The sequence below is a fragment of the Actinomycetota bacterium genome, assembly GCA_019347575.1.
Classification (GTDB): Bacteria; Actinomycetota; Nitriliruptoria; order Nitriliruptorales; family Nitriliruptoraceae; genus JAHWKY01.
The window spans coordinates 115,344-169,563 of record JAHWKY010000007.1 but is presented as its reverse complement, the minus strand read 5'-3'; the positions used below and the strand labels follow the sequence as shown (position 1 = coordinate 169,563).

61 protein-coding genes (1 of these 61 running past the window's edge) are annotated in these 54,220 nt (G+C 69.6%); 31 read left to right on the top strand and 30 right to left on the bottom strand.

The annotated features are described in order from the left end of the window. The 7 genes from KY469_06755 to KY469_06725 all read left to right on the top strand — a co-directional run. The coding region (locus KY469_06755) for a hypothetical protein (GenBank protein MBW3662782.1) at nucleotides 1-435 on the top strand (435 nt) is incomplete at its 5' end. A 117-nt stretch (nucleotides 436-552) separates the two neighbouring features. Then, entirely contained in the window at nucleotides 553-1,029 is a 477-nt protein-coding gene (locus KY469_06750) for a hypothetical protein (GenBank protein ID MBW3662781.1), read from the top strand. Between the two features lie 158 nt (nucleotides 1,030-1,187). Then, complete coding sequence (locus tag KY469_06745) at nucleotides 1,188-2,189, top strand: zinc-dependent alcohol dehydrogenase family protein (GenBank protein ID MBW3662780.1); 1,002 nt, start codon at nucleotides 1,188-1,190, stop codon at nucleotides 2,187-2,189. Between the two features lie 121 nt (nucleotides 2,190-2,310). Further along, nucleotides 2,311-2,604, top strand: coding sequence for a thioredoxin family protein (locus KY469_06740; protein ID MBW3662779.1), 294 nt, complete (start codon nucleotides 2,311-2,313; stop codon nucleotides 2,602-2,604). Between the two features lie 53 nt (nucleotides 2,605-2,657). After that, nucleotides 2,658-3,296 carry a hypothetical protein gene (locus KY469_06735; protein MBW3662778.1) on the top strand — a complete coding sequence of 213 codons (639 nt, stop codon included), beginning with the start codon at nucleotides 2,658-2,660 and terminating at the stop codon, nucleotides 3,294-3,296. A 59-nt stretch (nucleotides 3,297-3,355) separates the two neighbouring features. Continuing rightward, nucleotides 3,356-3,934 (top strand): hypothetical protein, encoded by a 579-nt coding sequence (locus KY469_06730; GenBank protein ID MBW3662777.1) that lies wholly within the window; start codon nucleotides 3,356-3,358, stop codon nucleotides 3,932-3,934. 66 nt (nucleotides 3,935-4,000) lie between these two features. Continuing rightward, the gene (locus KY469_06725) at nucleotides 4,001-4,213 is read left to right on the top strand and encodes a hypothetical protein (GenBank protein ID MBW3662776.1); all 213 of its coding nucleotides are present in this window, start codon (nucleotides 4,001-4,003) and stop codon (nucleotides 4,211-4,213) included. 3 nt (nucleotides 4,214-4,216) lie between these two features. On the opposite strand, the gene KY469_06720 is transcribed toward KY469_06725, so the two are convergent. Further along, the gene (locus tag KY469_06720; GenBank protein ID MBW3662775.1) at nucleotides 4,217-4,882 is read right to left on the bottom strand and encodes a haloacid dehalogenase type II; all 666 of its coding nucleotides are present in this window, start codon (nucleotides 4,880-4,882) and stop codon (nucleotides 4,217-4,219) included. A 308-nt stretch (nucleotides 4,883-5,190) separates the two neighbouring features. On the opposite strand from KY469_06720, the gene KY469_06715 reads away from it, so the two are divergent. Beyond that, nucleotides 5,191-5,385: a hypothetical protein gene (locus KY469_06715; GenBank protein MBW3662774.1), complete on the top strand. Its 195-nt coding sequence runs from the start codon at nucleotides 5,191-5,193 to the stop codon at nucleotides 5,383-5,385. 3 nt (nucleotides 5,386-5,388) lie between these two features. Then, nucleotides 5,389-5,994: a hypothetical protein gene (locus KY469_06710; GenBank protein MBW3662773.1), complete on the top strand. Its 606-nt coding sequence runs from the start codon at nucleotides 5,389-5,391 to the stop codon at nucleotides 5,992-5,994. A gap of 19 nt (nucleotides 5,995-6,013) precedes the next feature. On the opposite strand, the gene KY469_06705 is transcribed toward KY469_06710, so the two are convergent. Beyond that, a complete protein-coding gene (locus KY469_06705; protein MBW3662772.1) occupies nucleotides 6,014-7,213 on the bottom strand; it encodes an MFS transporter in 1,200 nt (399 codons plus the stop codon). Between the two features lie 203 nt (nucleotides 7,214-7,416). Continuing rightward, entirely contained in the window at nucleotides 7,417-8,067 is a 651-nt protein-coding gene (locus tag KY469_06700) for a TVP38/TMEM64 family protein (protein ID MBW3662771.1), read from the bottom strand. 299 nt (nucleotides 8,068-8,366) lie between these two features. Between KY469_06700 and KY469_06695 the strand changes: the two genes are divergently transcribed. The 3 genes from KY469_06695 to KY469_06685 are packed head-to-tail and all read left to right on the top strand — an operon-like array spanning nucleotide 8,367 to nucleotide 12,003. After that, complete coding sequence (locus KY469_06695) at nucleotides 8,367-9,524, top strand: ABC transporter substrate-binding protein (GenBank protein ID MBW3662770.1); 1,158 nt, start codon at nucleotides 8,367-8,369, stop codon at nucleotides 9,522-9,524. Continuing rightward, nucleotides 9,521-10,573 (top strand): ABC transporter ATP-binding protein, encoded by a 1,053-nt coding sequence (locus KY469_06690; protein ID MBW3662769.1) that lies wholly within the window; start codon nucleotides 9,521-9,523, stop codon nucleotides 10,571-10,573. Before KY469_06695 ends, KY469_06690 begins: the two co-directional genes overlap by 4 nt. Continuing rightward, the gene (locus KY469_06685; protein MBW3662768.1) at nucleotides 10,570-12,003 is read left to right on the top strand and encodes an FAD-dependent oxidoreductase; all 1,434 of its coding nucleotides are present in this window, start codon (nucleotides 10,570-10,572) and stop codon (nucleotides 12,001-12,003) included. The genes KY469_06690 and KY469_06685 overlap by 4 nt, the downstream gene beginning before the upstream one ends. 5 nt (nucleotides 12,004-12,008) lie before the next feature. On the opposite strand, the gene KY469_06680 is transcribed toward KY469_06685, so the two are convergent. Beyond that, nucleotides 12,009-12,617 carry a CDP-alcohol phosphatidyltransferase family protein gene (locus tag KY469_06680; GenBank protein ID MBW3662767.1) on the bottom strand — a complete coding sequence of 203 codons (609 nt, stop codon included), beginning with the start codon at nucleotides 12,615-12,617 and terminating at the stop codon, nucleotides 12,009-12,011. A 50-nt stretch (nucleotides 12,618-12,667) separates the two neighbouring features. Between KY469_06680 and KY469_06675 the strand changes: the two genes are divergently transcribed. Both KY469_06675 and KY469_06670 read left to right on the top strand, forming a co-directional pair. Next, entirely contained in the window at nucleotides 12,668-13,468 is an 801-nt protein-coding gene (locus KY469_06675; GenBank protein ID MBW3662766.1) for a hypothetical protein, read from the top strand. Continuing rightward, the gene (locus KY469_06670; GenBank protein MBW3662765.1) at nucleotides 13,461-14,270 is read left to right on the top strand and encodes an ABC transporter permease subunit; all 810 of its coding nucleotides are present in this window, start codon (nucleotides 13,461-13,463) and stop codon (nucleotides 14,268-14,270) included. Before KY469_06675 ends, KY469_06670 begins: the two co-directional genes overlap by 8 nt. On the opposite strand, the gene KY469_06665 is transcribed toward KY469_06670, so the two are convergent. From KY469_06665 to KY469_06640, 6 genes are all read right to left on the bottom strand, one after another. Further along, nucleotides 14,260-15,420 (bottom strand): hypothetical protein, encoded by a 1,161-nt coding sequence (locus KY469_06665; protein MBW3662764.1) that lies wholly within the window; start codon nucleotides 15,418-15,420, stop codon nucleotides 14,260-14,262. The two genes, KY469_06670 and KY469_06665, sit on opposite strands and share 11 nt — an antisense overlap. A 55-nt stretch (nucleotides 15,421-15,475) precedes the next feature. Beyond that, on the bottom strand, nucleotides 15,476-15,844 hold the full coding sequence (locus KY469_06660; protein MBW3662763.1) for a cupredoxin domain-containing protein: 369 nt from the start codon (nucleotides 15,842-15,844) through the stop codon (nucleotides 15,476-15,478). A gap of 75 nt (nucleotides 15,845-15,919) precedes the next feature. Continuing rightward, on the bottom strand, nucleotides 15,920-16,189 hold the full coding sequence (locus KY469_06655; GenBank protein MBW3662762.1) for a zf-HC2 domain-containing protein: 270 nt from the start codon (nucleotides 16,187-16,189) through the stop codon (nucleotides 15,920-15,922). A gap of 120 nt (nucleotides 16,190-16,309) precedes the next feature. After that, the gene (locus KY469_06650) at nucleotides 16,310-17,713 is read right to left on the bottom strand and encodes an NAD(P)/FAD-dependent oxidoreductase (GenBank protein ID MBW3662761.1); all 1,404 of its coding nucleotides are present in this window, start codon (nucleotides 17,711-17,713) and stop codon (nucleotides 16,310-16,312) included. Beyond that, nucleotides 17,713-18,039, bottom strand: a complete 327-nt coding sequence (locus KY469_06645; GenBank protein MBW3662760.1) for a DUF427 domain-containing protein — start codon at nucleotides 18,037-18,039, stop codon at nucleotides 17,713-17,715. Before KY469_06645 ends, KY469_06650 begins: the two co-directional genes overlap by 1 nt. A gap of 162 nt (nucleotides 18,040-18,201) precedes the next feature. Further along, a complete protein-coding gene (locus KY469_06640) occupies nucleotides 18,202-18,957 on the bottom strand; it encodes an alpha/beta fold hydrolase (protein ID MBW3662759.1) in 756 nt (251 codons plus the stop codon). 132 nt (nucleotides 18,958-19,089) lie between these two features. Between KY469_06640 and KY469_06635 the strand changes: the two genes are divergently transcribed. The 4 genes from KY469_06635 to KY469_06620 all read left to right on the top strand — a co-directional run bounded on the left by KY469_06635 (nucleotide 19,090) and on the right by KY469_06620 (nucleotide 22,418). Next, nucleotides 19,090-19,635, top strand: a complete 546-nt coding sequence (locus KY469_06635) for a carboxymuconolactone decarboxylase family protein (GenBank protein MBW3662758.1) — start codon at nucleotides 19,090-19,092, stop codon at nucleotides 19,633-19,635. A gap of 131 nt (nucleotides 19,636-19,766) precedes the next feature. Beyond that, a complete protein-coding gene (locus KY469_06630; protein MBW3662757.1) occupies nucleotides 19,767-21,029 on the top strand; it encodes a DUF3179 domain-containing protein in 1,263 nt (420 codons plus the stop codon). After that, on the top strand, nucleotides 21,022-21,576 hold the full coding sequence (locus tag KY469_06625) for a TlpA family protein disulfide reductase (protein ID MBW3662756.1): 555 nt from the start codon (nucleotides 21,022-21,024) through the stop codon (nucleotides 21,574-21,576). Before KY469_06630 ends, KY469_06625 begins: the two co-directional genes overlap by 8 nt. After that, nucleotides 21,573-22,418: a cytochrome c biogenesis CcdA family protein gene (locus KY469_06620; GenBank protein ID MBW3662755.1), complete on the top strand. Its 846-nt coding sequence runs from the start codon at nucleotides 21,573-21,575 to the stop codon at nucleotides 22,416-22,418. Before KY469_06625 ends, KY469_06620 begins: the two co-directional genes overlap by 4 nt. 12 nt (nucleotides 22,419-22,430) lie before the next feature. Here KY469_06620 and KY469_06615 read toward each other — a convergent pair whose 3' ends face one another. The 3 genes from KY469_06615 to KY469_06605 all read right to left on the bottom strand — a co-directional run bounded on the left by KY469_06615 (nucleotide 22,431) and on the right by KY469_06605 (nucleotide 23,659). Continuing rightward, nucleotides 22,431-22,838 carry an AhpC/TSA family protein gene (locus tag KY469_06615; protein MBW3662754.1) on the bottom strand — a complete coding sequence of 136 codons (408 nt, stop codon included), beginning with the start codon at nucleotides 22,836-22,838 and terminating at the stop codon, nucleotides 22,431-22,433. A gap of 207 nt (nucleotides 22,839-23,045) precedes the next feature. Then, entirely contained in the window at nucleotides 23,046-23,222 is a 177-nt protein-coding gene (locus tag KY469_06610) for a hypothetical protein (protein ID MBW3662753.1), read from the bottom strand. A gap of 71 nt (nucleotides 23,223-23,293) precedes the next feature. Continuing rightward, nucleotides 23,294-23,659: a hypothetical protein gene (locus KY469_06605; protein ID MBW3662752.1), complete on the bottom strand. Its 366-nt coding sequence runs from the start codon at nucleotides 23,657-23,659 to the stop codon at nucleotides 23,294-23,296. Between the two features lie 213 nt (nucleotides 23,660-23,872). Between KY469_06605 and KY469_06600 the strand changes: the two genes are divergently transcribed. The 5 genes from KY469_06600 (at nucleotide 23,873) to KY469_06580 (ending at nucleotide 27,380) form a co-directional block, all read left to right on the top strand. Next, nucleotides 23,873-24,439, top strand: coding sequence for a sigma-70 family RNA polymerase sigma factor (locus tag KY469_06600; protein ID MBW3662751.1), 567 nt, complete (start codon nucleotides 23,873-23,875; stop codon nucleotides 24,437-24,439). Continuing rightward, nucleotides 24,436-24,705, top strand: a complete 270-nt coding sequence (locus KY469_06595; GenBank protein MBW3662750.1) for a zf-HC2 domain-containing protein — start codon at nucleotides 24,436-24,438, stop codon at nucleotides 24,703-24,705. The genes KY469_06600 and KY469_06595 overlap by 4 nt, the downstream gene beginning before the upstream one ends. Then, nucleotides 24,702-25,442, top strand: coding sequence for a DsbA family protein (locus KY469_06590; GenBank protein MBW3662749.1), 741 nt, complete (start codon nucleotides 24,702-24,704; stop codon nucleotides 25,440-25,442). The genes KY469_06595 and KY469_06590 overlap by 4 nt, the downstream gene beginning before the upstream one ends. Nucleotides 25,443-25,602: 160 nt before the next feature. Beyond that, nucleotides 25,603-25,929, top strand: coding sequence for an NrdH-redoxin (locus KY469_06585; GenBank protein MBW3662748.1), 327 nt, complete (start codon nucleotides 25,603-25,605; stop codon nucleotides 25,927-25,929). Between the two features lie 32 nt (nucleotides 25,930-25,961). Beyond that, nucleotides 25,962-27,380 (top strand): radical SAM domain-containing protein, encoded by a 1,419-nt coding sequence (locus KY469_06580; protein MBW3662747.1) that lies wholly within the window; start codon nucleotides 25,962-25,964, stop codon nucleotides 27,378-27,380. Nucleotides 27,381-27,401: 21 nt separating this feature from the next. Here KY469_06580 and KY469_06575 read toward each other — a convergent pair whose 3' ends face one another. After that, nucleotides 27,402-27,680, bottom strand: a complete 279-nt coding sequence (locus tag KY469_06575) for a formate/nitrite transporter family protein (GenBank protein ID MBW3662746.1) — start codon at nucleotides 27,678-27,680, stop codon at nucleotides 27,402-27,404. 153 nt (nucleotides 27,681-27,833) lie between these two features. Here KY469_06575 and KY469_06570 point away from each other — a divergent pair, with 153 nt between their 5' ends. Beyond that, entirely contained in the window at nucleotides 27,834-28,187 is a 354-nt protein-coding gene (locus KY469_06570) for a DsrE family protein (GenBank protein MBW3662745.1), read from the top strand. A gap of 125 nt (nucleotides 28,188-28,312) precedes the next feature. On the opposite strand, the gene KY469_06565 is transcribed toward KY469_06570, so the two are convergent. The 4 genes from KY469_06565 to KY469_06550 are packed head-to-tail and all read right to left on the bottom strand — an operon-like array spanning nucleotide 28,313 to nucleotide 31,768. Beyond that, nucleotides 28,313-30,175, bottom strand: a complete 1,863-nt coding sequence (locus KY469_06565) for a glycoside hydrolase family 15 protein (protein ID MBW3662744.1) — start codon at nucleotides 30,173-30,175, stop codon at nucleotides 28,313-28,315. 9 nt (nucleotides 30,176-30,184) lie between these two features. Further along, nucleotides 30,185-30,799 (bottom strand): DUF3179 domain-containing protein, encoded by a 615-nt coding sequence (locus KY469_06560; GenBank protein MBW3662743.1) that lies wholly within the window; start codon nucleotides 30,797-30,799, stop codon nucleotides 30,185-30,187. Nucleotides 30,800-30,817: 18 nt separating this feature from the next. Then, complete coding sequence (locus tag KY469_06555) at nucleotides 30,818-31,207, bottom strand: DUF3179 domain-containing protein (GenBank protein MBW3662742.1); 390 nt, start codon at nucleotides 31,205-31,207, stop codon at nucleotides 30,818-30,820. Between the two features lie 51 nt (nucleotides 31,208-31,258). Next, complete coding sequence (locus KY469_06550; protein ID MBW3662741.1) at nucleotides 31,259-31,768, bottom strand: hypothetical protein; 510 nt, start codon at nucleotides 31,766-31,768, stop codon at nucleotides 31,259-31,261. A 143-nt stretch (nucleotides 31,769-31,911) separates the two neighbouring features. Between KY469_06550 and KY469_06545 the strand changes: the two genes are divergently transcribed. Both KY469_06545 and KY469_06540 read left to right on the top strand, forming a co-directional pair. Further along, nucleotides 31,912-32,805: an alpha/beta hydrolase gene (locus KY469_06545; GenBank protein MBW3662740.1), complete on the top strand. Its 894-nt coding sequence runs from the start codon at nucleotides 31,912-31,914 to the stop codon at nucleotides 32,803-32,805. A 19-nt stretch (nucleotides 32,806-32,824) separates the two neighbouring features. Beyond that, on the top strand, nucleotides 32,825-33,709 hold the full coding sequence (locus tag KY469_06540; protein MBW3662739.1) for an alpha/beta fold hydrolase: 885 nt from the start codon (nucleotides 32,825-32,827) through the stop codon (nucleotides 33,707-33,709). A 103-nt stretch (nucleotides 33,710-33,812) separates the two neighbouring features. On the opposite strand, the gene KY469_06535 is transcribed toward KY469_06540, so the two are convergent. After that, complete coding sequence (locus KY469_06535) at nucleotides 33,813-34,289, bottom strand: hypothetical protein (GenBank protein ID MBW3662738.1); 477 nt, start codon at nucleotides 34,287-34,289, stop codon at nucleotides 33,813-33,815. A 57-nt stretch (nucleotides 34,290-34,346) separates the two neighbouring features. Further along, the gene (locus KY469_06530; GenBank protein MBW3662737.1) at nucleotides 34,347-34,766 is read right to left on the bottom strand and encodes a heavy metal-responsive transcriptional regulator; all 420 of its coding nucleotides are present in this window, start codon (nucleotides 34,764-34,766) and stop codon (nucleotides 34,347-34,349) included. Between the two features lie 124 nt (nucleotides 34,767-34,890). Between KY469_06530 and KY469_06525 the strand changes: the two genes are divergently transcribed. Together KY469_06525 and KY469_06520 are read left to right on the top strand one after the other, a co-directional pair. Beyond that, nucleotides 34,891-35,097 (top strand): rhodanese-like domain-containing protein, encoded by a 207-nt coding sequence (locus KY469_06525; protein ID MBW3662736.1) that lies wholly within the window; start codon nucleotides 34,891-34,893, stop codon nucleotides 35,095-35,097. A gap of 3 nt (nucleotides 35,098-35,100) precedes the next feature. Continuing rightward, on the top strand, nucleotides 35,101-35,595 hold the full coding sequence (locus KY469_06520; GenBank protein ID MBW3662735.1) for a CBS domain-containing protein: 495 nt from the start codon (nucleotides 35,101-35,103) through the stop codon (nucleotides 35,593-35,595). Nucleotides 35,596-36,492: 897 nt separating this feature from the next. On the opposite strand, the gene KY469_06515 is transcribed toward KY469_06520, so the two are convergent. The 5 genes from KY469_06515 to KY469_06495 all read right to left on the bottom strand — a co-directional run bounded on the left by KY469_06515 (nucleotide 36,493) and on the right by KY469_06495 (nucleotide 47,563). Beyond that, nucleotides 36,493-36,843 carry a hypothetical protein gene (locus tag KY469_06515; GenBank protein ID MBW3662734.1) on the bottom strand — a complete coding sequence of 117 codons (351 nt, stop codon included), beginning with the start codon at nucleotides 36,841-36,843 and terminating at the stop codon, nucleotides 36,493-36,495. A gap of 27 nt (nucleotides 36,844-36,870) precedes the next feature. Beyond that, entirely contained in the window at nucleotides 36,871-37,077 is a 207-nt protein-coding gene (locus tag KY469_06510; GenBank protein MBW3662733.1) for a hypothetical protein, read from the bottom strand. A gap of 80 nt (nucleotides 37,078-37,157) precedes the next feature. Then, nucleotides 37,158-37,385 carry a hypothetical protein gene (locus tag KY469_06505; protein ID MBW3662732.1) on the bottom strand — a complete coding sequence of 76 codons (228 nt, stop codon included), beginning with the start codon at nucleotides 37,383-37,385 and terminating at the stop codon, nucleotides 37,158-37,160. Beyond that, complete coding sequence (locus tag KY469_06500) at nucleotides 37,382-46,432, bottom strand: DNRLRE domain-containing protein (GenBank protein ID MBW3662731.1); 9,051 nt, start codon at nucleotides 46,430-46,432, stop codon at nucleotides 37,382-37,384. The genes KY469_06505 and KY469_06500 overlap by 4 nt, the downstream gene beginning before the upstream one ends. A gap of 477 nt (nucleotides 46,433-46,909) precedes the next feature. Continuing rightward, on the bottom strand, nucleotides 46,910-47,563 hold the full coding sequence (locus KY469_06495) for a response regulator transcription factor (GenBank protein MBW3662730.1): 654 nt from the start codon (nucleotides 47,561-47,563) through the stop codon (nucleotides 46,910-46,912). 295 nt (nucleotides 47,564-47,858) lie between these two features. Here KY469_06495 and KY469_06490 point away from each other — a divergent pair, with 295 nt between their 5' ends. Beyond that, nucleotides 47,859-48,122, top strand: a complete 264-nt coding sequence (locus tag KY469_06490) for a DUF3892 domain-containing protein (protein ID MBW3662729.1) — start codon at nucleotides 47,859-47,861, stop codon at nucleotides 48,120-48,122. A gap of 47 nt (nucleotides 48,123-48,169) precedes the next feature. Here the strand turns inward: KY469_06490 and KY469_06485 are convergent, their stop codons facing one another. After that, nucleotides 48,170-48,919 carry a hypothetical protein gene (locus tag KY469_06485; GenBank protein ID MBW3662728.1) on the bottom strand — a complete coding sequence of 250 codons (750 nt, stop codon included), beginning with the start codon at nucleotides 48,917-48,919 and terminating at the stop codon, nucleotides 48,170-48,172. A 141-nt stretch (nucleotides 48,920-49,060) separates the two neighbouring features. Between KY469_06485 and KY469_06480 the strand changes: the two genes are divergently transcribed. After that, complete coding sequence (locus tag KY469_06480; GenBank protein ID MBW3662727.1) at nucleotides 49,061-49,525, top strand: hypothetical protein; 465 nt, start codon at nucleotides 49,061-49,063, stop codon at nucleotides 49,523-49,525. Between the two features lie 286 nt (nucleotides 49,526-49,811). Here KY469_06480 and KY469_06475 read toward each other — a convergent pair whose 3' ends face one another. Both KY469_06475 and KY469_06470 read right to left on the bottom strand, forming a co-directional pair. Continuing rightward, nucleotides 49,812-50,366, bottom strand: coding sequence for a LuxR C-terminal-related transcriptional regulator (locus KY469_06475; protein ID MBW3662726.1), 555 nt, complete (start codon nucleotides 50,364-50,366; stop codon nucleotides 49,812-49,814). Between the two features lies 1 nt (nucleotide 50,367). After that, nucleotides 50,368-50,733, bottom strand: coding sequence for a hypothetical protein (locus KY469_06470; protein ID MBW3662725.1), 366 nt, complete (start codon nucleotides 50,731-50,733; stop codon nucleotides 50,368-50,370). Nucleotides 50,734-50,846: 113 nt separating this feature from the next. Between KY469_06470 and KY469_06465 the strand changes: the two genes are divergently transcribed. After that, nucleotides 50,847-51,203, top strand: a complete 357-nt coding sequence (locus KY469_06465; GenBank protein ID MBW3662724.1) for a helix-turn-helix domain-containing protein — start codon at nucleotides 50,847-50,849, stop codon at nucleotides 51,201-51,203. 44 nt (nucleotides 51,204-51,247) lie between these two features. Here KY469_06465 and KY469_06460 read toward each other — a convergent pair whose 3' ends face one another. Both KY469_06460 and KY469_06455 read right to left on the bottom strand, forming a co-directional pair. After that, nucleotides 51,248-54,214, bottom strand: a complete 2,967-nt coding sequence (locus tag KY469_06460) for a LysM peptidoglycan-binding domain-containing protein (protein MBW3662723.1) — start codon at nucleotides 54,212-54,214, stop codon at nucleotides 51,248-51,250. A 1-nt stretch (nucleotide 54,215) separates the two neighbouring features. Then, nucleotides 54,216-54,220 carry the final stretch of a hypothetical protein gene (locus tag KY469_06455; protein ID MBW3662722.1) on the bottom strand. The gene runs 418 nt beyond the window's last position, so only the last 5 of its 423 coding nucleotides appear in the window; the start codon falls outside the window, past its right edge — the gene reads right to left on this strand; its stop codon occupies nucleotides 54,216-54,218.

Sequence of the window (54,220 nt, the reverse complement as noted above, 5' to 3'; positions counted from 1 at the left end):
TTGACGACCGATGTCCGCATCGCGGGCCGCGCGGTGCTTGAGGGCACCTTCAACTTCCTCCCCGACGTCACCGGCCAGTCGCTCACGCCGATCCTGGTCGACATCGATCCGGAAGGGACCTACAAGACCATCCAGCGCGGCTTCCTCAACGTCGACTACCGCGACGGACGTCAGCAGGCGGCCGGTCCGGCGAACGGTTGGGTCAACGCCAACGTGACGTTCCTGCCCGAGGACTACATCGTCCACGAGGGACACCGCATCGGCCTGCTGCTGCAGTCGTCCAACGCGGTCTGGGCCGTACCGGGCAACCCCGCCGGGTTCGTCAGCGTCGGGCTGGGACCACGGGAAGGGCCGACCGAGCACGGGACCCGCCTGCACCTGCCGCTGGTCGACGCGCCGGAGCGCATCTTCGAGGACTACCCCGATCCCAGCTGAACGCGTCGGCGAGACCCGGCCCCCTGTCCGATGGATGGCACGGCCGGGGCGTGGTGGTGCCCCGAGAACTGCCACGATCGCGGATGAACCGTCCGTCCGTCGAGCGGGAGGCAGAGCGTGCACCGCGGCCCACGCCGCTTGGCGGTCACCGTGGTCGCCGCGTTCGCCGTCCTCGGTGTTGCCTGCGACACCGCCCCGACGGACCCCGAGGCTGGTGGCGATCTCGGCGTCGAGTTCGGTGAGCAGCCGGCCGAGTTGGCCAGCGAGTTCGAGCAGCTGCCCGTCGCTCCGGGCAGTCAAGCGGTGGGACCCGACATGGAGACCGAGGCGGCGGAAGGTGCGGTGACGCGGTCGTACGAGGTCGCGGGGCGGACACCCCAGCAGGTTCTGGAGTTCTACGAGCGCGAGCTCGATTCGCGGGGCTGGGTACCCCGTGTCGCGCCCACCCAGGCGGGAGCCCGGGCGTGGCAGGGGGAGTGGACCCACCCCGAGATCGGCGCCTGGCTGATCGTGTCGGCGAGCCCGTTCGAGCCTGGGTCCGAGGACGAGATCGTCTCGCAGTACTCGCTCGTGCTCCGGCAGCAGCGAGAGTGACGATCGCCCTCGTCCGGCGGCACGGAGGAGTGTCCACCCGTCCGCCCGTTAACTGGTGTGATGCTGGCTATCGTCGGGGCGACACGCGTGTCCGTGCGGTGGTTGGTGGCCCGTACCTGACGCCGGTGCTCGTGTCGGATCGTGTCGGAAGGCGGGACGTGCGGTGCTGGCGGGTACGTCGACCTGGACCCATCGACGACGGTCCCCTCGAACTCGTCGAGCACGAGCCCCCACCCCCGGGGGCCGGAGAGGTACGTATCCGCGTCCGCACCTGCGGTGTCTGCCGCACTGATCTCCACGTCGTGGAAGGCGATCTCGAACCGCGTCAGCCACGCGTCGTCCCGGGCCACGAGATCGTCGGGGAGGTTGTCGAGCTCGGGCCGGGGGCCGGACGCTTCGATGTCGGCACCAGGGTAGGTGTCCCGTGGTTGCGTTCGACCTGCCAAGTGTGCCGCTTCTGTCGACGGGGACAGGAGAACCTCTGCCTCGATCCGACCTTCACCGGCTGGACCCACGATGGCGGCTACGCGGAGACCGTCACCGTCCCCGAGGGCTACTGCTACGGGCTCCCGGAGGCCATCGACGACCTCCACGCCGCGCCTCTGCTGTGCGCCGGAATCATCGGCTACCGGGCACTGAAACGCGCCGAGCTACCGCCCGGGGGCCGACTGGGAATCTACGGGTTCGGAGGGTCGGCCCACCTCACCGCACAGCTCGCCATCGCTGCCGGGGCGGAGGTCCACGTCGTCACGAGATCCCAGGACGGTCAGGAGCTGGCGCGGCGGCTAGGTGCCTCCTGGGCCGGTGGGGCGGGGGAGACACCTCCCGTCGCCCTGGATGGGGCGATCCTGTTCGCGCCTGCCGGTGCGATCGTGCCCGACGCACTCCGTGCACTCGATCGCGGCGGGACGCTGGCGATCGCCGGCATCCACCTGACCGATGTGCCGCCGCTGAACTACCAGCAGCACCTCTTCCAGGAGCGTCAGGTGCGCAGCGTGACCGCCAACACCCGTGCCGACGGCGAGGAGTTCCTGCGGCTCGCGGGGCGGCTCGACCTCGAGGTCACCGCACACGCCTACGCGTTCGAGGACGCCCCGCAGGCGCTGTCCGATCTCGCCCACGACCGGTTCGCGGGTAGCGCCGTCCTCGACCTGCGCTGACGACCGACCGGGCGCTGTCGCTCCTGGACGGTCGGGACTTGACCTTCCATCCCGGTGGAACCCGTACGGTGCGTGGCGTGTTCGCCTCCCGGAGCCAGCACCCACGTCGAGGAGCTCAGCCATGCCGCAGGTTAAGCTGCTGTACTTCGACGGCTGTCCGTCGTGGATGACCGCCGACGAACGGCTCCGCGTCCTCGCTGACGAACTCGGGTTCGAGATCACCTACGTCGAGGTGGACAGCCCGGAGGACGCGGAGCGGTTGGCGTTCCGGGGATCACCGACGGTCCTGGTCGACGGGACCGACGCGTTCGCCCAGGGTGACGAGCCCTTCGGACTGTCCTGTCGGATCTACCAGACCCCCGACGGCCCTTCCGGCGCCCCGACGCTCGAGCAGCTCCGAGAAGTGCTGGCATGACCTGCTTCGGGGCGCCGCCCCAGAGGGGGTCGCCCGCCGAACTCGAGAGGACCGTGCCTACCCCGACGATCGAGGAGCTGTTGGAGACCTGGAGCCGCCGCGCCACTCTCGCGTCACTCGATGACGGTGGCGGGTTCGGAGCGGCGGTCCTCGACCGGCTCGCCGACGGACTCCCCGCGGATGTCGCCTACCTCGCCGACGCGACCGCCCAACCGTCGACGCAGGTACAGCAGCGCATCGCGGCGGCCGCTGCCGCCGGCTACGAGGTGGAGGATGGGGCCGTCGTCGGTGCCGCACTGACGCTCAACCCCACGCCGCACCGCTTCCGCGTGCGTGACAACGACCTCTACACCTGGTGCGGGTTCGACGCGCTGTTCCTGCCCATCCTGCTCGACGAGCCGGCACAGGTGCGGTCCACCTGCCCCGTCACCAGCCGCGCCATCAGCCTCGTCGTCGACGCCGACGGCACCCCACACGACGTCGTACCGACCACGACCGTGCTCGCCATCGTCGGAGCCGAGGTCACGTCGTGCTGCCCGACCACCGGACCCCTCAGCGCCGTCTGTACCCAGATGCCGTTCCTCGCCTCTCGAGGCGCCGCCGAGGAGTGGCGACGCGGGCGTATAGGCGTCGCGATCGTGGATCTGGGTGCGGCGGTGCAGGTCGCGCGCCGATACGCCGAACGGAGGTGACGGTTGACCCTCCCCCGTAGGGGGACCCGTACGGTCGGATCCGCCGAACGCTAGGAGCCGTGCTGTCCCCGCGCCGAGACGCCACCCGGTACGCCATGCTGACCGCTGCGGTGCTGATCGCCGCGGGCGGTGGGTACGCCGGCTACGTGCTCTTCCCTCGCTTCGACCTGCCCGCCGTCACCGGTGCCGGAACCCTACTGCTGGCCGCGGCAGCCGGATCCGCGGCGTTCTTCTCACCGTGCTCGTTCCCGCTGCTCGCGACCCTGCTCGCGCGCCACACCGGCGCGGAGAAGCCCCTTCCGCAGCGGCTCCGACGGTCCGTGGGTTTCGCGGCCGCCCTCGCGGTCGGCGCATCGGTGTTCGTACTGGCGGTCGGTCTACTGTTCGCGCTGGGAGGACGCGGCCTGGCCGGGGCGGTGACGTTCACGTCCACCAGTGGCCGGGTCATCCGCATCGTCATCGGGCTGCTCCTGCTCGTCCTCGGTGCCATCCAGGCCGACAAGCTGGCGATCAGTTTCCGCCGGTTCGAACCCGCTATCCACGGACTGCTCAAGCGCCAAGCGTCTCTCCGTCGCCGACACCCCGTGGCCGGGACCGCGGTGTTCGGGTTCGGCTACCTGGCTGCGGGCTTCGGGTGAACGGGACCGATCCTGGCCGGTCTGGCCGGGCAAGCCCTCACCACCGGCGGGTTCACGGTCGCCGTGGTGGCCTTCACCGTCACCGCCCTCGTGCTCGTCCTCCACCTTTTCGCGGCGGCGCTCGGTGTAGCCGTCAGCCAGGAACGGCTCGTCGAACGGCTCCGCGCGAGCGCCCCGGCGGTCAAACACTGGGGCGGCTACGTGCTGATGCTGGTCGGTGTCTGGTTCGTGATCCTCGGGACCTTCGCGGGTACGTTCGCGCGCATCTTCCCCGTCTAGGTATCACTCGATGGCCAGCAACCTGTCGACGACCGTCTCGAACGAGTCGGCTTCGACGGCGGGGCGTGCGAGGGGGTCGGGGTAGCGGGCGGAGGAGCGGTTCACCCACCCGGTGAGGAGCCCCGCGGTAGCAGCTCCGTGTATGTCCCAGGGGTGCACCGCGATGAGCGCGGCGTTACCGGGCTCGACCTCGTGCTGACCGAGGACGTACCGGTAGGGCTCGGGAGCCGGCTTCCATCGTCCGGCCATCTCGACGTCGTACGTGTCCTCGACGAACCTCTCGAGGTTCTCGCGGTGGAGGAAGTCACGGGTGATCTCGACCGTGCCGTTGGTCATGGTGGTGATCGTCACGCCGGCGTCGGTGAGTCGACGTAGTCCGGGCTCGACGTCAGGGTGCGGGGCGACCTCGTCGAACCCACCGATGACGTGGTCGATCCGCTCGTCGGTGGGCTCCGACCCGCTCTCGTCCAGCAGCACCGTGAGGTGGTGACGTGCGAGATCCGGGAAGGCGACGAACGTCCCGGCGGCGGCCGTCGCGAAGCCGTCCCGGAGGATGCGTGCGAACCAGACGTCGAGCTGCCCCGGGAGGCCGACATCAGCGAGGCCGTCGGCCACCGCATCGAGCGAGAACAGCGTCCCGTTCACGTCCAGGATCACGAGCTGGATCATGAGCCTTCTCCTCGTCGCGATCAGAGCGTGTCGGCCAGCGTGGCGGCCGCGGTACGCGGTCCCGTTCGTGGGTCACGTCGATGCGTACACCCGCGGAGGCGGGTGCCTCCCGGCTGCGGCTCGGTCGAACGGCAGGAGAGAAGGGTGTAACAGGCGGTCGTGCAGAACCGTGAGGAAGCGGGTAGGCGCCGGGGACCGGCCGGACAGGCCAGGACGCCTCGGGACCGGTACGACGCTGGTTGCATCGAGGGTGACCCACGATCGTGCGGAGGATCGAGGGTGACCCACGATCGTGTGGAGGGAAGAAGATGGCGTCGATCCCGTACCGCTTCGATGGCTTCCAACGCGAGCTGCTCTACCACGACCTGCGCTTCGAGGGCGGGCCCGCGCCGGGCGAGCCGTTCCCGACCTTCGACCTTCCAGCCATCGACGGCGGGCGCCTCACCCGCGATGAGGCCGTGGCCGACAGGCCCATGTTCATGGTCTTGGCGTCCTACACCTGACCGATGACCCTCAGCGCCGGTCCGGCGCTGCGAGAACTGCACGACCGTTTCGGTGATCGGGTCAGGTTCGTGACCCTCTACGTGCGCGAAGCCCACCCCGGCGACCGCTACCCCCAGGCGGAGACGTTCGAGCGGAAGCTGCAGCACGCACGCGACTACGCCCAACGCGACGACGTCGAATGGACGGTGCTCGTCGACGATGTTGACGGCACGCTGCACCGTGCGCTCGACCCCAAGCCGCACGCTGCGTACCTCGTGGGGAGCGACGGCACCGTGCTGTGGCGGACCCTGTGGGCCAACGACCGTGGCGTCGTGCAGACAGCTCTCGCGGCGGTCGCCGCCGGCGGTCTCCCCGACGACCGTGAGGTCAGCACCCACGTGGTCCCGATGCTCTCCGGTACCGGGAGCATGTGGGAGACCTGGGAAGCTGCCGGAGGGCATGCGAAGACCGACGTACTTCGCGAGGCTCCACCGATGTACGTGTCGGGACGACTGGCGCACGTGTTCAGACCGCTGCCACCCATCGCCCGCGGCGTCCTCGGCTTGGGGTTGTCGATGGCGCCGGTCGTCTTGGCGGCGGTCGTGCTCGCGCGTCGCGGCGGCGACTGACCCTCCTCGCCAGCGAGCCTCACGCGGGCCCGTCTGCGGGGTCGGCTACCGCTGATCCGGGCACGAGTGCGTCGTCGAGAGTCGCGAGGCGGCGCGGCAACAGCACGTAGGTGGCGGCTCCCGAGGCGGCGGTCACCACCGCGGCGGTGACCAGTGCAACGGTCATGCTGGCGGTCTCGGCGAGGGCGCCGCCACCGAGAGCTCCTACGACGAAGCCAGCATCGCGCCACAGGCGGTAGGCGCCGAACGCCGAAGCCTCCCACCGGCCCCGGGCGATGTCACGGACGGCAGCGAGCAGCGTTGGGTAGACAAAGGCCGTCCCTAAGCCCATGGTTGCCGAGGCTCCGACCGCCAGAACGAGGTCGGACGTGGTAGCCAACGTGGCGAGGCCTGCCGCCTGGATGAGCATGCCGCCGCCGATCAGCGGTCGCCGGTTCACGACGTCGCTCATCGCTCCCGTCAGCCCCTGTCCCAAGCCCCATACCAGTGGGTAGACCCCGGCCACCAGTGCGACGTGACCGACCGGAAGGCCACGTGCCGCCAGCGCCAGGGGCACCAGCCCCCACACCCCGGCATCGTTGATCTTCGTGACCAGACCGGCCTGGTAGCACGCGGCCAGTTGCGGGTCGCGTCGCGGCACCAGGATCCGAGCCGGCAGTGTGCGCCATCTCACGTCGAGTCGTTCCACCTCGCCCGGGCCGGCCGATCGGGCGTGGTCGAGGGTCTCGTGGGCGTGACGCGACAGGAGCAGTCCGCCCAGTGCGACGACCAGTCCGCCGGCCGCGAGGGTGGAGCGTGCACCGTAGGCCTCTGCGAGGGGTACCGACGCCAGCGCGGCGACCGCGATCGCGACGTATCCGGTGGACTCGTTCACCCCGATCGCCATCCCGCGCCTCGGCCGGCCGGCGATATCGCTCATCATGACGAGCGTCATCGTCCAGCACAGCCCCTGGTTCGCGCCCAGCAGCAGGTTGGCGACCACGACCCAGCCCCACGCGGGCGCCAGCCCGAGCAGCACGGGAACCGGCAGCGCCACGAGCCAGCCAACGATCAGCAACCTCCGACGGCCTCGTCGGTCGGCGAGCCAGCCCGCCAGGAAGTTCGCGAGAGCCTTCGTCGCGCCGAACGCGGCGATGAACGACATCGTGACGACCGCGGACTGCACGCCGAACTCGGGTCCGGCCATCAGCGGAACCACGGTCCGCTCGAGACCTACCATCAGGCCGACGAACGCGGTGACGAGGGTCAGCAGTAGGAACTGCGAGGCGTTGACGCGAACCCCGGAGCGGACAGCGACGATGCGATCACCTCGTGTGGGCGTCGGAACGGCGGGGCGACGGGCTCGAAGACGTACCACAGTGCTACGGCCACGAGGGCGGTGCCGCGGACGATGTTGCCAGCGATCGACGACGCACGGACCGGTCAGTCCCGAGTACGGCGACGGAGGACCACCGCCCCGAGCACGCTCAGCGCGCCCAGTCCTACGATTGCCGCGATGAACTGGGGATCTCCGGGACGGGTGATGTTCGCCCCGATCGCGACGTAGGCGACCGTGCCCGGGACGATCCCCAGGGCGGTCCCGATGAGGTAGTCGCGGCGCGAGATTCCGGTGAGGCCAGCTGCGTAGTTCGCCGCGCTGAAGGGCACGAGGGGGACGAGGCGTAGCGTCAACACCGCGATCAGGCCACGCTCCGAGAGCCACGCATCGACCGCCCGGCCTCGGCCGGTCAGCAGCCGGTCGACCGCGGTACGGGTGCTGTGTCGTGCGATGACGAAGGCGACCGTGGCCCCGACGATCGCGCCGAGGAGCGCCACCACGATCCCCGTGGCAGTACCGAACAGCACCCCGACGCCGGCCGTCAGGAACGCACCGGGAGCCATCAGGACCGTCAGCACGGCGTACAACGCCGCGCCGGCTACCGGCGCCAGCCACCCCAGACGCTGGAGGGTGTCCCGCGCGCTGGTGATGTCGGGACCGGACGTGGCCACGAGCAGCGCCGAGACGGCCAGGATCAGCACCAGGGCCGCGACCCGTAGCCACGCCGCGCGGTGGCGGTTCGTGTCCTCAGGCATCTCGGCGCTGGGGGATCGGTCGTTCCGATCCCGGTCACGTACCGCTGGTGGTCGCACTTGCTCGGGAACCCGGGCGCGCCTCGCGGGTATTCCGCCCGAAACTCGGCTCAGGCTGGATGGCGGTCTGTTCATCGCTGACGGTCGTGTGCGGTCGGGGCGGCTGTGGCAGGAGGACGTGGAACGAAGCTCCGCCACGCAGACAACCCGTTACGGTGGAGGATCTTCCTCTGGGGGAACACCGGGGGTGAGTGGCCGGTTGCCTCAGGCGAACCCGTGGCGACCAGGAGTCCTCTCGACCGATGACGCCCTCCACCACGGTCGCCGCACTCCTCGTGGCGCTCACCGCAGCCGCAGCCTGCGCGTCCGGCGTCCCATCCACGTCCGAGCCAGCCGACCCGGAGGACTGGGCCGCCGTGACCGCGGCGGCCGAGGGACAGACCGTCCGGTGGTGGCTGTTCGGAGGCGATGACCGCGTCAACCGCTACATCGACGACCACGTGACCCCGGCTGCGGAGGACCTCGGCCTCACGGTGGAGCGCGTGCCCGTCAGCGACACCGCCGACGCGGTACAGCAGGTCTTGGCGGAGCACGAGGCAGGTGTGATCGACGGAACGGTCGACCTGATCTGGATCAACGGCGAGAACTTCGCCCTCGGGAAGCGCACGGGCCTGTGGCTGCAGGACTGGTCGCCGGCCCTCCCGAACGCGGAGTTGGTCGACCTGTCCACGGTGGAGCGCGACTTCGGCGTTCCCGTCGAGGGGCAGGAGTCGCCCTGGAGCCGTGCACTGTTCACCTTCGCGTACGACACCGCCCGGATCGCTGATCCGCCCGCCACGTTCGCTGAGCTCCTGGCGTACGCGCGGGCGAACCCGGGTCGGGTGACCTACCCGGCACCCCCCGATTTCACCGGGTCGGCGTTCGTCCGCCAGGTGGTGCAGGTGATGGGCGAGGACGCGGCCTTCACGTGGCTCCGGGAGCTGCGGGAGGTGGCGTGGCGCGAGGGTCGGTCCTACCCCGGGACCGAGGCGGAGCTCAATCAGCTCTTCGGCGATGGACAGGTCGACGTCGCCATGAGCTACGACCCCGGCTTCGTTGAGACGGCGGTGCGGCAGGGCGTGTTCGCGGAGACGGCACGGCCCTTCGTGCTCGAACACGGCACCCTGCACAACGTCAGCTACGTCACGATCCCGGCCAACGCGACCAACGTCGAGGGGGCACTGGTGCTCGCGGACCTGTTGCTGGAGCCGGACCTCCAGGCGATCAAGGCGGACCCCGAGGTCCTGGGTGTGCCGACCGTGCTCGACCTCGACCGGCTGGCCCCGCCCGATCGCGCCCGGTTCGAAGCGACACGTGACAGCCCGTACGTGCTGGACGTGCCCGATCGACTGCTCGACGAACTCGCGGTCGAGCGCGTCGAGCAGCTCGAACGACGGTGGCTGGTGGAGGTGCTGCGGTGAGGCGACCGGCCGAGCTCGTCCTGAAGAAGCTGGCGGTGCGGCTCTCGGGTGCAACCGTACTCCGCGATGTCGATCTGCGCGTGCCGCCGGGCAGCATGACCTCGATCGTCGGGCCGTCCGGCGCGGGCAAGACCACGCTCCTGCGTGCCATCGCCGGCCTGGTGCCGCTCGCCGAGGGACACCTGGAGCTGGGTGGACGGTCCCTGGACGGCGTTCCCGTCCACCGTCGACGTGTCGCCGTCGTGTTCCAGGAGCCACGGCTATTCCCCAACCTCGACGTGGCGGAGAACGTCGCGTTCCCGCTCCGGGTGGCGGGTCGGAAGCGCCGGCCGCGCCGCGAGGAAGCCGCGCGGTTGCTGGACGAGGTCGGGCTCGCCGGGTTCGCTGACCGACGTGTCGGCGGACTGTCCGGCGGGGAGCGGCAACGGGTGGCGCTCGCCCGAGCTCTCGCCGCCCGCCCCGATCTGCTGCTGCTCGACGAGCCGCTGTCGTCGGTCGACGCGCACCGCCGGGAGGATCTGCGCCGGCTCATCAGTGCCGTTCAGCGCGAGCACGCGACCACCGCCCTGTACGTGACCCACGACCGCACCGAGGCGGCGGAGATGGGTGACCACATCGCCCTGGTCATCGAGGGGCGCGTCGTCGTGCACGCCCCGCCCCGCGAGGTGTTCGAGCGGCCCCGTTCAGCCACCGTCGCGCGGTTCTTCGGGGCCGCCAACCTCGTGACGGGTCACGTCCGTGACGGTCGTCTCCAGCTTCCGGGAGGTTGGCTACCGGCAGACGGTTCCGATGGGCCCGCTACGGTCGCGATCCGTCCCGAACGGATCGCCGTAGTGCCCGGTGGCGAGGCGACGGTTCGGGGCCGGGTCAGCGACGTCACCTACCAGGGCAGCCACCTCCGCGTCCTCGTTGACGTGGGCGTACCGCTCGAGGTGCACGCCCCGACCTCGCCCCAGCTCGCACCCGGCGACGCGGTCGGGCTGGCGGTCCGCGGGTCAGCCGTGTGGCGGCTACCAGATGCCGACCACGACGTGACGGTGGTGCCGTGAGGCGCTACGACCTGGTGGTCATCGGAGGTGGAACGGCCGGGCTGACGGCGGCCATCGGTGCCGCCGGGGTCGGGGCGCGGGTCGTGCTCGCGGAGCGCGATCGCACCGGAGGCGAGTGCCTGTGGACCGGGTGCGTGCCGAGCAAGGCGCTGATCGCGACCGCCCGACGGGCCCACGACATGCGTACCGCCCACGAGGTCGGACTGCGACCTGCCGAGCCGGTCGTCGACCTCCCGTCGGTCATGCGCCACGTCCACCGAGCGATCCAGACCATCCAGCCACACGACAGCCCCGAACGGCTCCGCGCCGAGGGGGTCGAGGTACGCCAGGGCCATGCCCGCTTCGTCGCGCCCGGCCGCGTCAGTATCGGCGACGACGAGGTCGCCTACCGCACCGCGCTCGTCGCGACCGGGTCTGCGCCGACCCTGCCGGGGATCCCGGGCCTCATCGACGCCGAGCCACTCACGACGGACACTCTGTGGCAGCTCGACGCCGTGCCGGAGCGCCTCGCGATCGTGGGTGGGGGTGCGGTCGGGTGCGAGCTCGGGCAGGCGTTCGCTCGGCTGGGCAGCACGGTGAGCATCATCGAGATCGCGGACCAGCTGCTGCCGACCGAGGACCCTCGGGTGGGTGCCGTGGTGGCCGAGGCGCTCGAGCGTGACGGCGTGAGCGTGCACACCTCCGCCCGGGTCGGCGAGGTCGCATCCGGCCATCTGCAGTTCGAGGGGGATGCCGGATCCGCCACTGTGGAGTTCGACCGGATCCTGGTGGCGACCGGCCGTCGTGCCCGGACGCACGAACTCGATCTCGAACGGGTCGGTGTCGAGGTCGCTCCCGATGGGTCGGTCCGGGTCGACCGCTCGTTGCGGACCACATCACCTCACGTGTTCGCCGCTGGCGACGTCACCGGGCTGCTGCCCTTCACCCACGCCGCGGGACTCCAGGGTGGATTGGTCGTGACCAACGCCCTGTTCCGGCTGCGGCGCCGCTTCGACCCCGACATCGTCCCGCGGGTCGTGTTCACCGACCCCGAGGTGGCGGCCGTCGGCCTGAGCGCCGCGCGAGCCCGGCGCCGTTGGGGCGACCGCATCCGCGTCGCGCGCTTCGGCTACGACCAGCTCGATCGTGCGATCACGGCGGCACGACCCTTCGGGTTCGCCGAGATCGTCACCGATGCGCGTGGCCGCGTCGTCGGGGCCACGGTGGTGGGTGAGTCCGCAGGCGAGAGCATCGCCGAGCTCACCGCGTGGATCCGGACGGGCAGCCGGCTGCGCCATGTCGCCGCCAGCACCCACGCTTACCCGACGTTCGGTGAGGGACCATGGCGCGCCGCGCTGGAGGACCTCCGCGAGCGGTTCCTGTCACCCCGGGTCCGGGCCGTGACGCGTCCCCTGCTGTGGCTGTTGCGTCGCGTGGACCGGCCACGGTGAGCGCATCACCGCTCCAGCAGTCGAACAGCGACGACGATCCGCTGCACGATCGTCACCACGACGACCGCGGCGAACACCCACGCGATCGTCGCCATCAGGGACGGCACCGCCACCATGAGCGCGTGCACGACGATCGTCTCGGTCCCCTCCGCGAGCCCACCGAGGAACGTCAGCGCGCGGTCGTCCGCCAGCGCATCGCGGTCGCGGCCGGGCCGCACCAGGGACGAGAACGCCAGGAACGCGGTGCCGTTGACGTAGTAGGTGCACAGCAGGACCAGGCATGCCAGGCGCGCGTCGGGCTGACCGATGGCGCAGCCGACCACGAACGCGCCGTAGGCGGTGAAGTCGGCCACGATGTCGAGGAACCCGCCACGCGCGCCCGCACGACCGCGGACGCGAGCGAGCGGACCGTCCAGAGCGTCGAACACCCGACTCACCAGCCACAGCGCCAGTGCCCACGTCCACGCCGCGCGCCCGGCGGCGGTCGCGGCGAGCAGCGCTGTCACGAGGCCGACGAGCGTCAACCCGGTCGGCGCCACGCCGAGACGAGCCAGCGTCGCGGCGGTGCTGTCGAGCGCCGGGCTCAGGAGGCGGCGCAACGGACGATCCAACATGCGTGGTCCGATCCAGGCGGGGCGCACCGTACTGAGACCCCGGCTCCGACGTGAGCAGATCCGGGTGGGTCCCGGTCGTCCCCGCGCTCGGGGCGACCGTCGTGTTGTTCGGTGGGGCGGTCGTCGGGGCGGTGGTCACGAGCCTGCATCCGGCCCCGGACGGAGGGGCGACGCTCGACGCGTGGCGGTTCGTGCTCGCCGACGCGCGCTTCCACCGCTCGCTGTGGTTCACCGTCACGCTCGCCGTGGTCACGACCCTGTCGGCCGCGGCGCTCGCCCTGCTCGCCGCGCGTGTCATCCGCGGTCACCGCTGGGCGCAGGTCCTGTTCGGCCTGCCCGTCCTGCTCCCGCACCTGCTCGTGGCGGCGCTCGCGGTGCTGTGGCTCGGTCCCGGCGGGCTCGCCGACCGCGCCCTCGCCCCCCTCCCCGTCGAGCTGGTCCGGGCATCGTCGGGTGCCGGGATCGTCCTGGTCTACCTGTTCAAGGAGGTCCCGTTCCTGACCCTGTTGCTGCTGGCGGGATGGGACGACGAGGTCGCCACGCTCGAGGAGTCGGCGGCCGTGGCCGGTGCCGGTCCGCTCCGACGCTTGGCGCTCGTGGTCGCGCCGGCCCTCCGTGGCCCGCTGGTGCTCGGTGCGGTGGTCGTGGCCGCCTTCGTGACGGGCGCGTTCGAGGTGCCACTCCTCGTCGGTCCGAACAGCCCCCCCATGCTGGCCACCTACGCCCTCGAGGAGACCCGCGTCGGCGGTCTTGCGGGGCGTTCGCACGCCGCTGTCGCGCTGCTGGTGACCACCGCCGTCGCGGTCGTGCTCACGACGGTCGCGGCGCGGAGAGCGACCCGCGATGCGTGACTCGCGATCGGGGTGGGCGTGGCTGCTGGGTGCGGTGGTCGTCGCGCCGCTGCTGATCCTGCCCCTGCGAGCTCTCGCCGACGTTTGGCGCGCCCCCGCTCTGATCCCGCAGCAGTTCGGGGGGCGTGCCTTCGACGTGATCGCCGCTCCCGGTACCGGGATCGCGGCGGCGGTCCGGATATCGCTCGTCGTCGCAGCCGCATCCACCGTCGTCGCCCTCGGTCTCGCGTGGCCGGCGGCGCGATGGATCGCGGCCCGTTCGCCACGTCAGCGCGCGGCCGTGCTGACGATCGTCATCCTGCCGCTGCTCGTCCCCTCGTACGCCGCCGGTGTCGGTCTCACCCGGTGGCTGCTACGCCTCGGCCTCACCGGGACGACCCCGGGCCTGGTCACCGCGCACCTGGTCTACGTGCTGCCCTACGTGGTGCTCCTGCTGGTCCCCGCGTTCGGGTCCGCGACGAGACGCCTCGAGGAGGCAGCGGGGACGCTCGGGGCGAGGTGGTGGCGGCGGACCTGGCACGTCACCCTGCCCACCGTCACCCCGTACGTCGTGGTCGCGAGCCTGATCGGGTTCGTCGTGAGCTGGAGCCAGTACGGCACCAGTCTCGCCGTCGGAGGTGGACGCCTGACGCTGCCGGTGATCCTGCTGCCGTACGTCGGACGCGATCCGCAGGTCGCCGCCGCCATGGCGCTGGTGTTCGCGGCGCCACCGGTGATCGCGCTCGCGGCGGCCGTCCGGAAGGTGGGCGAGGTGACCGCGCGGAACGAGACGCGGCCACCTCGCCCCGAGCTCAGCCGGTGAAGGTGTTCGGGGCCACGACCGGCACCGGGCAGTTGACGACGAAGCCCTGCCCGCCCGTGTCGGGCGTGCCCACGAACTCGTCGAGCTCGCCGGCGTCCCGTGCGGCGTGCACCGCGGCCTCGTCCGCGAGGACGCGCGGGGTCGCATCGTCCTTCCACACATACGTCAGGTGGTCCCAGTACGGGCTCCACACCGGGTCGCCGGCACGCGAGTCGAAGACCGAGGGCTGGCCTCCCATGGGTCCGGGTCCCTCCACGCCTCCCATGAACACGTTGACCCTGCCGGTGGCGCCAGCATCGGTGGCCTGGGCCAGGGGCGGGGCGGCGGCGATGGCCATGCCCTCTGCCATCGGCGGAGCCGAGGTGTCGACGACGATGTAGCGCGAACCGGGGAAGCACTCGTGCAGCTTGAACCGGACGGTGAGCTCGTCCAGATCGGGCTCCTCGAGCAGCTGGCCGGGACCGAGGTAGCCGGTGCGCTCGTCGTCGACCGGGAGCGCTCCGTCGGACCACGTGACCAGTGGACCGTTGAAGACGATCCCGGTCGCCTCGACGGTGAGCTCGCCGCCGGACTCGGCCTCCTGAACCTCGGCCACTGAGCGCAGCTCGCGCGCCGTCCCCTGCCACGTGACGCGGTGCACGTGCCACGCCGGGGTGTAGTCGTCGCGGCCGGGCTCGGTGGACAGCACCACGGGATGCTCGGGATCCTCGAACACGTAGGCCGTGCCGGCCAGTCCGTCGGCGAGGACGGTCATGCGCGGCACGAAGACGAGCTGCTCGGTCTCGGCGAACGCTTCGTCCGATGCGTCCGTACGGATGAACGTGACGTCGGCACCATCGACGACGCCGCGGCGCAGCCGCATCTGAACCCATCCGAAATCACCTGACCACTCGTCGGAGGTCAGGGCGTAGTCGATGACGTCACCCACGACCGCGCCCCCTTCCGGGCCCGATGTCGCGGTCGGTGACGGCGGGGCGGTCGCTACCGGCGAGCCGCCATCTCCGGGATCGGTCAGCGTGGGGTCGTCGTCGGTGCCGCAGGCAGCGAGCAGCGAAGCGGCGGTGCCTCCCAGTGCTAATCCCATGGTGCTCTTGGAGACGCCGGAAAGGAACCGTCGACGGGTCAACGGCGGTGGGTGTCGTTCGGGCATGGGTACTCTCCCCTCCTGGGTGCGTTGCGTCGAGATCGGACGGTTCGTCCGATCCTCAGCCGGTGACCTCCAACGTCCCTTCCATGCCTGCCTCGCGATGTCCGGGGACGTCGCAGTAGAAGGCGTAGGTCCCGGGTTCGAGCTCGACCATGCTGGTCGCCGTCTCTCCCGCCGCGGCGGCGACGACCTCACGGTCGCCGAGGTCCTCGATCACGAAGGTGTGCTCGGACTCGTCGCCGGCGCTCAGCTCCACGGTCACCTGTCCGGCTGACGTCGTCAGGCTGGAGGGTTCGAACGCGAGCGCGTCCGTCCCCTGGACCGCGACCTGTCCTCCTGACGGGTCGGCGTCGTCGTCACCCCCGCACGCAGAGGCGCCGAGGACGAGTACGAGGCCGATGCCGACGGTCGCGAGATGGTGACGCACGTATCCCTCCTCGTCAGGTGCAGCCAGCATCCGTCTCCCGCGGATGGGAACCCGCCCGAAGCCGATCCATTCCGCTCAGGTGCCGGCGCGACTCCCCGGGAGTCCGGCCACGAGTTCACGCAGCCGTCGCAGCGCCAGCGGATCGCTGGCGCAACGGAGCCGGGACAGCGCCTGCTTGAGCAGGCGGAACTGCTCGGCGTCGCCGAAGCACTCCTCGCATCCCGAGAGGTGACGGGAGATATCCCACGTCGTCGTCTCGTCGAGCTCCCCGTCGAGGTACGCCTGCAGGTCGCGGAGCGTGCGCCTGCACTCGTCGTGCCGTCCGAGCAAGGTCTGGAGTCCCACCGCCGCCTCCCGATCGAGGTCGCTATGGGAACCTGGCCGGTTCGTGTTCTGTTCCAACCTGCTGGAGTCGATCGGGAAGTGCCCCGCGGGGTGTCCGGGGCGGCCCCGAGGCTGAGCGGTCTAGCTGATACCGCGGTCGGCCTCGAGCAACCGCAGCCACACCTCGCTCACGGTGGGGAACGCCGGGACCGCGTGCCAGAGGCGGTCGATCGTGATGCCCGACACGATCGCGATCGTGGCGGCGTGGAGCATCTCGCCGGCTCCCGGGCACACGAAGGTCGCACCCACGATGGTGTCGCGCGCGTCGTCGATCACCAGCTGGGCCCGTCCGGTCACGTCCTCTCCAAGGAGGGCAGCTCCCGCCACGCCGCCCAGCTCGACCTCCGCGGTGCGGAAGACGATGTTCTGGTCCCGTGCCTGGGCGCAGGTCAGCCCGACCGCGGCCACCTGCGGGTCGGTGAAGACGACGCGGGGGATGGCGTGGGTGTCAGCCCAGTCGCGCCGGTCGCGCCCCGCGATGAGGTCACCCACGAGGCGAGCCTGGTACTTGCCCTGGTGGGTCAGCAGGGCCCGACCGTTGACGTCCCCGGCGGCGTACAGCCAGTCACCGACGACGCCGTCGACCCGGAGTTGGTCGTCGGTCTCGAGGTCGCCGCCCGCCTCGAGTCCGACGGTGTCCAACCCGATGTCTTCGGTGTTGGCTCGCCGGCCGGTGGCGACCAGCAGCTCGTCGCCGACCAGCTCCGATCCGTCGGCCAGGGTGAGCGTCACCGGTCCGCTGTCGCCGTCTCGCCGGGCGCGGACGGTGCGGACGTCGGTCAGGACGGTGATGCCTTCGGCCTCGAGGGCGGAGCGAACGAGTTCGCTGGCGAACGGCTCCTCCCGGGCGAGGATGCGGTCGAACAGTTCGATGACCGTCACCTCGTGCGCCCCGAGGCGCTTCCACGCCTGGGCCATCTCGACCCCGACCACGCCGCCGCCCATGACGAGCAGGCGCTGGGGCACCTGCTTCGCGCTGGTGACGTCGCGGTTGTCCCAGGTGCGGATGTCGTGCAGGCCCTCGACAGGTGGGGTGGCGGCACGCGATCCGGTCGCGACGACCACCGCACGGCGGGCCGTCAGGGTGGTCCGCTCACCGTCGTCGCCGGTGACCTCGACGTGCCGTTCACCCGCCAGACGCCCCTGGCCGCGGTAGAGGGCGGCACCGATCGAATCCATCCAGCGGACCTGGTACTTGTCGTCCCAGCGGGCCGCGAACGCGTCCCGGCTGTGGAGCGTCCGGTCGACGTCGACCTCACCCGTGATCGCCGTGGCCGCGCCGGGTACTCGGCGCGCCGCCGCCAGCGCCTCGCCGGGGCGCAGCAGCGCCTTCGACGGCATGCACGCCCAGTAGGTGCACTCTCCACCGACCAGCTCAGACTCGACGACCGCGGCGGTCAGCCCGTTGTCGATGGCGTACCACGCGACGTTCTCGCCGGTCGATCCTCCGCCGAGGACCACGACGTCGTACTCGTGCTGCGCCATCAGCCGGTCCTGCGGAACAGCGATCGCTTCTGCGCAGGACGGTCGTCCTCGACCCGCACGCCGTGCCAGAACGCCACGCGCCCCTCGATCTCGCGCGCGGCTCGGGACGGGTCGGGGTAGTACCAGGCGGCATCGCGGTTGACCTCGCCGTCCACCACGACGGTCAGGTAGTGCGCCTGGCCCTTCCAGGGGCATCGGCTGGTGTGGTCCGAGGGCTCGAAGTAGCGCTCGTCCAGTGACTCACGCGGGAAGTAGTGGTTGCCCTCGACGACGACCGTGTCGTCGCTCTCGGCGAGGACAGCGCCGTTCCAGACCGCTCGGGGCATGGGGGTCCTCCGTGGTTCGACTATCCGGGGGGTCAAGGTGGGAACCGATAGGTGCGCGGATCGCTTCCGTCGGTTCAGTCCGCGAGCACGTCCACCGTAGCCAGGTGGTGGGCGACGGGTGCGCCGTTCACGATCCGGTACTGCATCCGACGGAGGATGTCGTCAGAGCGTGGCGTCGAACCATCCACGCACGAGACCCAGCGCCTGCTCCGCCGACACCGGTGAGGTCAGCAGATGGTCGGCGTCGAAGAGCGGGTGGAACGCCTTGGGTTGACGCGCGGCAGCGAAGTTGCGCTCACCCTCGTCGATCTCGACGACGGTATCGCCGACAGCATGCACGACCAGCAGTGGCCGGCCGAGATCGGCGACGGCGGAGGTCTGATCGTGTCGCTGGAGGTCGTCGAGGAACTCCGCCGAGATGGGGAAGGGGCGCCCGCCGATGCTCACCGTCGCCTGCCCGTCGCGGCGGATGTCGGCCTCGCGATCGACGAGCAGCCCGCGGACGTGCTCGGGAGTGGCGGGCGCTCCGATGACCACGACGGAGCGCACGGTCTTCAGGCGTGACGCGGCGAGGAGAGTCGCCGCCCCGCCGAGGCTGTGGCCGAGGAGTCCGCACGGGCCGAAGCCGCGCTCGATCAGCGCGGTCGCCGCCTGGACGAGGTCGCGCACGTTGCGCGAGACCGTCTTCGAGGAGAAGTCCCCTCCGCTGTCACCGATCCCGGTGAAGTCGAACCGCAGCACCGCGTAGCCGGCCTCCGCTAACCCGTCGGCGAGACGCGTCATCGTGTGCAGGTCCTTGGAGCAGGTGAAGCAGTGAGCCATCAGCACGCTGCCCCGGGGTTCATCCGGCTCGTGGAGCACGCCTGCGAGGCGCGCCCCGCTGCTTCCCGGGAACGTCAGCTCGGTCGTTCGCGGCACGTTGGATCCGTGATCTTCGGGTCTGATCAGAGGCAACGTCGGTGCGCTGATCGCTGTTCCGGATCGACGGGAACGGAAGCTTCCGGTCGCGAGCGTGGTTCTGGGGTCGAGACGTGGCGACCAGGAGGAACCATGCCGCGCGTTCCCGTTCACACCGTCGACGACGCCCCAGATGAGAGCCGTGAGACCCTGGAGGCGCTCGGCAAGCGCCTCGGCAAGGTCATCAACATCCACGCCGAGATGGCCCACGCCCCGGTGCTGCTGGAGGCCTACGCGACGCTGGAGGGGATCCTCCGGGAGAAGTCGTCGCTCGGTGAGCCGGTCCGCCAGGCCATCCACCTGACGGTCGCCAACGTCAACGCCTGCGACTACTGCCAGGCGGCGTACACCGGCGCGGCCAAGGCGGCAGGGCACTCCCAAGAGGACACGCTGGCCATCCGGAGGGGCGAGGTACCGGGTGATGACAGGTTGACCGCCATGCTGAAGGTGTGCCGGGAGGTGGCCGCGAACAAGGGCTACGTCGACGACATCGCGTGGAAGAACGCGCTTGGGTCGGGCTGGACCGAGTCCGAGCTGCTCGAGGGCTACGCCGAGGTCGTCCGCACCATCTTCACCAACTACTTCAACCACATGGTCGGCACCGAACTCGATCTCCCGGCGGCATCGCCGCTCGAATGACACCCGAGACCCGACACCCCAAGCGCCGGCCGACGAGGACGGCTCGAGATCGCCTGACGGTCGTTCGGGGTCAGCGCGGAACAGTGCCGAGACCTCGCGGGTTGCCTCTGTCCCGACACCTTGGAGCGCTCGTGGCGAGGATCCTCCGCCTCGGGGCGGCCACCGCCCTGCTCGCCCTCGTTGCCGCCGCATGCGGCGGCGGTGGTGGGACGGAGGTCGCTCCCGCTGACGGTGGGCACGGCACGGACCAGGCCGCGGCGGATGCGAGGACGTGCATCGCGCTCTCGGAGTTCGAGAACGGCGACGTTCCCAACGCGCCGGTGGACGAGGACGCCCAGTTCCCGTGGCTGCTGCCCGATCCCGCCGTCCTCGACGGGTTCGATTTCGACCAGGTGATCAGCGGGGGCCCGCCCCCCGACGGTATCCAGCCGATCGACGATCCGTGCTTCGACACCGTGGCTGCTGCGGACGAGTGGCTCGAGCCGCAGAGCCCCGTCATGGTCGTCGAGGTCGACGGCGACCAGCGTGCGTACCCGCTGGCGATCATGACCCAGCACGAGATCGTCAACGACGTCGTCGGAGGCGTGCCCCTCGTCGTCACCTACTGCCCGCTGTGCAACTCCGGACTCGCGTTCGAGCGCACGGTCGAGGGCCAGGTCCTCGACTTCGGCACGTCGGGCCAACTGTTCCAGGCGAACCTGGTGATGTACGACCGCCAGACCAAGACGTTGTGGACCCAGTTCACCGGCCGGGGGGTGGTCGGTGAGGGCTTCCTCGGGACCGAGCTCGTGCGCGTGCCGACCTCCCTGCTCGGCTGGGAGGATTTCGTCCGGGCAGCGCCCGAAGGTCACGTCCTCTCGCGCGAGAGCATGCCGGGTCGCGACTACGGCAGGAACCCCTACCCCGGCTACGAGGCTGCGGGTGACCAGTTCCTGTTCGACGGACCGCGAGACGATCGGCTCCCGCCCAACAGCCGCGTCATCGGACTGGGGACCGACCGTGATCCGGTCGCCGTGACGCTCGACCACATGCGTGAGCAGAGAGTCGTCGAGGTCGACGTCGACGGCGAGCCGGTCACCGTCTGGTGGGCGGCTGGTCAGGCGAGCGCCCTCGACGAGCCGTCGGTGGACGCGGGGCAAGACGTTGGCTCCACTGGAGCGTTCGTCCCGCGACTCGAGGACGGGACCGTCCTGGAGTTCAGTGTCGACCCCGATGATCCGTCGTCGTTCGTGGACGCGCAGACGGGCTCGACCTGGGACCTTCTGGGCGAGGCGACGTCCGGGGAGCTGGCCGGAACGAAGCTCGAGCCCGTGGCGCGCGACGACACGTTCTGGTTCGTGTGGTTCGCGTTCCAACCCGGTACCGAGATCGTCGGGACGGCGTCCGATGCGTGACCTCCGTCGGGTCGTCGCGGTCCTCGCGGGGGCGACTTTGGCCCTGGCCGCCTGTGGCGGAGGCGCCGATGATGCAGGCGACGCGCGCCACACCGCGACCGATGCCGCGTCACCGTCTACCGAGGCCCTGCCCTCCGGCCCCATCGAGGCGTTCGACGGAGGGACCGTGAGGTTCGCCGACTACGTCGGGACACCGCTCGTGGTGAACTTCTGGGCGTCGTGGTGCCCGCCCTGCATCGCCGAGATGCCCGACCTCGAGGAGGTGCACCAGCTCGCGGGCGACCGCCTGACCTTCATCGGCATCAACACGCAGGACACGCCTGACGCGGCCGAGGACCTCGTCGAGCAGACAGGCGTCACCTACGACCTGGTCCGCGATCCCGACGGCGAGCTGTTCCGCGAACTCGGCGTGTTCGGCATGCCGACCACGTTCTTCGTCGACGCGTCGGGCGACGTGGTCGGACGCCACACCGGCCTGCTCACCCGCGACGCGCTCGTGGAGGAGATCCACGACCAGCTCGGGATCGATATCGACGCGACGACGTGATCGAGGCGCCGTTCGCGCTGGCCTTCACCGCCGGGCTTGTGGCCACGGTCAATCCGTGCGGCTTCGCGATGCTGCCCGCCTACCTCAGCTACTTCATGGGTCTGACCGACGACGACGCCGACACGAGCCGCCGAGCCGCCCTCGGTCGCGGGCTCACCATCGGTGCGGTCGTCTCGGGCGGGTTCCTGCTGGTGTTCGGCGTCGTCGGCGTCCTCGTGACGGCCGGGCTCCGCTCCATCATCGATCTCATCCCGTGGGCGGCCATCGTCATCGGAGGCGCGGTCGCTGTCCTCGGCATCGCGATGCTCGCCGGGTACGAGCCGGTCGTCAGCCTCCCCAAGCTCGCTCGTGCCAGCGAGGGGCGACGCTACTCGGCGGTGTTCACCTTCGGCGTCAGCTACGCCGTGGCCTCGCTGTCGTGCACGCTTCCTATCTTCCTCGCCGTGGTCGCCGGAGCCATCCCCAGCACGAACCTGATCAGCGGGATCCTGCTCTTCGTGGTCTATGGGATCGGGATGGCGCTGGTCCTCATGGTCGTCACACTGGCGCTGTCGTTGGGCAAGCGCGGGCTGGTGCAACGGTTGCGCCGCTCCGCGCGCTACGTCAACCGTGTGTCCGGCGCCATCCTGTTGCTGGCCGGCGCGTACATCGTCTGGTTCTGGATCGCCAACCTCTCCGATCCGCTCGCTGCCTCGGGACCGATCACGCTGGTGGAGACCTGGTCGTCGCGGGTGACCGAGCTCATCGGAGATCGGCCCCTGTTGTGGGGCGGGGCGCTCGGGGCGCTGGCGGCGTTGGCCCTGCTCTACACCCTGCGCGGGGGCCGCGACTCGACGCAGTGACACCGCGACCGGTCACGCCGTACGTAGGCGCTGGATGATCGCGACGAGTTCCCCGACAGGTGGGCGGTCGTCGCGACGCTGCGGACGGCTGTACGCGACGGTCCCATCCGGGGCGACGACGAAGTCCCCGCCAAGCTGGAGCGTGTCCACACCGGAACGCCGGAGACGTTGCCCCGAGGCGAGCAGCGCGGCGTAGCGGCGCCAGACGCCGGGGTCGAGCCAGACCCGCCACCAGGGCGCCCGGCGGAGCCCCCACGCGCGGTACGCGGCGCGCTCGGGATCGACGAGCACGGGGAAGCGCTGCGGCCGCTCGACGCCCCGTAGCAGTCCCGCCCGGACGAGCTCCGGGGTGTCGTGGACGACGAAGATCGCGGTGGCGTCCAGGCGTTCGAGGCGTCCCGCCCGCTCGTGCACCTTCACGAGGTGCGCGTGGCAGATCAGTCAACCGGCGTGGCGCAGGAACGAGACGAGCACCGGCCTACCGCGGAGGTCGCGCAGATCGGTGACGGTGCCGTCGAGATCGGCCAGCCGCAGAGCGGGGGCGGGCTCACCGGCGGCGGGCGGGTTCGCTGACACGATCCGATCCTCCCGACTCAGGTGGCGGCGTCGATCGCCCCAGTGGAACGATCAGTGTGCTGCGCGCAACCCCATAAGGGCGAACCCGAGCAGGCCGGAGCCGACCACCAGCAGGCGCAGGTCGGGGTTCGCCCACGTCCGCCAGAGAGCGGTCGCCACGATCGCGGCGAGCACGACCACCTGCACCAGCACGCCGGCATCGGTGCGCGGGAACAGCAGCTCGTTCACGTGGGTGTCCGGGATCGACGCGGGGCGTGGCTCACACCTCGGAACCCCCCGCTCTCGTCATCGCTTCCTGCCTAGTGCCAGGTTGCCCACTCCGCGCCGAGCGCGATCCCGACGGCGAAGATCAGGAAGGGGGCGGCGACGACGACGGTCCGCACGTAGCCGCGGCGCCCCGCCGCGTGGGCGAGGCCGTGGCTGGTGGCGGCCGCACCAGCAGTCGCCACCAGCCACCACGCGACCCTCACCGCGGTAGGCCATGCGATCGGGACCAGCCAGCCGGGATAGCCGGTGGAGGGTGAGTCGCCCAGGACGCTGCCCAGGAGTTCCAGCGTCACCGCCAGCAACGTCACCGCTCCGCCGGCCAGAGCCCAGCCAGGGAGGGGCTGGTCGTGCTCCTCGTTCACGCTCGCCGACAGCGCCGCGTCCCGGCCGGTTCGCACGATGCTGCCTCCTGGTCGCGCTCGACCATCTCGTTCCGCCCCCGAGTCAACACGCAGCGGCACGTCTGGCATCCATCCGCCTCGACGGTCTGTCGCGCGACTCGGGGAACCCCTGCGTGACCTTGCCGTCACACTACGCTCGCGATCGTGTCGACGACGCCGGGACATCCCGAGCGACGGAATGCGACGGGGCCCGATCCGGTTTCAGCGATCGTGAGCCCCACCGAGACCCGCCAACCCGACGCCCGCGACGAGGCGTTCCAGACCTACGTCGTCCCGGAGCTCGAGCTGCTCTACGCCGTCGCCATGCGCCTGACCCGCGACCCCCACGACGCCGAGGACGTGGTCCAGGAGACGCTGCTGCGGGCCTACCGCGCCATCGAGCGTTTCGACGGCCGTCACCCCCGCGCCTGGCTGCTGACGATCCTGCGCAACAGCAACATCAACCGCGCCCGCAAGCGCACCCCGGACCTGCTCTGGGACGAGCAACGCACCCTGGGTTCCATGCCCGCCACTGGGTCCGCCGGTCGCACCGACGGCGCCGCGGAGGCCGCCCTCGACCGCATCCCCGACGACACCCTCGTCGTCGCGCTGAAGCGCCTCTCCGACGACCACCGCGCCGTGATCGCCCTGGTCGACATCGACGGGCTGTCGTACCGCGAGGCCGCCGAGGTCCTCGACATCCCGATCGGGACCGTCATGAGCCGCCTCCACCGCGCCCGCAACAAGCTCCGAACCCGGCTCGAGAAGGCCGGGTACCTCGATGGGGGAACACGATGATCCGCAAACTGCGCCGACTGGTGCTACCACCCGACTGCCGCGAGGTCGCACAGGTCCTGCAATCGTTCCTCGACGGCGAACTACCCGAGTCCAAGACCCACCTCGTCGCCGTGCACCTCGAGCACTGCGAGCGCTGCGGCATCGAGGCGTCCGTCTACCGCGAGGTCAAGCGCTCGCTCGCGGAACTGTCCACAGCACCCGACCCGGACGCCGTCGAACGGCTGCGGACGTTCGCGGAGGGACTCACCGCCGACGAGGCCACGTGATCCCTGTGACCGAACGCACGCAGCGACGCGAGCAGCTCGATCTCGGTCTCGGCCGAGCGGCCCGGCCTGACCTCGAGCTGATCTACGTCGGCGACCCCATGTGCAGCTGGTGTTGGGGCTTCGCCCCCGTCCTCGAGCGGCTCGACACTCGCCTCGACATCCCTCTGCGCACCATCATGGGCGGCCTCAGGACCGGGGGTAGAGCCGAACCGATGGGTGCCCCCGAGCGGGTCGCGATGGGGCGCTACTGGCGGCAGGTCGCCGAGACGACCGGCCAGCGGTTCACCACGGCGGCCCTGGAGCACGAGGGGTGGGCCTACGACACCGAACCGGCCTGCCGTGCGGTGGTCGCCCTGCGCCAGCTCGCTCCGCAAAACACGCTGCGGTGGCTCGCTCGCGTTCACCGGGCGTTCTACGTCGAGGGCGTCGATGTCACCGACCTATCGGTCTTCCCCGATCTGCTGGAGGGCTTCTACGCCGACCGCGACGAGTACCGCCAGGTACTGCACGACCCGGCCACGCTCGAGCAGACGCGGAGGGACATCGAGCAGGCACGGGACCTCGGCGTCGCAGGGTTCCCGACCGTGCTTCTGCGCGACGGTGACGACCTCGCGGTCGTGACGCGCGGGTACGTCCCCGGCGACCAACTCGAGCCAGCACTCGCGCGCTGGCTCGAGGAGCGGTACGGCGACGTCGGTTCGGGCCTTACCTGCGATCCGGCCAGCGGGATCTGCTGATCCCACGGTCGCCACATCCCGGTGAGCACGCGAGGTGGAACAAGCCGTCGACCACCTCGGTTCCCTGCCCGACCGGACAGGAACACCGGTGGGCCCGGGCTCCTTCCGCGGCCAGCATCGGGAGGTCGCACAGTGCCGAACCCATCGTCGAGGTAGCCCCGTGACGGCGAACAGCATCACCGTCTACTGGCGTCCCGGGTGCGGCTTCTGCGCATCGCTGCTACTCGGGCTCGAGCGCAGCGGTCTCGCCTTCGACCGGGTCGACATCTGGCAGGACGAGGCTGCGGCGCGCTTCGTCCGGAGCGTCGCTGGGGGGAACGAGACCGTCCCGACCGTACGGATCGGCGCGGTGGCCCTGGTCAACCCCTCGATCCCCGACGTGCTGCGGACGGTCGCGGCCGAGCTGCCGGAGCGTCTCCCGGAGGGCTACGAACCGCCCCGTCCCGGATTGCTCGCGCGGGCGGTCACGAGGGTCCTGGGCGGGTGAGCAGCCACCGTCGAGCATTCGCGGTCCGCGCCGTGTGGGAACGGTCGCGCCGACGTCTGCGTGACATCGAACTCACGACGCGGCCGGTGGATGACGAGGTCGCCGCGGCGCACGCCGAACGCTGGGCAGAGCTGCCCGAACGTGTCCGGACGCCGGCGCAGATGGTGGGTCGCAAGTTCACCGGCTGCGAGGCGACCCACGGGGTCTTCCCCTCCTGCGACTTCGGCTGCGAGCCTTGCTACCACGGAGCGGAGGCGAACCGGGTTCCTATCGACGGTTCCCACACCATCGCCGAGGTCGATCGCCAGATGGCCTACCTGCGACAGCGCCGTGGACCGGGCCAGTACGCCCAGCTGATCGGTGGAGAGGTCTCGTTGCTGCCGCCCGATGCGCACGCCGAGGCCCTCGCCGTGATGCGTCGTCACGGTCGCATCCCGATGAGCTTCACGCACGGCGACTTCGACGACGACTACCTCGAAGCGGTCGTGCTCGATGCCGACGGGCAGCCGCGGTTCGACTCGGTGTCGTTCGCGGTTCACATCGACTCCACGATGCGCGGCCGTCGCGCGGTCAGGAGGCCGGCCAACGAGGCCGAGCTCCACGACGAGCGGGCACGGATCGCGGTGATGTTCCGGCGCCTGCGCGAGCGTCACGGGGTCCGCAGCTACCTGGCGCACAACATGACGGTCACGCCCGACAACGTCGACGAGATCGCCGAGGTCGTACGGGTCTGCCGCCGCCTGGGGTACCGGATGGCCTCGTTCCAGCCGGCCGCCTACGTCGGCGACGAGCGCCGTTGGGGCGAGGGCTACCGTGAGCTGACCGACGAGCGGGTCTGGCGGGAGATCGAGCGCGGCGTGGGACGTCGTCTGCCGTTCCGGGTGCTCCAGGCCGGCGACGAGCGCTGCAACCGCTCCACCTGGGGCGTGTGGGTTGGTCGGCGTTACGTCCCGGTGTTCGACGACCTCGACCCCCGTGACCTGCGGGCCCGCGACGCCTACCTGCAGGCGATCCCGGCCAACCTGCGTCTGGATACGTGGCCGGTCAAGCTCGCCCGCGCGGCACGCTCGCTCGTCCGACATCCGACCGATGCGATCGTCTTGACGCGATGGGTCGCGCGATTCCTGGCGCGTGCCGCCCCTGGCGTGCTGGATGAACCGGAGCGGCGGAGCAGACCACCGATCCTGGCGACGACCTACGTCATGCACCGCTTCATGGACGCAGCCGCCGTCCGCCGCGCGTGGGAGCTGATGGAGCGCGGCGTCGACGCCGAGGACGCCGACACGCGCGCCACGCAGGAGCGCCTGCGCGCGTGCGCGTACGGGATGGCACACCCGGCATCGGACCGTGTCGTCCCGGCGTGCGTCCAGCACAGCGTGCTCGACCCGGCCGAGAACCAGCAGCTGATCCCGCTGCTCCCCTCACGCGCACGTCCGCGATCCGTCAACTGACCCACGCAGGGCGCCGAGAGGTCAGGATCCCGCGCGCTCGTCGCCCGTGCCCGCCGAAGGGCGGAACACGTACCAGAACGGCAGCGCGACCAGGACGGCAGCACCGAGCATGTTGCCGATCCCGGCCGGGACGATGTTCCAGCCCAGCGCCGTCGCCCAGCCGGGACCCTGCGCGGTCTCGGCCATCCACAGCGCGAAGTAGCCCATGTTGGCCGGGCTGTGCTGGAGGTTCGCCGCCACGAACGTCGTGACGGCCAGCATGATGCTGGCGATCTCCCGGACAGCGGGTTCGGGCGCCATCCTCGATGCGTACCTCATCACCCCGCTTCGTGTGCTCACTCTCGTCGCCAGCAGCCGCCCCATGACGGCTGACCATGCGGTCGGTGACAGCGACTGATGGGTCCACGGAGGGCAGCACACTAGGAACGACACCTACGAACACCGGGAGATGCCATGAAGGTCGCTACCGTCGTACTCGCAGACACCGAGACCCACGAGAACCTCGCTCGTGTCGTCAACGCCATGACCGCCGTGAAGGAGTTCCACGACGCCGGCGACGACGTCAAGCTCATCTTCGACGGCGCGGGAACACGCTGGCCCGGCGAGCTGTCCGACACCGACCACCAAGCTCATCGGCTCTACGAGTCCGTGGAGGACGTCATCGCGGGCGCGTGCAGCTACTGCGCCGAAGCGTTCGACGCCACCGAAGACGTCGAGAACGCCGGCATCAGATTGCTGGACGAGTACAAGCGCCACCCCAGCTTCCGCACCCTGCTCCAGGACGGCTACGAGGTCCTGACCTTCTGACGCTGCACCCACCGCAACGAAGTCGCTCGCGAACGTCGTGGCAGGCGGGGTAGCGGACCGAAGAGGTCACCAGTCCGAGCCGGCGCCGTCCTGGTGGTCGTCAGACGGGATCGGGAGAGGGTCCGTCATGCCGCATCTCCGGCGTCGCCACGGTGCTCTGTCGGGTGCTCTCGTGCCTGGCCGGCACGCTCGGCCTCCGTGATCGCCCAGGCAGCGTTGACGAGACCCACGTGGCTGAAGGCCTGGGGGAAGTTGCCCAAGAGCTGTCCCTCGCCGTACTCCTCGGCGAGCAGGTCGACGTCGTTGCGCACGGCGATGGCGGCCTCGAACAGTTCCCGGGCACGCTCGACCTCGCCCGCCATCGCGTGCGCTTGCGCCAGCCAGAAGGTGCACAGCAGGAACGTGCCCTCCTCGCCGGCCAGTCCGTCGTGGTGGCGGTAGCGGTACACGAACCCGGCATCGTCGGTCAGCCGCTCCTCGATGGCCGCCACGGTCGAGCGCACCCGAGCGTCGTCGCCGGGCAGGAACCCCACCAGCGGGATTCGCAGCGCACTGGCATCGAGTACGTCGGAACCGAACGCCTGGGTGAACGCTCCGATGCCGTCGTGGTAGCCGCGCTCGAGGATCGCGGAGCGGATCGCCCGCCGGGCTTCGGTCCAGCGCTGCACGTCTTCGTGCGAGGTGTGGAGGTCGTCAGTTAGCTGCAGCGCACGGTCGAGCGCGACCCAGCACATCAGCTTGGAGTGCAGGAAGTGTCGGGGACCGCCGCGGACCTCCCAGATCCCCTGGTCGGGCTCCTGCCAGTCACGGACCGCCGCGTCGGCGAGGTCGACCAGGAACCGGCGCGTCACCCCGTCGAGGGGCAGGAGCTGCTCGCGCAGCCGGAAGACGGCGTCGAGCACCTCGCCGTAGACGTCGAGCTGGCGTTGGTCGAAGGCGGCGTTGCCGATGCGGACCGGACCGGAGCCGCGCCAGCCGGTCAGATGATCGAGGGTCCGTTCCGCGAGGTCGTGTTCACCCGCGATGCCGTACATGATCTGTATCGCCGCGTCGCTGTGCATGTCGGTGGCGGCCGCCCCGACGAGCCACGATACGAAGGCGCTCGCCTCGTCGGGGCAGGCCGCGACCCACAACGCGTCGAGGGTCATCGACGCATCGCGCAGCCAGCCGTAGCGGTAGTCCCAGTTGCGCCCCCCGCCGATGGTCTCGGGCAGCGACGTCGTCGGCGCGGCCACGATGGCTCCGGTGGGCTGGAAGGTCAGTCCCTGCAGCACCGCTCCGCTGAAGCGGACCAGATCGCGCCAGGGGCCGTCGTAGCCCTGATGTTGCTCCGCCCACGACGACCATGCTTCGAGCGTGTCGTCGATCCGGTCGCGTACGTCGTCGGCATGCCACGCGGCAGGCTCGCCTTCCCACGCTCGTGACCACTGCAGGACGAAGCTCGCCTCGTCGCCGGCCGTGAGTTCCAGCTCCGCGCCGGCGGTCCCACCGTCGACCGCGAGTTGGACGTCGGTCGTCAGGGCGAGCGCGTCGGGGCTCCCGCGGGTCACGACTCCCCCTTCGCTGTGGCACAGCAGTGGCCGCGTCAGCCCGTACTCGGGGCGGGGGGCGAACTCCACCTGCAGACGTACCTGGCCCTCGGTGCAGGTGGCGTGGCGGAGCAGCGCATGCGGCGCGTCCCGGCCGAGTTCGTGCCCACGCTCGCCGACCCCCAGCGCCAACGCGTCGGTCAGGCGCAACACCCCATCTGGGGTGCGGAAGGTCGTCTCGAGCACAAGGCTGCCGTCGATGTAGCGTCGGGTCACTTCCGTCTCGCCGGCGACGCCCACGCGGAAGTGGCCCGCCTCGTCGTCGAGCAGTCGGGCGCAGACACTGGGCGAATCGAAGCGCGGGAAGGCCAGCCATTCCACGGACCCGTCCAACCTGACCAGGGCGGTGGAGTGGGAGTCGGACAGGAAGGCGTGTTCCTCGATCGCGCGGTCGCTCATGACGCCGGCTCAGCCACGCACGATGCGGCTGCCGGGGAAGTGGGCAGCGAAGTCCCGGGGGAAGCTCGTGAACGACGGCAGGGGCTGAAGCGGCGGTGCCTGACCACCGAGCGGACGTCCGAGCGCTGTCCAGCGCAGACCGTCGCCTGCGTGCAGTCCACCCTCTCGGGCCTGGAGTTCGACGATACGTCCGTCGGGCAGCTGGCGAGACAGCGCCGCCCACGAGCCCGTCGTTGGGTCGAGCACGACCGCGACCGGCGTGTCGGCCACCTCGACGTTGACCACCGTGACCTCCTGGAGGTCGAGGTAAGGCACACCCACGGGTTCGCCACGTTCCAGATCGACCACGATCAGCATGTCGTCGAGCGCGAAGCTAGTAGGTCCGCCGCCAGCGTCGAGAGCGAGCGTCTCGGGGTGCTCCGCCGTCCAGGCGCCCCACGTGGTCAGCGTCGACGGCAGCAGCTCCAGGCGCTGACCCTTCCTCGGTCCGAGGATGGCCTCGCCCGAGGGCTGGCTCCACACGCTGCCGGTGTCGTGATCCCACCAGGTCATGGCGCGCTTGTAGAGATCACCCTGGTTCCCCAGCACCACCTCCGCCCCGTCGATCTCTCGGCGATGGACCATCGCCGTGGCGCACAGCGGTCACCAGGTGGACAGGATCGGCGTGCCGCCGAGCCGGTCGAGGACCATCTCCCGGTGGTTGAGCACGTTGATCGGGTACGCGTGCGCTTCCCCGTGCAGGGCGACCCCGAGTACCAGGGTGCCCTCGTCCCACTCCGTCTCGGTGGCGGTGAGGAACTGCGGGGCGTAGATGGGGCGTATGCAGTCACGCGAGACGACCCGCTGGTAGCCGGGCGGCAGCGGCTCGGTCTCGGTCGGGTCTGCCACCTCGTCGGGATCGTTCACAGCCAGATCAGGCGTGTCGGCCTCCTCGACGCCGGGCTGTCGCAGGACGGGCATCGCGACCAGCAGCAGCGCCAAGCCGACCGTCACGATCGCGACGACGATGCCCAGGCCACCTTTTCCGTCCACGTCCCGGGAACCGTTCGTCGACGGTCGCCATTCCGTGGCCGACCGATCACGTCAGTCGTCGTCCGAGGAGGTGAGCGTCGCGAAGGCCGCGCTCGTCGCCAGCCCGTACACGATGTGAGCCGACAGATCCTTCATCAGCGTCTGGGCGTCGTACTCCCACATGGGCTTGTACACGCCCATCGCCCCCAGCGTGACGTAGCTGTTGGTGAAGGCACCGACCCCAGTCAGCACGCCACCCGTGATCGTGCCACGGCCGCGCTGTAGCAGTCCGTGTCCGATGCCGTACCCGATGCCGGTGAGCCAGTGCATGACGTTGGTCGTGGTACCGGCCGCTTCGTCGGGCAGGTCGACGCCGACCGTATCGGCCAGGCGCTTGCCGACCTCGCCAGGCGCCGAGGCGTCGTCGAACGACTCCGTCGAGTTGACGAACTCCCACTCGGTGAAGGAATCCTCGCCACCTCCCGACCGGTAGCGCTGGTACCACAGAAGGTCCATCGCCAAGGTCCCGACGGTGCCAGCGACAGCACCGATCAACGCATCCCGCACCAGCCGTGAACCCATCGTTGCTCCATTCGTCGGCAGTCCGCCGGGGGGAACCCGCTCCGGCGGCGTACGCATCCGTCCGAACGGCCGGGCACGTGGGGCGGTCGACCGGCGCTCGCCGGGAGATAGCGTGAACGGGAAGAGAGCTGGGGGGAACCTGAGTGGCCAACGACCCCGTCGCGGCGTGGCGGGCGCTGGGACAGCACGAGGTCATCCGCGGCCACGAGCTGTTCACCCTCGACCTGCCCGTCACCGGAGAGGAGTCGGGTCCGCCTGTCGTGTTCGTCCACGGCTTCCCCACGTCCTCGTACGACTGGCGGCTGATGGTGCCGGCGCTGCGGCGTGACCGCCGCGTTCTTGCGCTCGACCTGCTCGGGTTCGGACTATCTTCGAAGCCCGATCAGCCGTACCGCCTCAGCGAGCAGGCCGACCTCGTCCAGAGCCTGATCGTGTCCCGCGGTCTCGCGGAGATCGACCTCGTCACCCACGACATGGGCGACTCGGTCGGCGGCGAACTGCTGGCCCGGGACCTCGACGGCGAGCTGCCGTTCCGCGTCAGGCGCCGGGTCCTGACCAACGGTTCCATCTACATCGGCTCGGCGCACCTTCGCATCGGGCAGCGCCTGCTGCTGGCGCTGCCCGACCGGAGGCTCCCGGTGGGCCTGCCGCGAAGACTGCTCGATCAGGGTCTGACCGACGTCTTCGGTCCGAACTCGCCGCCGCCACGGGGGGAGCTCGATGCGCAGTGGCGGCTGATGCGGCACGGTGACGGTGACCGGCTGATGCCGCGCATCATCCGGTACATCCGCGAGCGCCAGGCTCGCGAGGCACGGTTCACCGGCGCGATCGAGCGGCACCCTGCACCTTGCTTGATCCTGTGGGGCCGTGACGACCCGGTGGCCCTGCCGGTGATGGCCGAACGGTTCGAGGCGCGGGCTCGGGCCCCGACCCATCTGGCCATGCTCGACGGTATCGGCCACTTCCCCATGGTCTCAGCCCCTGATCAGGTCGCGGCCGAGGTCGCCGCCTGGTGTGACGGCGGATCTTCTACCTGAGGTGCGGCTAGCGTCGGGGGTGTTCACGTTCAGGAGATCACGCGTGGCCCGCCCCGCCTGGTTCGACGAGAGCCTGTTCCCGTTCGAGAGCCGCTGGCTGGACGTCGACGGGGCGCGCATCCACTACGTCGACGAGGGCACGGGCCCGGTGCTGCTGATGTTGCACGGCAACCCGACGTGGTCGTTCCTGTTCCGCCACCTGATCTCGGGTCTCGGCGACCGGTTCCGGTGCGTGGCGCTCGACTACCCCGGCTTCGGCCTCTCCACCGCTCCACCTGGCTACGGTTACCGCATCCACGAGCACGTGCGGATGGTCGAGCGGTTCGTCGAGGAACTGGACCTGCAGGACATCACCCCGGTCGTGCAGGACTGGGGCGGGCCCATCGGCATGGCCGTGAGCGTGCGGCACCCGGAGCGGATCCGTGCCTTCGTCATCGGCAACACCTGGGCGTGGCCGATCGAAGCGACCTTCCCCAAGATCTTCGGTCGCGTGCTCGGTGGCCCGCTGGGACACGTGCTGGTCCGTCGGTTCGACGTGTTCGCGCGCGTCTTCGTCCCCGGTGGCATCCGTCGGCGCAAGCTGACTCCCGCCGAGCACCGGATGTACACCGCGCCCCACCCGACCCCGGCCTCGCGGGAGCCGGTCCACGTTATGCCGCGCGAGATCAACGCCGCCCGGCCGCTGCTCGAGGAGGTGGCCGCAGGCCTCGACCGCGTCGCCGACCGTCCCGCGCTGATCGTGTGGGCGACCGCCGACCAGGCCTTCAAGGAGCGTGAGCGACGACGCTTCGAGCGCACGTTCCCCGACCACCGGACGGTCGAGCTCGAGGGTGCCGGGCACTACCTCTGGGAGGACGCGCCGGACGAGATCATCGAGGCGATCCGGTCCTGGTTCCCCGACTGAGGGACGCGTGCCTCCCCGACCGCGCACCCGCGACGACGAGCGTCAGCCGGCGGTTCCTCGCAGCGCAACCCTCTCGAGGGTGAGGCTGTTCCGCCCGGTGCGGTCATGCCGGTGGGTCCTGGGCGAGCACGCGGTAGTCGCCCCGCCCCGTGCTCTCGTCGAACTCGCCCTCGAACACCAGCAGCTGCTCGGTCAGCCAGCGGTAGCTCTCGTGCTGGGTGAACGCGCGCAGCGCACCGTTGACCGACCACATCGGTGCGCGCGACTGCAGGCGCAGCCCGAAGCCGCGGAAGTCGAGCTGGAGCAGCGCTCCGTCGTCGGTCTCGAGCAGCGCGCCGGGGTTGACCGTGCAGATGTGATCGCCGCTGGCTCGGGGCTCTCCCTGAGCCAGCTCGAGGTAGCCGGGATCGAGCGGGCAGTCGCCGGTGTACATGGAGAACCGCATCGTGCCCGTCAGCTCGCCTCTGGCCCGACCGGCCCCGTCGCTGAGGTGGGCGCCGTCCCGACCCTGGGGCGGGATGACCGTGTCAGCGGAGGGATCGGCCTGCCAGGTGAACTCGAACAGCGGTGTCAGGCTCACGCGAGGGTCCTCTGTCGGGGGCGCGGCCCACGGTAGGGGTACCACCACGGTGGAAGGTCAAGCACGATCGTGAGCAACGTCTGTCAGCGGTCGCTGGATCAGTCCGCAGAACCCGTCGCAGCCAGCCGGGTCGAAGTCACGGGCACGCTCGGCGACGGCGCGCAGCTGGCTGCGGACCTGCCGCAGCTCGCGCAGCCGCTGCTCGACCTCGTCGAGGCGCCTCTGCACCAGCGAGGTGACGTGACCGCAGGGTGGCTCGCCGTCGTCGCTGATGGCGAGGATCTCGCCGATCTGGGCGAGCGTGAACCCGGCCGCCTGCGCGTCCTTGATGAACGCCACCCGATCCACCGCACCAGTGTCGTAATCGCGGTACCCACCCGGGGTCCGCGGGGGTCGCGGCAGCAGGCCCTGGCGCTCGTAGAACCGCAGCGTCTTCGTCGTCACGCCTGTACGCGACGCCACCTCACCGATCAGCATCCGACATCCTCCTGGCTTGACCCTCCAGCGCGGTGGAACGCGTACCGTAGGTAGCGTGTTCCCTCGGATGCAGCGACCCTCCGCGCACTCCACGATGGTGGGCGCACGGACCAGAGGAGACGGCATGCCCGAAGCTGTGGACCGGGATCGTCTGATCGAGCTGCTCGCGCGTGGCGCTCAGCTCGTCGAGGTGTTGTCGGCACGCGAATACGAGCACCTGCACCTGCCCGGCGCCATCAACCTGCCGATCAAGGAGCTGTCCCGTGACCGAGCGATGGCCGACCTCGCCATCGACGCGCCGGTGGTCACGTACTGCAACGGCTTCTTGTGAGACATGAGCCCGCGGGCCGCGTGGCGGCTCGAGCAGTACGGCTTCGAAGAGGTGTACGAGTACACCGGAGGCAAGGAGGACTGGTTGGCCGCGGGCCGGGAGGTCGAGGGTGATCAGCAAGGCCGACCCCTGCTGGCTGAGCTGGCGCGCACCGATGTGGCCGAGTGTCAGCTCGACGACCGCGCCGGTGACGTGCTCGATCGCATCGGAGATCTGGGCTTCGCCCTCGTCCTGGGCGATGAGCGAGTGGTTCTCGGCAAGCTGCTACGACGTCACGCCGAGTCGGATCCGGACGCGGCTGTGAAGGACGTCCTCGTCGAAGGGCCTACGACGGTGCGGGCGAGTGAGGACCCGGTGGGGCTGCTGGAGCGGATGCGTCGCGCCGAGACCGGATCGGTGATCGTGACGACGAAGGAGGGGCGGCTGATCGGAGTCGCGGTCACGGCCGACCTGGCTGACGCCGTCGACGGACACGGTCACGACCACGACCACGTCTGAAGCCACCGCTGCGATAGCTCGGCAACTTCGTCACCCGTTCCGACCTGATATCCGACCGGATCGGGGGATGAAGTCGATACGGCCCCGGGACTCAGGCCGGACCGCGAGGGAGGCCGTCGGGTACGGCGCGCCCGGAGGGATTCGAACCCCCGACCAACGGATTAGAAGTTCAGCACCGTTCCTCGAACCCGGCGAGATACGCACAACTGAGGCCGTTGAGGCAGCCCCGCTACGGCCAGGGTTGGCATGACTTGGCATGACTTGGCACGCTCGGCTGCGCATCTCCAGCTTGTTCACCGAGCTCGCCAGGGGTAGCGACGTTCCGGGCCTGTCCCGGCCAGCCTCATCTCTGCGCTTGCAATTCGGGTCTGCCCAGACTTTGGTTGACTGCAGTTGTGCGGGTCATGCTGCTTCGGTGATGCGGTTGTAGCCGATGACGGCTTCGAACTCGACGGGTGTGAGCTTGCCGAGGGCGCGTCGCCGTCGGCGCCGGTGGTAGGTCCGCTCGATCTAGGTGATGATCGCGGGCCGGAACTCGTCTCGGGTGGTCCAGGCCTGGCGGTTCAGCACGTTCTTCTGCAGCGGCGCGAAGATCGATTCCATCGCGGCGTTGTCCCCGGCGGCGGACACCCGCCCCATCGAACCGGTCAGGCCGTGGGCGCGCAGGGCTCGCTGGTAACGACGAGAGCCGGAGCGGAACTGACCTCTGCGGTCGGAGTGAACGACAGGGTCCCGGTCGGCTGTCGCCTGGCGATCTCGCGGTCGGCTTTGCAGCATCCGCCAGCTGCGAGGTCATGCGCGCGTCGATGGCGTAGTCCCGTGGGCCCAGGACAGCTCCACTTTACCCCAGGCACCCCAGAGCCTCCACCGAACCCAGGGTGGTTCAGGTGTGGCGAGTCACGTAATCGGTGAAGCTGACCTTGTCCGTCGACGCGTCCCAGCCGCGGGGCGAGACGACCGTCTGGAGGTTGCCGACGGGGTCGTAGATGTGGCGGGTGACCGCGTCGCGCAGCGATGCGCCGGACGCGTCGACCTGGAACGGCTCGTGACCGTGACCGGCAGGCCACGCTGGTCGTAGCCGATGGTGGTCACACCCTCGGCGTCGGTGCGGGAGGTCAGCTCGTCGTTGGCGTTGTAGCCGAAGCTGGTCGTGTGGTCCTCGGCGTCGGTGACCGAGATGAGCCGGTGCGCGTCGTCGTAGCCGCGGACCGTGGTGTGGCTGGGCGGGGACGTGGCGGTGCAGTCCACGCTGACGAGGCCGGCGCGGGGTGCGACCTACCATACCAGGTCCCCGGCGAGGTCGTAGCAGAAGTGGGTGACGGCCGGGAGGCTGACGGTGCCGGTTTCCGGGTCGACGTCGAGGCGTCGCTCACGCACGACCCGGTCGAGGTCGTCGTAGCTGTACTCGGTGCGGAAGTCATCGGTCCTGGAGGTGGCTGTGCCTCGTGGGCTGGTGACCGCTTCGACGCGCCCCGCCTCCATCTTCGTTACGTCTCGTTGTTGGTGTCGGCCGTGTCATCTCATTGTCGTCGGACTCGGTCATCAGTACCGGTGCGCGATGATCATTCGCCTAACAGTTCAACCGCAGCAGATAGTGCTGCCTGGAGGTCGGATTCTGCGACAGTCCATGGGCGCCCGTCGGCGCGCGGATAGATTTCGACGACCAAGCCACCGGAGTCGAGGCGTACCTCTGCGAGCTGTGCATGATCAACAAGCAAGTCAGCGACTAGCTGATCGCGGTCCGGAGGGCTGGAGAGTCCAACTTCGATGTCGCCGAAGTGCGCCATCACGGGAACTCCGCGAAGAAGAGGAAGTTACCAGACCCGCTATAGACAAGCCCGCGACCATCGGGCGAAATCACTTCGATCGTGGCACCAAACCGGCCACGGTGTCCGCGCACGGCCCTCGACCCCGGATGGGTGAGTATGTCGTCCACCTGGAACTGTGCGAGCCTATTGATCTCGCCTGGCCCTCCTCGTAGCGGGGGGAAGAGCTTGCTGGCAGAACGCTGACGGGCGGCGTGTTTGGAGAGGCTATGCCCTGCAAGCGTCAACTCACCGGGGCCAGCCCGGGAAGCGGCGGCCGAAAGATCGTCGAGAGAGTGGCCAAGGAATCCTGCTGCTCTACGAACCGAGCCGGTCTCGTCAACCATGCGGCGGATTCCGCCGGCGACTGCTCCCACTATCTCATCCAGCGGGCCGCCAGGCGCATCCGCGAGACAGAATCCGAGGCTGGTCGCGTCGCGGTCGCCTGCGAAGCGAACGCAGTCTCCCCCCGGAAGGACGGACAGGACCGTGTCACCAGCGGCTCGCACCCCTTCGGCGACCGCTGCGGCCGTAAGGAAGAAGTCGGCTGCCTCACCGATGGCCTCGGCAGCCTGCAGACACGCGATGCCTTCGTTCGTTGTGGCGCCGAACTCTGACGCGCAGTAGCTGCCTGCGGTGAACTCCGGCACGAAGCCTCGCTTGGATTGCGTGGCAACGGTCGACGGCGGCGTTCGCCGGAACATCCGTGTGGGCTCATAGGTGATGGATCCGCCGTCGCCGTTCTCGGTGACGCGGCGTCCGTCGAGTTCGACGAAGGAGAGGGGGTTGCCGCCGGCGAGGGCGTAGCGGTTGCCGGTGAGGGGGTCGAGGCTGGTGTTCAGGTCGGTGAGGGCGTTGTTGAAGATGTCGTCTTGGAGGAACCGGGTGGTGTTGGGGGAGAACTGGCGGGCGCCCATGTCGAGGTGGTTCGCGCCAGTGTCGAACCGTTTGCCGGTGTAGGTGAAGGGGTTGACGAGGTCTTCGATGGCGTCGGTGTCGGGGTCGATGTCGAGGTGGTTTCCGGCGGTCAGGGCCGGGTCGGGTGCGCCGTAGGCGCGGTAGCCGTAGCTGGCGGCGGGAGCGCCGAGGTCGTCCAGCAGCAGCGAGGTGGAGCCGTGCACGTCGTGGGCGAAAGTGAAGCTGCCTTCGGGGGTGCGGGAGTCGAGGGTGCTGTCGATGTCGAGCCCTAGGCGGTTGCCCACGGCGTCGTAGGAGTAGACGCGGTTGCGCCGCTCGCGCTCGACGCCGACGAACCCGCCGACGTAACGGTGCGTGTCGAGGGTCTCCTTGGCGACCAGATCGGTTAGGGCGACGTAGGCGAGGTCGGTCAGGCGCGTGCTGCCGCCGTCCGAGGGTTCGCAGCAGACAGGCCACGATGGCGCCGAGGCTGGTGGCGAGTGGGTCTCTTCGATGGTGACGAGCCGGTCGAGGGCGTCGTGAAGGAAAGTGGCGGTGTCGTCGACGCTGGCGCCGTTGCCGGTGTCGGGGTGGACGGTGCGGGTCGCGACGAGTCGGTCGAGTCTGTCGTACACGTAGGCGGCGACGAGCCCGTCCGAAGCCCTCTTGCCGCTCGCGGTCTGGTGGCACAGCGACGCATCATCCACCGAGGTGGTGCAGGCGAGGTTGCCGTCGCCGTCATAGTGGTGGTAGATCGGGGCACCGCCGTCGACTTGGACGTGCTCGAGCTGGACACCCTGGTACTGCATCAGCACGGTCACCGCGGTGCCGGAGGTGTCGTCGACGATCCGTTCGATGTTGCCGATCAGGTCGGGCTGGTAGCTGATGGTGCCGCCGTGCCCGTCGGTCTCCAGTACGAGCCGGCCCCGCGCGTCGTAGCGGTAGGTGGCCGTGCACGGGCTGGTGGGGCTCTGACACGGAACCGCGGTATCAGGGGCGGCGCGGTGGAAGGTGTCGCTGGTGCGGTGGCCGTTGACGAACCGCCCCGCCGTATCGAGGTAACCGACGGTGTGGCGTTCGACGACGTCCGTGCCGACCGTGGTGGTGAGCTGGTCGAGCAGGCCGTTGCCGTGCCAGCTCCACGTGGTGGTCTGGTGAGGGATGAGCGCGGTGCCGTCGAAGCGCTTGAGGATGCGCTGCTTCTCCCGCCCCACGTCGTCGAAGTCGTGGTCGATGCCCAGGTCGTCGGTGGTGCTACCCAGCCCGTCGGGCCCGGTATCGGTGAAGGTCGCGGGCCAACCGATCTGGTCGTACGTCAGCGTCTGCATGCGAGCCGGGCTGGTCGCGTCATCCAGGATCCGTTGGGTAACGTTGCCGTCGAGGTCGTAGTCGAGAGTCGTCAGGTCGGTACCGCCTGTGAAGTTGCACGTGACGACGCCGGGTTCGTCGCTGGCGGCTGGGGTGCCGCTGGTGACCTGGCTTGGCCGGTCGCGGCCGTCGTAGCTGGAGCACACCAGGGTCGGATCGATCCCGGTCGCTTCAACGCCGCCCTCGAGCGCCTTGACCAGGTTGCGGTCGGCGTCGTAGTCGAACCGCGACACCTGCTCGTCGCGGTCGTGGCGCTCGCGGAGCAGTCCGCGGGCGGTGTAGCTCCAGCTCGCCTCTCGCTGCCCGACACGCAGGGCCTGGCGTCCCGCAGCGTCGTAGTCGAACAGCGCCGGCGTCGCGCCAGGCACGTGGGCTGTGTCGAGCAACCGCACCCAATCCGTGTCGTAGTAGCCGACGACGGTCGTGCCCTGCGGCAACGATCCGCCGGAGGGAAGGACCGCGTCGGCCACCGGAAGCGTGGAAGCTGTCAGGCGACCGTTGTCGTCGTAGCGGCGGTGCACGAACGACGCAGCAGTCGTGGCATCGGTGGGAAGTGCGACGCGGGTGAGCCGATCGGCGGCGTCGTAGGTGTAGCGGGTCACGTAGTGGGTGAAGCTGACCTTGTCCGTCGACGCGTCCCAGCCGCGGGGCGAGACGACCGTTTCGAGGTTGCCGACGGGGTCGTAGATGTGGCGGCTGACCGCGTCGCGCAGCGATGCGCCGGACGCGTCGACCTGGAACGGCTCGGTGACCGTGACCGGCAGGCCGCGCTGGTCGTAGTCGATGGTGGTGGTCACGCCCTCGGCGTCGGTGCGGGAGGTCAGCTCGTCGTTGGCGTTGTAGCCGAAGCTGGTCGTGTGGTCCTCGGCGTCGGTGACCGAGATCAGCCGGTGTGCGTCGTCGTAGCTGCGGACCGTGGTGTGGCTGGGCGGCGAGGTGGCAGTGCAGTCCACGGTGGCGAGGAGCTTGGCGTTGGGTGCGACCTGCCACACCAGGTCTCCGGCGAGGTCGTAGCAGAAGTGGGTGTCGGCCGGGTCGTTGACGGTGCCGGTTTCCTGGTCGACGTCGAGGCGACGCTGACGCACGACCCGGTCGAGCGCGTCGTAGGTGTACTCGGTGCGGAAGTCGTCCGTCCTGGCGGTGGCCGTGCCCCGTGGGCTGGTGACCGCTTCGACGCGCCCCGCCTCGTCGTACTCCAGCCTCGTCACGTGGTCGTCGCTGGTGTCGGCGGTGTCGTTGTCGTCGGGCTCGGTGACCGTGACGGGCCGGTCCATCGCGTCGAACACCGTGCCGGTCGCGGGGCCCGCGGTGTAGTCGGCGCCGTAGGCGGGCTCGAACGTGGCCTCGACGTTGTCGTTGGGGTCGAAGGCGACGCCGTTCCACACCAGCACCCCGCGCTTGGTGGCGTAGTGTTTGGGGGTGGAGGTGCGCACGAGGCGGTGGAAACGGTCGTAGTGCAGCTGGGTCTGGTAGTTCGCCGTCGGGGTGCCCGTCTTGGTCGCGTGGATGGGTTCCTGGATGGCGGTGAGCAGCCCGTCATCGTCGTACGACAGCAGCGTGGACCGCCCCAGCGGGTTGGTGATCTTGATGGGCTGTCCCGACTTGTGGTAGCTGGGGAAGGTCGTGGTGTGGTTGTTCGGGTCGGTGCGTGACGCCAGGGTCCCGTTGCTGTTGTAGGTGAAGGTCGTGGTGTGGAACTTGCCAGGTTCCCCTGGGACCGTCGCGGACAAGACGTTGCCGGTGGCCGGGTCGATGCCGAAGGTGTAGCGGTGGTCGTTGTCGATGCCGGTGGTCTTGACCCCTTCGGGTCGGGTGACCGCCTCCAGGTCGGAGATGTGCGATCTGGTGTCGCGAGTGTCGGTGGTGTGGTCGGCCACGGCCCGGTCGGTGTACTCCAGCACCGTCTTGTTACCGAGCTGGTCTTCGACGGAGGTGGGTAGCCCGTTGGCGTTGTAGGCGTAGGTGGTGAACTCTTCCGTGGGCTCGGTGACCTTGATGACCTTGTGGTCGGCGCTCCAGGACACTCCGGTGATCCGGTTCAGGGGGTCCTCGAGCTGCACCATGCGGCCGTGGGCATCGGTGCTGTAGACGGTGACGCGGTTCTCGGGGGCGGTGACGGTGACGCGCCGCGTTTCTTCGGCGTAGGTGTAGGTCTCGACGAGCTTCGCCCGGTCGGTCCGCGACGCCAGGCGCCGCTTGTCGCGCCCGGAGGTGTGGTAGGCGAAGATGGTCTCGCCGTCGCGGGGGTCGATGACCGAGTACAGCGCCGTGGATTGCGGTGAAGTACCCGGGTCGGGGTCGCGACGGTCCGCGACACCAGGTATCGCGGGGCCGTTGAGGCTGGAGGTGGTGTAGGTGAAGGTCCAGGTCCGGTCGTCGGCCGGTAGACGCGGCTGGGTTCCGGAGTTGCCGACCTGGGTGATGGTGCGCAGGTTGCCGTCGTGGTAGTAGTAGGTGAACTCCAGCCTGGACCCGTCGTGGTCGGTGATGGCCTTGACCAGCCCACGAATCTGCGCGTGCGGCGCGTCCGCTGCGGTGTAGTAGGTCAGTGTGAAGGACCGCCCTGCGGCATCGATCACGCGATGTAGCTGCTTGCGGGGCCAACCCACGTCGTCGGCCACGTCCGGGTCGGGGTCGACGTACTCGTACGTGAGCGTGTTGCCGTTGCCGTCCCGGACCGCCGTGGGCCAGCCCTCGCGGTTGAACAGGAACGTGACCCGGTCGGGGCGGGTGATCGCCCAGTAGCGGGTGTCGGACGCGTCGGGGCCCTGGTAGGTGCGCAGGTAGAGGTCGACCCCGGCGGGTTCGGTCCACACCACATCCGCATCGTTCGAGGCTGTGGTGCCGGTGAAGTGGTGCACGGTGCCGTCGCCGTCGGTGAACGCGATCGTGCGGTCGTTGCGGCCCGCGTTCTTGTCGGCGTCGTTGGGGTGTAGCTCCAGCGGCTCGCCGAGGCGCTGCATCCCGGAGATGTTCAGCGACCAGCCGTGCCCGACAGGTGAGCGGGAGGAGGCTTCGAGGCTGTTGTAGGCCAGGTCGACGACCGTGTTGAGGCCGGTACCAGGGGCTGAGAAGGGTGTGAAGCTGACCAGCGAGTTGCCGGTCGCGACGTTGACCAGGTGACTCATCCCGCCACCCAGGGCTTCGCCGACGTAGTGGAGGTGGTTCTCCAGCCCCAGCTGCCGCGCGAACTCGGCCTTGGTCACCGTGGCGTTGCCTGACTTGGGCGTGTTCCCACGCGAGGAGAACGTGACGATGGTGGGCGCGTCGTGACCACTTAGGTCGAGGGTCTCGACGATGTCCAGTTGCAGCGTGTACGTGGCACGATGGGTTGCCGCCGGTAGCGATGGTGGTCTGACCGTCATCGGCACGGTAACCGATTCACCCGATCGAAGCCGGGGCAAACTTGCCGATGACACGTCGACGACGCTGCCGGCCGAATCGATCCAGTTCGCTTCCAAGTGGTATATCTCACCCAGGATGGTGCCCCAGTCGAGGGGGCCGTTGTTGGTCACGGTCGCGTCGAACGTGTACGACAGCTGCGGGTTGATATCGGGGTCGTAGAGCAGGTCGGTGGGCATGTGCGGAGCGGAGATGTCGCCGTAGTAGCGGCTGACGGCGCGGTTGTTCACCGTCACGGTGCGGGTCTGGGAGGTGCCGGTGCCGGTCTCGGAGTCGAACACCTTCACGGTCAGCTCGTGGACGCCGTCGTAAAAGCGCCGCGACCCGGTCAGGGTGGGCCAGCTGAACTCCACCGAGGGGGGGACGGTGTCGCCGGCGGTCCAGGACCGTTCGGCGACGCGCCACCCGTCGACCCACAGCTCCGCCCGGGTCAGCCAGGCCGGGGCGTTCGCGGCGACGGTGGCCGACACAGTCACGTCCCCCGCCACGGTCGCGTCCTGCAGCGGCGCCGTGATCGACGCCGTCGGCGGGGTGGAGTTGGCGACGCGTACCTTGGCTCCGCGAGCCGTGGTCGCGTTGCCGGCATCATCGACCGCCACCGCCTTGAACTCCTCGTGCGCGCCAGCCTCTCCGTGGGTCTCGGTGGTGTTGGGGAACGTCGTGGAGTTCCACGCCAGGTCGAACGGTGTGCTCGTGTCGGATCCGATGTAGCTGTCGTTGAGGTAGAAGTGCACGAGCTTGACGCGGCGGTCGTCGGTGGCGTCGGCGTGCAGGGTGACCTGACCGCGCACCGTCCCACCCTCGTCAACACCCGTCAGAGTCAGCCGGGGGGCGATGGGTGCCGACCCATCGATGTAGGTCAGCTGCAGCGTGGGGCGCTTGCCCCACGAAGCGGTCTCGTCGTCGGTGAGGTAGCTGATCGCCGTATCGGTGCCCGGCAACCCCAGTGACGAGGACAGCACCAGTCCGTGGTTGGGTCGGGTGCCCGCCACCCACTGTTCCACCAGCCCGGCGAGGTTGAACGTGTCGGTCGCCACATCCCCCGCTGCGTTGGACAGGCTCGAAGCGGCGGTCGAGTCGAGGTCGCCGCCGTCGGTCTCCCACGTCACCGCGCCTTCGCGACGGTCATGCCACGTCGCTCCGTCACCGCTACAGGTCCCATCTCCGCTGCCCTCGACCCAGGCTGCCGTGGCCGGATGAACCGAGATGGTCTGCCCGGTCGACACCGGGTCATGCTCCAGGCCCAGCTGGGCCGAGGTGATCTGGGCGTCCGACGCGATGTGGGACAGGTCGAATTGCAGCAGCGCGCGGGTCGTGGCGTCCGCCCGCGCACCCACCAGCATCCGGCTCGACGCGCCGTGGTTCACGCACACCGGTGCGCTGTCGTAGCCGGTGATCTGCGTGGCGGTCCCCGCTACCGGATCGGGCCGCAACGTCTGTTGCACCTGCCCGATGGCCGGCAACGTCACGGTGCGTGGGTTGGATGTCGCGTGTGCACCGGAGGCCTTGATCACCTTGACCTGGTAGGGGAACTGGCCCGGACCGGCCGTGGTGTCGGTGAACGAGGTGGTGTCGGCGTCCTCGATGACCGCAAGCTGTGTCGACGACGAGGGGAAGAAACTGCCGGAGCATAACCGGCAGCTGCGGTGGACCTCGTAGGAGGCGAACCCGTCGCCCTGCGTGCCCAGGAACTTCGACCAGGTCAGCTCGGCGCCGTTGGAGCGTAACGTGGCCGGCTCGTCCAGAGTGACCGACTCGACCCAGGTGACCAGCAGCTGGGGCCGTTTCGACGCGTCGGCGGTGTTCCGCGACACGAACTTCGGGCCGCCCTTGCGTGGTCCCTCGCTGCTGCGCTTGATCAGCATGCCATCGTTGGACAGGTCCAGCCCCAGATACCAGTCCTCCACCGAGCTCGTCACGCCCCACGAGACCCACCCCCTGGTGCCAACCGCCGGTACCGTCGCCGACGCCTGCGAGAACCCGAACGACGACACGGCGGCCGACGTCGAGGTCTCCGACCAGGACTGTGACAGCTCGTGCACGGTCAGGACATGGTCCTCCAGCCCGCACGTGGCGGTCGCCCCGCTCGAGGAGGTCTGGCTCGTGCTCGACGGGTCTGAGAGAGTGATGTCGGTTAGGGGCAGGCACCCGCCGTCGTAGTACAGCTGCAGCGAGGCGCTGGTGATGTCCGACCCGGTCGCGATGCCCGACAGGTCGAACGCCACCGCCGAGCGGTACACGGTCTCGTCGGTCGTCCCCACCGGCAGCTCGAACCCCACCCGCGCCGTGCAGGTCGAGCACGACGCGATGAAGTAGGCGTCCTTGGTCGGATCGCCCACGTCGACGACCGGGTCCACCACCACCGGCCAGTTCCGTCCCGGCGCCGCCAGCCACGCCGGATCGACCGTCACGGTCAGGTCGTAGCCGCCCTCGACCGGTTCGACATCGAGCGTCGCGTGGGGGTCTTCTCCCGCGACACCAGCCTGCTGCTCGAACACCAGCGGCGGGGACAGCGTGAACACCGCGTCCGTAGCGGGCGCGCGGTAGAACGCCCACGACCCGCCCTCCAGCTCGGCGGCGCGCCAATCCTCCCCGGCGGTGTCGATGCGGGTCGTGAACGTCGAGGGAGCCTGCGGGCCGTGCAGCGTCAACGTCTCCTTCACCCCGGTCGCCAACGACGTGTAGGCCGCGTCCACCTGCGGGAACACGCCCGGGTAGGTGATCGTCGCGCCCTCCACCGTCCCGGTCACGTCCGTCGCACCCTGCAGCGTCCACCACCAGCGCGCCCCAGCCCGGTCCGTCAGCTGCGCGAACCGCTGCGTCATCTGCGGGTTGAACCGCACCGCGAAATCGTTCGCGGCGTTGCGCCAGCCCGCCCCGGGCGCGACCGCCTCGGGCACCAACTCGGAGCGGATGCGGCGCCACGCCCCCTGCTGGTCGCGGAAGTGCACCGGCCCATCCACGACCTGCGTGTCGAGCTGGCCATCGTCACGACGGACGGTGTGCGAGGTCCGCGTGCGCAACTCGGCGACCTCGCCCTCGCGCAGATCGTCGGCGGGAACCTCCACCGCCAGCGGGACCTCCGGAACCGTCGTCCCCGACGTGTCGTCAGGCTCCGACGTCTCCGACGTCGGCGCGTCGGGCGTCTCGAGCGGCGCAGTTGGAGTCTCACGACCTGAGGGGACGTCATCGACCGGCTCCTCGCCGGTCAGCGACTCCACCGGCTCCGACACCTCGACGTCCACAGGCCCGTCGGGATCCGACGGCGCCTCCACCGCCACCGCGGGCACCAGCGGCACCAGCAACGCTAACGCCACCGTCAACGCGACGAGACGACCGAACCGAAGACCCCTCGACCCCACCATGGCCACGCTCCAAAGCTGGCGCAGCCAACACGACCCCGAGCAGTCTCGGGCCCCCGTCTCAACCGCGCGACCAGTACCGGGCGAGGGGAGCCCGTACCGAAAACGCACGAGGCCCATACCCTCCTCCAGCCGGGCTACGCCGTCAATAGGCTGCCCGGAATCTCCTATCAACCGCGCGGACTCCGCCCGCGCAACCGCCACACGCACGACGCCTGCCGCACACGGTCCCGTCGCTTGGGGGGACACCTCCCCCAATCCGGGGGACTACTCCTCCACAACGCGATGGTCAGACTGGGCGGAGACTGAAGGGGCCAGGTGTGGAGGATGGCCACCACCCAATCGAAGGATGTCCGGTGAGTGGGACGGGGTGCGCGCCCAGGTCCAGAGCGCGGACGATGTTCGGCGGCCTCGAACCACAGCGACCGGCCCGGCGCCTGCGCATCTATGTCCCCTCCGACGGGACATAGGGCGCCGGGGCTAGCGGAAGATCGAGGGGTCAAATCCCTCCGACAGAGTCTGCTCGAACAGCGCTGCGGCGTGCAGACGGTCGTAGGCGCCCATCGCGCGCATGGCATCACTCAGGTGATTCTTGACGGTTTCGGGTGAGATCCCGAGTCGGTCGCCGACCTGGCGGTTCGTCGCTCCCCGTGCGACGTGGCGCAGGACGCGTAACTGCTGGACCGACAAGCCCCATGGGCCACGCAGCCGGGAACCTCGGAAGGCAGCGACGACCAGCTCACCGGCGATCGCTGAGCACGGGTCCAGCCAGATCCCGCCTGAGGCGACGGCGTAGGTCGCGGCCAGCACCGTGACGGGCTCCCTGTCAAGCAGCATGACGCCCGCGATCCCGGCGCGGAGAAGCTCAAGGACTTGGGCGCACGGTGCCTCCTGGACGGCGTACAGAACGCGCGGCCCTTGCGGCACGGGAAGGTCGTCCGTCGCCAGCACGTCCGCGGCCTCGGCCTCATCGACGCACTCGATGTCTCCATCTTGGAGGATCGCCTGTAGCCCGGCAGCGATGACCGGCGAGCGGACCGAGAGCGCAACCGTGAACAGCGCCCCTCCGGTGGGCCGCGCGGCGGCTAATAGCTGAGTCGGGGCGCTGCGCGCCTTGGGGTCGGCCGTGACCACGACCGGGGGTGAGCGTCGAGTCCCACGATATCGTCAGCGATCCGCTGTCGGAGGCGACTGCCGAGCGCGACAAGCTCGGCGCCTAAGACCGCACCGACGCCGAGCGGAAGGCGTGCGGGAGCTGGGGTTCCTGGCTAAGCGGGCGGCCACGTTACGTAGCGCATCACCACCGTACGAAGTAGTTGTCGGCTGCGCGTAACAAGAAGGCCTCCTCGTCCGTACTAGTAGGTGACGGCTGTTTTCTCCGGGACAGTCCTCACCACCCGATGATCCAGAACTGGCAAGGAGGCTCGATATGGCCGATCGTCGCGTCACGCAGACGAAGAAGGATAAGGATGGCGACATCCTGGCGCTGTGTAATCCCGACCAGTATTGGTCGCCGCGATCGAAGGCGAGTGCGATCGCTGACATCGATGACGGGGATCACACCTACTACGTCCAGCAGCCTGGTACCGACCGGACCGACATCCACGTCGTTGACGACGGCGACGGTCCCTACCTGCGGACTGATCCAGACGGTGACGCACGCAACAACCTCGACAACCTGCCCGACTGTTGATGATTGGCGTCACAGGAACCGATTAGCGCTCTACGGCGTGACCCACCTCAGTGGGGAAGACCCCGGTTTGGCTCGAACAGCCAGTAGAAGATGTTCGGCGTCGTGCCCCAGGCGCTTCCCGAACTATGGCGTGGCATCACTAGTCGCATCTCATGCTCATGAGACCACTCGTTCGGGTTGCGCAGCTCGAAGCTGAGTCTATGTTCCTGGAGGTAGGCCTGATCCTCCTCAGCGCCGGGCCAGTTCCGCATCAACGGCGCCCGAGTGATCTTGAGCCGCCGCTCGTCGTCCTCACTGAGTTCATCACGGTGGTCGCGCCAGTACTGATGTATCGCTGTGTAGAACAGCTCGATCACATCGGCGTCGGTGTAGATGACCGGGCGGCTCCCCAGGCCCTCGACCGCCTGCCGATGGAACGCAATCCCGTATCGGTCGTAGCGGGCGCCGGTCATGAGGTTCGCGCGGGCCGCTTGGTCGCCTTCGCAGAAACAGATTACTGGGTAGTTCCGATGGCGTCCGAAGGCCTGGACAGCGAGCAGCGCACGATCTTGGAGGATCTTGAAGATGCGCTGCGGCGGGGTGAGCGCCTGCAGAGGGGCGGGGAGGTGGCTGTTGAGCCGGCCCTGTCGACCGGTGAAGTGGACGACGAACTCGTCACGTACCCCCGTGTCCGTGCGGCGACGCTTCGTGGTGACAGGTGGGTCGATGAAGCAGGCGGGCATACCGCCTGCGGCTGGGACGGTGTCGCCTGCCTCGTCCCGTGCAATGTTGCCGTCGGCGTCAGCAAGTATCCACATGTGATCTCCCGACGCTGGCGGGACCGTAGCGACTCGCTGGGAGGCTCACGAGTAGGTACGATCATGACGGCTCTACGGAGCCTGCTCCCACGGGGGCAATCCGTTAAGACGACGCCGGTTTCGGCCGGAGGAGAATCTCTCATGCTGCAGCTCACTTCAAGTGAACGGGCGATGCGCGAGCGGTTGCTCGCTATCGCCGCCAGCCACACTCCTGAGAACGTCACCTACGAGGAGCTCTGGCTGGCCACGACGGGGGAGGGCTTCCGGGAGTCCGGAGCTTTCAACCTTGTGGGTCGGATGCTGTACCACATCGCGATCTACGAGCAGCGTCTCGGGCGCCCGATGCTCACGTCCCTGGTCGTCAAGGCCTCTGGGCTGCCTGGCGACGGCTACTTCGAACTCGCCGAGCAGTACGGGCGCGACGCAAGTGATCGCCGGGAGATGTGGATGGAGGAGCTCGAGAGTGTCCGCGAGTTCTGGTCACGGGCGCTCGATCCGTCAGCGGTAGTTCGCGACCGATTCGGACCGATGCTCGCGTGGGATCCCACGGTGCTCGGAGACACCCGCGCCCTGGCGACGTTCGAGGATCTGAAGCGCCGAGTCTGACCCTCGCCGTCCCGAGCAGGTGAAGCAGGTCGTACCGGGTCCTGGCTGACGGTGGCCCACCGATGGCCGCTCAGCCGCGGCTCCGCTTTGCCGAGGTCTCATCTTGACGCCGGTCTTCAGTACAGGGTTAGACAACCCCGCCGAGGTAGTTCCCGCTCCCGCGGCGATGGGGAGCGCCAGCCCGGCAGCACGGACACGCACGCACGACGGCGACGGCGTCTCGGGCTGGCTCGGCCGCTCGGCCCGTACATCCGCTTGGCCTTGGGCGGCCGCGTGCAGTCTCGACTCAGCGGATGATCCTTCGCGTCCGTGCGACGTCGACGGCATGGATCCGGTCGTAGGCACCGAGCTTGCTCACGGCGCTGCGGAGGTGGGCCCTGACAGTCTCCGTCGAGATCCCCAGCGTGTCTGCGATCTGGCGGTTCGTGCGCTGGTCCAAGAGCCTGACCACGCGCAGCTCCTGGGCGGTCAACCCCGCCGGTCCTCGCCACCTGGTCCCGCGCCGGGCCGCGACGATCATCTCCTCGATGAGAGCAGGGTCCAGCCACCGTTCCCCGCCGGCCAGCGCGTGGACGGCCAACTCGAGGTGTACGGCTTCGCGGTCGATGAGCACGATGCCTGCGATGCGGCCGACGATCAGGTCGAGCAGCAGGACGGACGGATGCTGTGGCTTGGACACGTGAAGGACCGGTGCGCTGGCCTCGTCGGGGGCTTCGCCGGTGGTCGCGATGACGTCGGCGTCCGTGGGGTCGTCCACGACGTGCAGGCCGACGCCGACGAGGATCTCTCGCAGGCCGCGGTCGCTGAGCGGGTCGGAGCTCAGGATGGCGACGGCGATCACGTTACGGGTAGCGACGGTCGGTGCTGCGCTTGCCAGGTACGAGGTAGCCGAAGCCGTCCTCTTGGCCGACGCGCGAGTCGACGAGGATGTCGCCGTCGAAGATGCACATGAGGGCGATCTCGATCTCGTCCCGCTCCGCCGACACGCTCAGCACGCCACGCACCCCCGGGTGGGCGATGCCCTCGGCTGCGCGCGCCCGTGTGGGCTCATCCAACAGCAGCAGGATCGGCGCGGTCGGGTCCTGGGGCAGGGTGCCCGTGATCAGGATGTCGGGGTGGTCGGGCACGATCAGGTGCCCGAGGTCCTCGAGGATGTGGATCAGCCCGGATTGAACGAACGGCACCGGGTACGACACCTGCACACGCATGCGGGCTCCCTTTCTGCGTTACAACGATATGAACTCTATCGTTAGAACGCTAGGAAGTCCACCGGGTCGGTGAGGGATTGCGTGACGGCCAGGTGAGCGCTGAGGATGACGGCATGTCGTCCTCGCCGAGCAAGCCCGAGCGTCGTCCCGTCGACTACGTCGACGGAGCGTGGCCGGAGTCGACCAGGATCGTGGCGGACGAAGGTGACGCCGCGGCCTACGTAGCCGAACAGTTTGTCCACCTCGTCCGCGCGATCATCCGCCGCCGCGAGGAACGCGGCCTGAGACGCAGCCAACTCGCGCAGATGACCGGCCTGCGACCCAACACGATCAGCGATCTGGAGAACGGTCAGACGTGGCCGGATGTCAGAACACTCGGCCTCATCGCCTGGGCGCTCGATGCGGATATCGAGTTCGTCCCGCGCGAGACGGTTCGGCGGCTCAAGCACCCGCAGCAGGAGCCAACCTGAGCCCAGGCTCCTGACGTCGGAGAGCTTCGGCCCATCGAGGCTGCTTAGTCGATCGGGACTGGCCGTCTCGAGAGGCGTTCGAACAGCGTGATGGTTTCGGGGTGTAGCCAGTCGTCGGCGTCGTTGGCGTCGTCCTCCGCCAGAGTCTCTCGGAGGCGGGCCATCACTTCGTGCACGCGAGCCGTGTTGCCGGTGGCGTCGGCGGCGATCATCAGGACGCGGATCAGGGGCTCGGCGAGAGGGTTGACGCTAAGCCCGCGCTCGGCTGCCCACACCGCGTCTTCGTACCGAGCGGAGTCCAGCATCTGGTGGGCCAGGTCATGGGCGGCCGTGACGATCTCCTCGGAGATCCGGATCTCGAGCTGGTGTGCCCAGGTGTACGCCGTCGCGGTCGCAGAGAACGGTGCGCCTCGCACCAGCGTCAGAGCCTCGCGCAGATGTTGGTCGGCCAGGTCCGGGTCTCTCGTGGCCGCCGCGACGTGGGCGCTGAAGCGCTCGTAGTCGGAGGTGACCGCGTCGGCGATGCGGTAGCGACCCAGCTCGGCGTCGGGTAGGTAGGGACTGCCGTCCGCCCTCGTGCCCAGGGCCTTGCGGGCGCGGGAGGCCTCGGTGTAGAGGCGGGCAGGGCGAGGCTCGTGGTTTGGCCAGAGTGCTTCGAGGAGCATGTCCGTCGTGGCCCCGTCACGATGCATGGCCAGGTAGGCGACGAGCTCCATGGTCTTGTTGGTCGGGAAGCGATCCACGCCGATGACATCCACCGGACCGAGGACCCGAACGTCGACCTCACCTACAGGCGTATCCGATGATCCGGCCTCGTGGTCGTCGTCCCCGAGCGCCGAGAGCGGTACCGGTAGCTCGGGGTCGTTCTTGGCCTGGTCCAGCAGCCGGCCCACGCTGGCCAGGTCGCTGATGCCGAGTTCGACGAGTTCGACGGCGAGCCCGGCGGGGTGGAGCACGGCGGTGTTGCCGGTGATCTCGGTATGCCGTCGTGTCGTTGGTGAGCACGAACGGCTGATGACCGCGACCAGGTCCTCGCGCTTCTCGGATGCCGCGCGCACGGCCGCTTCCGCCTCGTCGTCGACGCCGTTGGCGAGGACGACCAATGAGGGAGCCTCGACCTCGCCGGTCACGGGCCTTCGCGCAAGTTCGGCATGCAGGTCGTCCGCATCCGTTAGCGGGGTGAGCCGCTCGAGGTCGGCGGGGAGGCCGTCGATGCCGACCGTCAGGACTTCGAGGGCATCTACTCGCGGTGTCGTCGCGAGTTCCAGTGCCCACACAGCCATGAGTTCGGCCGCCCGGTCCGGGTCGCCGTGAACGCCCAGAGGGTCTCGCCCAGCCAGGTTGACCAGTGCAGCGCGGCCGTCGGGCGTCGAGCCGACGGTCACGAGCACGGGGAACAACGAGGGCGTGGCCTTGTGCTGGGCGAGAGCATCCAGGTTGTCCGGACGCTCGATCACCCACGTGGAATCGCCGGAGGCCAGCCAGCCTTCGGGAACGTCTTCGCTTGGTGCATCGAGATGGACGGTGACGTCGTCCTGACCGCAGAGCACGAGCGTCACTGCCGGCGAGGGGCGTCCTCCGCATCCGTCCGCAAGGTGCCGCAGGGCGAGATCCACGAACGTCGCGGTGTCGTGGTCGGCATGGACCCGCAGGAACCGTTCGGCGGCCGCATCCTGCCCATCGGGCAGCGGGATGCGGTGGTCGGGTCGACGGCGCCGGCGGCGGGCACGTCGGATGCGGTCGAGCGTCAGGATGAGCCCGGCCGCGATCGCCCCGCCCGCGGTCACCGCGATCGCGGAGTCCTCGGAGGAGTCCTCGGAGGAGTCCTCGACTTCATCAACCGGCGAGGCTGCTCCGGTCTCCTGTGGGCTCGCCCCGCTGGTCGGGGTGACGGGCCGGGGTTCCCACCGGCCCGCTGGCGGAGTGGCGCGTGCTCGGTCGAGCGCGTCGGGGACGACCGGCCCCTCGCGGTGTGGGGACGGCTCGGTCACATCCCGGACTTCGCCCGCGTCGCCGATCCCCAGCGTGCCGACGCTCTCCTCGCCAGGGCCAGCCTCGGGGAGCGTCAGCACCCAGCCGGGCTGGATGAGGTCCGGTTCCGTCAGAGCGTCGCCGTCGGGTTGGGGTACGCCGCGGTTGCGCTCGTACATCTCGGTCCAGCGCAACGGGTCGTCGAGGTGCTCGTCGGCAAGATCCCAGAGCGTGTCACCCCGATCGACCGTGACCGTCGACGAGGGGTCGTCGCGCACCGAGGGTGGCCGTTCGGCGGACGCATCGCTCGCGGGTACGAGCAGCGTCCATCCGGGCCGGAGATCCGTGGATCCGGCGGCCAGCTTCGTGCCGTCAGGCTGCACGCGGCCGATGTTGCGGTCGCGGATCTCGCGCCACCGCAACCCGTCACCGAGGAACCTCTCCGCCAGACGCCAGAGGGTGTCGCCCCGCTCGACGTTGTAGGGGACGTACGAGGTCCAGGCACCGGCGACCTCGTCGGCACCGCGACCCGAGGAGGCTGCCCCGCGTTCGGGTCGCGTCGAGCCAGGGTCGTGGTCGGACCCGCCCGTCGTGGATGGCTGGGGCTGCTCGATGAGAGCACTCGCTGCGGTGAGGCTAGGCGTCGGTGGCGCCGCCCCGACACCGGCAGCGGAGCGGGTCAGCATGGCCACAGCGAGGGATGTTGCGGTCAGCAGGTTCGCGGCGAGACGCTGCGCCGATCGCAGCCCTGCGACACGGCGCGCGCGCCCGCCCCGCACGAGCGACGCCAGTTCGACCGACGCCCCGATGCTGAAGTTCAACCAGGCGAGCCACACGACCACGGCGAGGGTCTTGATGATGGTGGCGTCGTCGATGTTGCCGCTGGTGATGGCGTTGGAGAACTGCGCCCAGGTCGGCAGCGCGGTGGGCAGCGGCCAGCCCACGAACCGAACCAGCAGCGCCGGGACACCGACCACGACCACGAGCAGCGCGACCAGCGCCCCGAAGCCCCGAAGCAGCGTGCGTTCGCGGTACCTCATGTCAGC

Excerpts from the sequence above, each read along its gene's own strand:
- KY469_06740 (MBW3662779.1), top strand. The coding sequence starts at position 2,311 with ATGCCGCAGGTTAAGCTGCTGTACTTCGACGGCTGTCCGTCGTGGATG.
- KY469_06720 (MBW3662775.1), bottom strand. The coding sequence starts at position 4,882 with ATGATCCAGCTCGTGATCCTGGACGTGAACGGGACGCTGTTCTCGCTC.
- KY469_06715 (MBW3662774.1), top strand. The coding sequence starts at position 5,191 with ATGGCGTCGATCCCGTACCGCTTCGATGGCTTCCAACGCGAGCTGCTC.
- KY469_06710 (MBW3662773.1), top strand. The coding sequence starts at position 5,389 with ATGACCCTCAGCGCCGGTCCGGCGCTGCGAGAACTGCACGACCGTTTC.
- KY469_06705 (MBW3662772.1), bottom strand. The coding sequence starts at position 7,213 with ATGGTAGGTCTCGAGCGGACCGTGGTTCCGCTGATGGCCGGACCCGAG.
- KY469_06700 (MBW3662771.1), bottom strand. The coding sequence starts at position 8,067 with ATGCCTGAGGACACGAACCGCCACCGCGCGGCGTGGCTACGGGTCGCG.
- KY469_06695 (MBW3662770.1), top strand. The coding sequence starts at position 8,367 with ATGACGCCCTCCACCACGGTCGCCGCACTCCTCGTGGCGCTCACCGCA.
- KY469_06680 (MBW3662767.1), bottom strand. The coding sequence starts at position 12,617 with ATGTTGGATCGTCCGTTGCGCCGCCTCCTGAGCCCGGCGCTCGACAGC.
- KY469_06670 (MBW3662765.1), top strand. The coding sequence starts at position 13,461 with ATGCGTGACTCGCGATCGGGGTGGGCGTGGCTGCTGGGTGCGGTGGTC.
- KY469_06665 (MBW3662764.1), bottom strand. The coding sequence starts at position 15,420 with ATGCCCGAACGACACCCACCGCCGTTGACCCGTCGACGGTTCCTTTCC.
- KY469_06650 (MBW3662761.1), bottom strand. The coding sequence starts at position 17,713 with ATGGCGCAGCACGAGTACGACGTCGTGGTCCTCGGCGGAGGATCGACC.
- KY469_06645 (MBW3662760.1), bottom strand. The coding sequence starts at position 18,039 with ATGCCCCGAGCGGTCTGGAACGGCGCTGTCCTCGCCGAGAGCGACGAC.
- KY469_06635 (MBW3662758.1), top strand. The coding sequence starts at position 19,090 with ATGCCGCGCGTTCCCGTTCACACCGTCGACGACGCCCCAGATGAGAGC.
- KY469_06625 (MBW3662756.1), top strand. The coding sequence starts at position 21,022 with ATGCGTGACCTCCGTCGGGTCGTCGCGGTCCTCGCGGGGGCGACTTTG.
- KY469_06595 (MBW3662750.1), top strand. The coding sequence starts at position 24,436 with ATGATCCGCAAACTGCGCCGACTGGTGCTACCACCCGACTGCCGCGAG.
- KY469_06575 (MBW3662746.1), bottom strand. The coding sequence starts at position 27,680 with ATGGCGCCCGAACCCGCTGTCCGGGAGATCGCCAGCATCATGCTGGCC.
- KY469_06570 (MBW3662745.1), top strand. The coding sequence starts at position 27,834 with ATGAAGGTCGCTACCGTCGTACTCGCAGACACCGAGACCCACGAGAAC.
- KY469_06565 (MBW3662744.1), bottom strand. The coding sequence starts at position 30,175 with ATGAGCGACCGCGCGATCGAGGAACACGCCTTCCTGTCCGACTCCCAC.
- KY469_06560 (MBW3662743.1), bottom strand. The coding sequence starts at position 30,799 with ATGGTCCATCGCCGAGAGATCGACGGGGCGGAGGTGGTGCTGGGGAAC.
- KY469_06550 (MBW3662741.1), bottom strand. The coding sequence starts at position 31,768 with ATGGGTTCACGGCTGGTGCGGGATGCGTTGATCGGTGCTGTCGCTGGC.
- KY469_06530 (MBW3662737.1), bottom strand. The coding sequence starts at position 34,766 with ATGCTGATCGGTGAGGTGGCGTCGCGTACAGGCGTGACGACGAAGACG.
- KY469_06525 (MBW3662736.1), top strand. The coding sequence starts at position 34,891 with ATGCCCGAAGCTGTGGACCGGGATCGTCTGATCGAGCTGCTCGCGCGT.
- KY469_06520 (MBW3662735.1), top strand. The coding sequence starts at position 35,101 with ATGAGCCCGCGGGCCGCGTGGCGGCTCGAGCAGTACGGCTTCGAAGAG.
- KY469_06510 (MBW3662733.1), bottom strand. The coding sequence starts at position 37,077 with ATGGAGGCGGGGCGCGTCGAAGCGGTCACCAGCCCACGAGGCACAGCC.
- KY469_06500 (MBW3662731.1), bottom strand. The coding sequence starts at position 46,432 with ATGGTGGGGTCGAGGGGTCTTCGGTTCGGTCGTCTCGTCGCGTTGACG.
- KY469_06490 (MBW3662729.1), top strand. The coding sequence starts at position 47,859 with ATGGCCGATCGTCGCGTCACGCAGACGAAGAAGGATAAGGATGGCGAC.
- KY469_06485 (MBW3662728.1), bottom strand. The coding sequence starts at position 48,919 with ATGTGGATACTTGCTGACGCCGACGGCAACATTGCACGGGACGAGGCA.
- KY469_06480 (MBW3662727.1), top strand. The coding sequence starts at position 49,061 with ATGCTGCAGCTCACTTCAAGTGAACGGGCGATGCGCGAGCGGTTGCTC.
- KY469_06470 (MBW3662725.1), bottom strand. The coding sequence starts at position 50,733 with ATGCGTGTGCAGGTGTCGTACCCGGTGCCGTTCGTTCAATCCGGGCTG.
- KY469_06465 (MBW3662724.1), top strand. The coding sequence starts at position 50,847 with ATGTCGTCCTCGCCGAGCAAGCCCGAGCGTCGTCCCGTCGACTACGTC.
- KY469_06460 (MBW3662723.1), bottom strand. The coding sequence starts at position 54,214 with ATGAGGTACCGCGAACGCACGCTGCTTCGGGGCTTCGGGGCGCTGGTC.